This is a genomic window from Streptomyces curacoi (genome assembly GCF_001513975.1).
Lineage (GTDB): Bacteria > Actinomycetota > Actinomycetes > Streptomycetales > Streptomycetaceae > Streptomyces > Streptomyces curacoi.
Genome location: NZ_KQ947988.1, coordinates 1 through 57671, shown reverse-complemented (window position 1 = coordinate 57671; position 57671 = coordinate 1). Strand labels below are relative to the sequence as shown.

The window sequence follows — 57671 nt, the reverse complement described above, 5'->3', positions numbered from 1 at the left end:
TATTTGTGCCACCCCTTCCTGGTGCACACGCCGGTGGCCAACACCGGCACCCGCCCGCGTTTCATGGCCCAGCCGAACCTGCTGCCCGTGGGGCAGCTCGAACTCGACCGGCCCGACGGGCGGTACACCCCGGTCGAGCAGGCCGTGCGCCGGGGCCTGGGCAAGGACATACCGCGACGAGAGGGCCGGTGACGAGATGGCGGAGAAGCAGGCCGTGGCGCCCCCCTGGACGGACCTGATCCGACTGGTGTTCGGTGGAATGGCCACCCAGGTCGTGGGCCTTGCGGTGCGGCTGCGGCTGCCCGACGCGATCGGGGAGGGCGAACGGACCGCCGACGGGCTGGCCGCCGACTTCGAGAGCGAACCCGCCGCCATGAACCGGCTGTTGCGCGGCCTGGCCGCGCTGGGAGTGCTGCGTGAGTCCAAGCCTGGCGTGTTCGCCCTGACGCCGGTCGGGGAGCTGCTGCGCGCCGACCGCTCGCCGTCCTTCCACTCACTGACCCGGATGCTCACCGATCCCGCGGTCGCGACGGCCTGGCAGCACCTGGACCACAGCGTCCGCACCGGCGGCCCGGCCTTCGACCACGTCTTCGGCCGGGACTTCTTCGCGTACCTGGCGGACGACCCCGACCTGTCGTGGCTCTACAACGCGGCGATGAGCCAGGGCACCGGTGGGATCGCCGGCCTGGTCGCGGTGCACCAGGACTTCTCCGGCGTCCGCACCGTGGTGGACGTCGGGGGCGGGGACGGGACGCTGCTGGCCGCGGTGCTGCGCGCGCACCCCTCGCTGCGCGGCGTGCTGTACGACTCGGCCGCCGGGGTCGCGCAGGCCGGGGAGGTGCTGGCGGCGGCGGGCGTCGCGGACCGCTGCGCGGTGGAGGTCGGCGACTTCTTCGCCGCCGTACCCGAGGGCGGTGACCTCTACCTGCTCAAGAGCGTCGTCCATGGCTGGGAGGACGAGCGGGCCGCGAGGATTCTGGCGCACTGCCGCCGGGCACTGCCGGCGCACGGCCGGATCGTCATGGTCGAGCACGTCCTGCCCGACACGGTGCCCGCGGACGCCGTGCCGACGACCTACCTCAACGACCTCAACCTGCTCGTCAACGGCAACGGGCTGGAGCGCACGCGTGGCGACTTCGAACAGCTCTGCGCGGCGGCGGGCCTGACGGTCGAAGCGGTCACGCCGCTGGCCGGAACCGACCTGTGGCTGATCGAGGCCGTGCCCGCTTCGGCGGACCCGCTCGGCTGAGCAGCCTTTCCGGGAATTTCACCGTGCTCGGCGGAGCCTCATTGCGGGATCGGGCCGAATGGTTGTCCCGTCCAGCAAGGGACGCTAGTGAATTCACTATACTGCTTGCGCGAACAGTGATTTACCTGTGCTCTTCCCGTACCGTTTCCGGTGACTGGCGATACGCATTCTTCACGGCTGGGAGATGATTCTGTCTAGGCGAGCGCTCATTACGGGAATCACTGGCCAGGATGGCACTTACCTTGCGCGTCAACTCATCGAATCCGGATATGAAGTCTTCGGAATGGTGCGCGGGCAGGGCCGGCCGTATGCCCGCGACGGTCGGCCCCTGCACCCGGACATCCGAGTGGTGAGCGGCGATTTGCTGGACCAGACGAGCCTGATCGCTGCTGTCGAGCAGTCCTGCCCCACCGAGGTCTACAACCTCGGCGCCCTGTCGTTCGTCCCGGTCTCCTGGAAGCAGCCCACCGTCGCCGCGGAGGTGACCGGCAAGGGTGTGCTGCGGATGCTGGAGGCCATTCGCATCACGGCGGGGCTCAGCAGCTCCCGGACCACCAGCAGCGGCGTCCCGCGCTTCTATCAGGCCTCCACCTCGGAGATGTTCGGAAAGGTGCGGGAGTCCCCGCAGAGCGAGACCACGCCCTTCCACCCGCGCAGCCCCTACGGGGTGGCCAAGGCCTTCGGGCACTACATGGTGCAGAACTACCGCGAGTCGTACGGGATGTTCGCGGTCAGCGGGATCCTGTTCAACCACGAGTCACCGATCCGGGGCCCGGAGTTCGTCACGCGGAAGGTGTCGCTCGGGGTGGCCGCCGTGAAGCTGGGCCTGATGGACAAGCTCCGGCTGGGCAACCTGGAGGCGGAACGCGACTGGGGCTTCGCAGGGGACTATGTGCGCGGCATGACGATGATGCTCGCCCAGGACGAGCCGGAGGACCTCGTCCTCGGCACCGGGATCACCCACCGGGTGCGCGATCTGGTGGAGTTCGCCTTCGCGCACGTCGGGCTGGACTGGCGCGACCACGTGGAGGTGGATTCCCGGCTGCTGCGCCCGGCGGAGGTGGAACTGCTCTGCGCCGACCTGAGCCGCGCTCGGCAGAAGCTCGGCTGGAAGCCCGAGGTCTCGTTCGAGGAACTGGTCGCCATGATGGTCGACAGCGACCTGCGCCTGCTCACCGACAGCGAGGACGCCGCCGGCGAGGCCGTTCTCGAACAGGCCGGTCTGTGGTAAGCCTCCCGGCAGGCCAGGTCAGCGGCCTCGCACGAGCCCTCCCCCCGGAGTCGTACCTGTCGGACGTCGCCGGTGCGGAGTTCATCGACTGGTTCGCCCGGTGCTCCGCAGCCGCGCAGTGCCGGGTGACGCGGGCGCCGCTGACCGAGCTGCGGCAATGGCGGTTCGACGCCGACACGGGAAACCTCGCGCACGAGTCCGGAGCCTTCTTCGCCGTCGAGGGCCTGCGGGTGCGCACCAGTTACGGGCCGGTCCCCGAGTGGAGCCAGCCCATCATCAACCAGCCGGAGATCGGCATCCTCGGCATGCTGGTCAAGGAGGTCGACGGCGTTCCGCACTGCCTCGTGCAGGCCAAGATCGAGCCCGGCAACCACAACCGCATCCAGCTGTCGCCGACCGTCCAGGCCACCCGCAGCAACTACACGCGCATCCACCAGGGCCGGAGCACCCGTTATCTGGAGTTCTTCACCAAGGCCGGCGCGGGCCGGACCCTGGTGGACGTCCTGCAGTCCGAGCAGGGCGCGTGGTTTCTGCGCAAGCGCAACCGCAACATGGTCGTCCAGGTGGCTGAAGACGTGCCCGCCGCCAAGGGCTACCACTGGCTGCCGCTGACCGAACTGCGGCGGCTGCTGCGCATCGACGGCCTGGTCAACATGGACACCCGGACCGTGCTGGCCTGTCTCCCGGCGGATACGTTCCCCGCCTCCCGGCCGGTGCCGGTCGGTGACGTCGCGGCGGCACTCGTCCTGTCGTCGACGGGCCAGGGCACCTCCCTGAACGACATGGGGGCCGTGCTGCGCTGGTTCACCGAGGCCAAGAGCCGGCACCAACTGACGGCACACCGGACGCCCCTGCGTGACCTGCCCGGGTGGCGCGGCACTCCGGAGCAGATCACCCACGAGGACGGGCGGCACTTCAGCATCATCGGGGTGACCGCCCAGGTCGGTGACCGCGAGGTGGCCGAATGGGACCAGCCGCTGCTGTTCCCGAAGGGGCGCGGAGTCGTCGCGTTCGTGATCAAGGTCATCGAAGGGGTCGCGCACCTGCTCGTCCACGCCCGGTTCCAGCCCGGCCTGCTGGACGGCATGGAGATGGGCCCGACCGTGCAGTGCGTCCCGGAGAACTATCCGCAAGGGCCGCCGCGGTTCCTCGACTACGTCCTGACCGCTTCCCGGGAGCGCCTCCTCTACAGTGCCGTCCTGGCCGAGGAGGGCGGGCGCTTCTACCACTCGCAGAACAGCTATCTCCTGGTCGAGGCCGACGACGACTTCCCCGTAGCCGTCCCCGATGACTACTGCTGGGTGACCGCCCACCAGCTCACCCGGCTTCTGCGGCACGGCTACTACGTCAACGTCGAGGCCCGGAGCCTGCTCGCCTGCCTGCAGAGTTGGTGACCCCATGAAGAACGAGCGTCCCGTGCGGCTGGGCATTCTCGGCTGCTCCGACATCGCCCGACGCCGTACCCTGCCGGCCGCGCTGAAGGTGCCGGAGCTGACGGTGGCCGCCGTCGCCTCCCGGAGCGAGGACAACGCCCGTGCGGTCGCCGCGCGGTTCGGCGGCGAGGCCGTCGTCGGCTACGAGGCGCTGCTGGAGAGCCCGGATGTCGACGCGGTCTACGTTTCCCTGCCCACCGGACTGCACCACGACTGGATCGTGCGGGCGCTGCGCGCGGGAAAGCACGTACTCGCGGAGAAGCCGCTGACCGCCCGCTACCCGGACACCGTGACGGCGGTCCGCCTCGCGGACTCCCGCGGCCTGACGCTGATGGAGAACCTGACCTTCACCCAGCACTCGCTGCACGACGCCGTGCGCGAGATGCTGGACGAGGGCAGCATCGGTGAACTGCGCTCGCTCACCGGCGAGTTCGGGTTCCCCCCACTGCCTCCCGGCAACGTCCGGTACCAGCCCGAGCTGGCCGGCGGCAGCCTGCTGGACGCGGGCGTGTATCCGCTCGCCGCGGCGAGCATGTTCCTCGGGCCCGACCTCGATGTGGTCGGGGCGACGCTGCGGATGGGAACCGAGGCGAAAGTCGACGTGGCGGGCGACGCGCTGCTGTGTGCGCCCGACGGCCGCACGGCACACGTGTCCTTCGGCTTCGAGCACGCCTACCGCTGCGCGTACACACTGTGGGGGAGCGAGGGCCGGATCATCGTCGACCGTGCCTTCACCCCGCCGCCCGACTTCCGCCCCACGGTTCGGCTGGAACGCGCCGACGAGGTGCGGGAGCGCGTCCTGCCGGCCGACGACCAGTTCGCCGGCACCCTCGCGTGCTTCGTCCGGGCCGTCACCGGGGGCGGGTCGGCGGCGCACAGCGCCGATGTCATCGCACGGGCCCGATTGGTAAGTCAGGTGCAGGGCCGGGCACGGCTGCTCGGCGACGGCTGGTCAGGAGGAGCAGATGGCCGATGAGCGCGAGCGCGTTCTCGTGGCTGGTGGGACGGGGTTCGTGGGCCGTCAGCTGTGCGCGGACCTGACCGCGGCCGGAGCCGAGGTGGCGGCGATCGCCCGGCGGGTACCGGACTTCCCCCTGCCGGGCCGGCTCCTCGTCCTGGACGTCACCACCGCGTCGCCCGGGGAACTGGCCGACGTGATCGACTCCGTCCGCCCGCACACGGTGGTCAACGCCATCGGCAGCAACTGGGGGATCGCCGAACGGGACATGGAGACCAACTGCGCGGTGCCGACCCGCCGCCTGCTGGACGCGCTGCGGCGGACCGCGTGCCGTCCCTACGTCGTCCACCTGGGCTCAGTGCTGGAGTACGGCCCGACCCCGCCCGGTGAACCGACCCGGACCGCGTCGCCGCCCCGGCCGACGACCGCCTACGGCAAGGCCAAGCTCGCGGCGAGCCGTGCCGTGCTGGAGGCCGCCGCGGAGGGCGTCGTGGAGGCGGGCGTGCTGCGGATCGCCAACGTGGCCGGGCCGGGTACCCCGGCGGTCAGCCTGCTCGGCCGGGTGGCCGGGCGGCTCGCCGAGGCGGTCACCCGGGACATGCTCCCGGCGGTCGTGGAGCTGTCCCAGTTGCGTGCCCACCGCGACTACGTCGACGTGCGCGACGTGTCGGACGCGGTGCTGGCCGCCACCCGCGCCCGTATTCCGGGGCTGGTCGTCCCGATCGGACGCGGCGAGGCCGTGCCGGTGCGGTGGCTCGTCGATCTGCTCGTCGAGGTGAGCGGCGTGCCCGCCGAGGTCCGGGAGCTTCCCGCCGCCGCCACGGGCGCGGCCGGTGACGACTGGATCCAGGTCGACCCCGAGCCCGCCCGCGAACTCCTCGGCTGGACCGCCGTCCGCTCGCTGCACGAGTCGGTGACCGGGCTGTGGGCCGACACGCTGCGCAGGCAAGCAATCCCCCAGCACGCGGAGCCGCGGCGGTCTTAGGGGGCGGCGCGCGAAGCCAAACGCCCGAGACTCGACCGCACCACTCCACACCACACATCCCCGTGCCCCTCAAGGTGTCACCGCCGCCCGGCGGCATGCCTCCGCGTACGCCCGCACCAGCGGACGCCTGTCGTCCTCCCGGCGCCACGCCAGGGCGAACCGGCTCGGCGAGAGCCCGCGTACCGGACGGGTCGTCACCCCGCCGAGGGTGATCAGCGGGGCGTTGCCCGTCGCCACGAGGCAGATGCCGAGCCCTGCGACCAGGGCCTCGTACGTCTCCTCCGTACTCGCGATCTCGGCCCCGATGCGCGGCGTTCGGCCTGCCCGCTCCTCCAGGGCCAGCCAGTGGTCACGCAACGGCCCCGCACTCGCGGGCAGCGCGAGGAACGGCTCCTCGGCCAGGTCCGCGAAGTCCACCTCACTGCGGGCCGCCAGGGGGTGGGCCTCCGGGAGGGCGACCAGGCGGGGTTCCTCCGCCACCACCGTCCAGGCGTAGCGGCCGTCGTCGGGCAGGGGCAGCCAGACGAAGGCCACGTCCGCGTCACCGTCCGCCAGGCCCGCCGTCGGGTCCTCCCAGCTCACCTGACGCAGCCGCAGGACCGTGTCGGGATGCGCGGCGGTGAAGCGGGAGCGGATCGCGGGGAGCAGACCGCCGCGGCCGGGGCTGGTGCTCATGCCCACCACCAGCGTGCCGCGCGCCGCGGCCCGGGCGGCCTCCAGCGCCGCTGATCCCTGCGACCAGGCCTCCAGCACCCGCCGGGCGTGCGGCAGCAGTGCCGTGCCGGCCTCGGTGAGGGACACGCCACGCGGATCGCGCCGGAACAACTCCACACCCAACTGCCGCTCCAACGCGCGTACTTGTTTGCTGAGCGCGGGCTGGGAGACGTACAGCCGCTCGGCGGCACGGGTGAAGTGCAGTTCCTCGGCGACCGCCACGAAGTAGCGCAGGTCCCGCACATGAACGTCCATCGTCATAACCATCGGTTATCAGCGTGGGTCTTGGACGCGCAACAGGTCCCGGCGCAGGCTTGTGCCATGAACAAGGTGTGGATGATCACAGGTGCGAGCAGCGGTTTCGGGCGGGCCATCGCAAAGGCGGCCCTCGCCGACGGTGACGTGGTGGTGGGCGCGGTACGACGGCCCGAGGGGCTGGAGGACCTCGTGGCCGCTCACCCCGATCAGGTGGAGGCGCTGCGACTGGACGTCGGCGACACAGCGGCGGCCGAGGCGGCCGTAAGGGACGTGATCGCCCGGCACGGACGGATCGACGTCCTCGTCAACAACGCGGGCCGCACCCATGTGGGCGCCTTCGAAGAGACCACCGAGCAGGAGTTGCGCGAGCTGTTCGACCTGCATGTCTTCGGGCCCGTGGCCCTCACCCGTGCCGTGCTGCCGCACATGCGTGAGCGGCGCTCCGGGGCGATCGTGCAGATGAGCAGCATGGGCGGGCAGATGTCCTTCGCGGGCTTCTCGGCGTACAGCGGAACGAAGTTCGCCCTGGAGGGCCTGTCCGAGGGGCTCGCGGACGAGGTCGCCGACTTCGGCATCAAGGTGCTGATCGTCGAGCCGGGTTCCTTCCGCACCTCGCTGTTCGAGACGGGACGGGCCGGGGCCAGCACGGACAGCGGCCTGTACCCGAAGGTGAGCCAGACCCGCGGCTTCGTCTCCGGCGGCGACGGCTCCCAGCCCGGCGACCCGGCGAAGGCGGCGGCGCTGATCCTGGCCGCGCTGGAGGCGGACGAGACCCCGCTGCGGCTGCCGTTGGGCGACGACGGGGTCACTGCCGTGCTCGGTCACCTCGATCAGGTGCGCAACGACATCGCGGCCTGGGAGAAGCGGACCCGGGCGACGGGCTTCGACGACTGAGGCCGCGCAAAAGAGGTTGGGGGGCGCCGAAGGCGCCCCCTACCCGGACCCCGACCACGCTCCGCCCTGCCCGATCCCGTGGTCGGTCATGATGCTGCGCGACTCCGACGCGTATCCGGAACTGCGAGAGCAGGCACGGATCGAACAGTGAACGCCGTCCACTGAGGCGTGGGGGAGCGGGCCCCGGCGTGGCGGTGTGCGCGGAGTTCGCCGTGCAGGGCCCTTGTGCAATTCCTGTGGAGGCCTCAATCTTTCGGCTGACGCACAGGAGAGGCACAGCGAATTGACATGCCCCTGCCCACTCCGTCGCGTCACCCCCACAAGCGCACCACCGATTGAGGAGGATCCCTCAGATGGCAGTGATGCGTCATACCCGGCGAAGACTGGCAGCCCTCAGCGTGACGGCCACCGCGGCCCTCGCCGCGAGCCTCGTCTCCGCTCTCCCCGCCACGGCCGCCCCCGAGGGCCGTATCCAGTACGCGGGCGCGGCAGGTGCCGTAGCCGACAGCTACATCGTGAACCTCAAGGCGGACCACGCCCGTTCGGGTTCCAAGGCCGGACGCGCCCTCGTCGAGAAGTACGGCGCCGACATCGAGCGCACGTACAAGACAGCCCTGAACGGCTACGCGATCGAGGCCTCCGAGGCGGAGGCCAAGGCGCTCGCCGCCGACCCGGCGGTCGCCTCCGTGGTCCAGAACCGCACGTTCAGCATCAACGCGACCCAGACCAACCCGCCCTCCTGGGGCCTGGACCGCGTGGACCAGAAGAACCTCCCCCTGAACAGCTCGTACACCTACCCGGACTCGGCCGGGCAGGGAGTGACGGCGTACGTCATCGACACCGGCGTCCGCATCACCCACAGCGACTTCGGCGGCCGGGCCTCCTACGGCTACGACGCCATCGACAACGACAACACCGCCCAGGACGGCCACGGCCACGGCACGCACGTGGCGGGCACGGTCGCCGGAAACGCCTACGGCGTCGCCAAGAAGGCCAAGATCGTCGGCGTCCGCGTGCTGAACAACTCCGGCCAGGGCACCACCGCTCAGGTCGTCGCCGGCATCGACTGGGTCGCCCGGAACGCCGTCAAGCCGGCCGTCGCCAACATGTCCCTCGGCGGCGGCGCCGACACCGCCCTCGACACGGCCGTACGCAACGCCATCGCCTCCGGCGTCACCTTCGCCGTGGCGGCCGGCAACGAGTCGACCAACGCCTCCACCAGGTCACCCGCACGCGTCACCGAGGCCATCACGGTCGGCGCGACGACCAGCTCGGACGCCAAGGCCAGCTACTCCAACTACGGCTCCGTCCTCGACCTCTTCGCCCCCGGCTCGTCCATCACCTCGGCCTGGAACTCAAGCGACTCGGCGACCAACACCATCTCCGGTACGTCGATGGCGACCCCGCACGTGGCGGGCGCCGCCGCGCTCTACCTCGCCGCCAACCCCTCGGCCACCCCGTCCCAGGTCGCCACGGCGCTGACGTCCGCCGCCACCACCGGCGTCGTCACCAGCCCCGGCACGGGCTCGCCCAACCGGCTCCTGTACGTCGGCGGCGGCACAACCACCCCTCCGGGCCCGCGCTTCGAGAACACCGGTGACTACACGATCAGCGACAACTCCACGGTCGAGTCCCCGGTGACGGTCTCCGGCGTCTCCGGCAACGCGCCCTCGGCCCTCGCCGTAGAGGTCCACATCGTCCACACGTACATCGGCGACCTCCAGGTCCAGCTGATCGCCCCCGACGGCACGGCGTACACGCTCAAGTCGTACGGCACCGGCGGCAGTTCGGACAACATCAACACCACGTACTCGGTGAACGCCTCGTCGGAGGCGGCCAACGGCACGTGGAAACTGCGGGTGAGCGACAACGCGAACTACGACACCGGGCGCATAGACGCCTGGGCGCTGCAGTTCTAGCCCTCCCTGACCAGTCCTCGTCGTCCTCGCGGCACGGCTCCGGGTCCCCGACCCAGCCAACCGCGAGGACGACCCACGTCCGGCACCACCACAGCCCCGGCACGCCGCCTCCGGTAGGGGAGTTGAGGCCCCGGGAGCACGCGCTGCTGGGCGTGGGCGGGTCACGCAGCCCGGCGCGACGGGGTGCCTCCCCCAAGCTCTTCGAGCAGGGGGTACCCCCAGCGCCCACCCGTGCCGCCCCAGCGGCACGACGGCGCGCAGTTGGGTCCGCGCGACGGCGCTCAGCTGGGTGGGCGGGACGGCCCGCAGCGACGCACGCTGCGCCCACGCGTCGATGGGGCGCGTACCCCCGCGGCGCCGCAGTCGCCCACGGCGGGAAGGGGACGTGTCGGGGGGTGTCCGCCCGCAGTGACCGGCGTCAACACGCGGCACCTCCTGGCCCAAGGGGGCCGCCGGTCCGAGGACGGACACCCCCCGGCGCGGCCCCGACCCCCAACCGCACCGCAGGCGCTACGCGCACCCCCACCCCACCCCCACAGGCCGCCGCAGGCATTCGCACGCGCACCCCCGGTACGTCGACGGCCCCACGACCGTCACCGCGCGCAAGGCTCTGGGCCTGGACACCACCGTGCCGTCGTACGAGGAGGACCCCGGCACCGGCGACAGTGGGAGCGAGGACGGCAGCGGCGGCGGCCTCAATGTGTGAGCGGAGGTGTGAGCGCGGCTATAGCGGGGAGAAAGTGCCTGCGTAAAGCCCCCCGCAAGCACAAGTCATCACATCGAGTGATTCTCTGGCCTTTGCTTGCATGGGACAACCCACGGTTGCCAGGCTGTTGCTGTCTGTACAAGCTGATGGGAGCGGCCAGTGACTTTCGGTGAGCAGCCGGCGTACCTGCGCGTCGCGGGTGATCTCCGCAAGAAGATCGTCAACGGTTCACTGCCACCGCACACCCGCCTCCCGTCCCAGGCCAGGATCCGCGAGGAGTACGGCGTCTCCGACACCGTCGCGCTGGAGGCGCGCAAGGTACTGATGGCCGAAGGCCTGGTCGAGGGCCGCTCCGGCTCCGGGACGTACGTCCGCGAGCGCCCCGTACCCCGCCGGATCTCCCGCTCCGGCTTCCGCCCGCCGAGCGGCGCCACGCCCTTCCGTCAGGAGCAGGCCGACGGCGAGGCGCGCGGCACCTGGGAGTCCCGCAGCGAGCAGGCCGAGGCGAGCGGCGCCGTCGCCGAACGGCTCGGCATCCGGCCCGGCGACCGCGTCATGTGCACGCGGTACCTCTTCCGGGAGGCCGGTGAGGCGATGATGCTCTCCACGTCCTGGGAGCCGCTCGCGGTCACCGGCCGCACGCCCGTGATGCTGCCCGAGGAGGGACCGCTCGGCGGTATGGGTGTCGTCGAGCGCATGGCCGCCATTGACGTCGTCGTGGACAACATGACGGAGGAGGTCGGCGCGCGCCCCGGCCTGGCCGAGGAGTTGCACGCCCTGGGCGGTGTCCCCGGTCATGTGGTCCTGGTCATCCAGCGCACCTACTACGCGTCCGGCCGTCCGGTGGAGACGGCCGACGTGGTGATCCCGGCGGACCGCTACCGCGTCGCGTACCACCTCCCGGTGAAGTAGCGCACACCTTTGGTGAAGTAGCGCCCGCGTTCCCGGCAGTTGCCGCGGCGGAGCCTCAACTTCCGTCACTTTCCCAGCGGTTGGAATCTGGCCCTCTTCCCAGGTCGAGGCGGGCATGTGCGGCATGCCCGTGACCGGATGCATCGACCTCGGTGCACGGCGCACTCATTGCCGTGCGCCCCCTGCGGCTTGGCTGGTTGCGTACCTCTTTGTGAAAAGCCGTATTCGCTGCGTAAAGGTTAGGCGTAGGCTCGGGCATATGCGGATTGCGGTTTCCTTAGCGGGCGGGGCACGGCACAGGCCGCGAGCGGGACTCGGGCGGTCGTGGGCGGGAAGGAGCAGTGGGGCGCGATGAACGACAGCACGATCACTCTTCCCTGGCTCGTCGTCCGGCAGGACGACAACGGCAACCGCTACCGCGTGGGCCGGTACGCGACACGGGCGGAGGCCCAGAAGATCGCGGACAGCCTCGACGGTCGCGGACACAAGCAGCTGTACTGGGTCGAGCGGATCGCTCAGAACGGGGACGGCGCGGACAGCTGACGACTCCGCGCCTCCGAGACTCCGCGCCTCCGCGACTCCGCGCCTCCCGTAGGCTCCGGCGCATGACGGAACGGATCGTGGTCGGCGCCGCGCTGCTGGAAGGGGGCCGACTGCTCGCGGCACGCCGTAGCGCGCCCGAGGAGCTGGCCGGGCGCTGGGAGCTGCCCGGGGGGAAAGTCGAGCCCGGGGAGACGCCCGAGGAGGCGCTCGTGCGGGAGCTGCGGGAGGAACTCGGCGTGGAGGCCGAGGTGCTCGGGCGGGTGCCGGGGGTGTGGCCGCTGAAGCCGCCCTACGTCCTGCATGTGTGGACCGCCCGCCTCCTCCCCGGCGCCGCCGACCCCAAGCCCCTCCAGGATCACGATGCGCTGCGCTGGCTGACTGCCGCGGAACTGTGGGACGTGGACTGGCTGGACCAGGACGTGCCGGCCGTTCGTGAGGTGGCGGTGCTGCTGGGGGCGGGGGACCCGCGGTCGCCGTCCTGACTGCCCGACTTCACTGCCTGGCGTCCGCTGGCGTCCCCTGGCATGCCCACCCTCACGCGGTACTGCTCCCCGAATATCGGGTATGTGCCCATTAACCCCACGAAACCGGACATGGGTGGACGCACGGGCCTGGGAAGTGATCGGCGTGATCGACACCGAGGGCGACCGCGCCGAGTGGACCTTCCCCGCGGAGGCGGGCGCCGTCCGCGCCGCGCGGGCCGCCGTTCGCGGCCGGCTGCGCGACTGGGGCCTGGACAGCCTCGCCGACCTCGCGGTGCTGCTGGTCAGCGAGCTGGTGACCAACTCCCTGAGGCACGCCACGGGCCCCATCGGGGTGCGGCTGGTGCGCCCCGTCGTGCTCGGCGACGTCCTCCTGGTCGAGGTCTCCGACCCCCTCCCCGACCCGCCCCGCGAACGCGTCGCCCGCCCCGAGGACGAGAGTGGCCGAGGACTCCAACTCGTGGCCCACTCCTCGCGCCGCTGGGGGACCAGGCCGGGCCGGAACACGGGCAAGACGGTGTGGTTCGAACTCACGGTGCCGGAGTGACCCGCTCCACAACCCGTCAGTAGCCGGCCCCGGCGGTGTACGCCCCCTCCCGCGCTGTCGAACGGATGGTTCAGGCCAGTGGCAGTTGGCGAACCGCGTGATTCGACTGCGTGTCCGCTGGTTAGAAGACTGGAAGTGTTTCCGCGGCCGGGACCGAAAACCATCGGGACCGTGCTGTGATCGTGAACACCGTGTTGTGGCGGGCCGTAGTGCTGGATACTGCGGGCAGCCGCCGCCGGTGACCGGTGCCGGACGCGGTGAGCTGGAGGGGACGGTTCGCGTGAGCGAGATACCAGCGAAGGCCACGGGGTCCGAGGACCCGTCGGACGGCGCGAGGGCGAAGGCCGGGGGAGAGCGGGCCTACGACATACAGGGCTCCCACGGCTCACAGGGCTCTCGCGGGACACGGGCCCCCTCCGCCGACCCGAATCCGAACCCGAACCCGCATCCGCATCCGCATCCGAACCCGAGCCCGGGCCCGGGCCCGGACCCCGGATTCCCCTTCGACGAGGCTCGCCCGGGGGACCCCCTCTGGCAGAGCAGTCCGCCCGGCTCGATCTACGACTACATCAAGGTCGCGTCCTTCTCCATCGGCCCCGACGGCCTGGTCGACCAGTGGAGCCTGCGCGCCGAGCAGCTCTTCGGCATCCCGGCCGAGCGTGCCGTCGGCATGGACCCCATCGAGGCGTTCATCGATCCCGACCTGCGTGAGCAGGGCCAGCGCAAGATGGCCGAGATCCTCGACGGGCGGGAGTGGACCGGCGTGGTCCCCTTCCGGATGCCGGACGACGGCGAGGGCGGGCCCGGCAAGGACGGTCTCGCCGAGGTGTACGTCATGCCGACGCGGACCGAGGACGGCGAGAAGGCCGCCGTATGCATCGTCGTCGATGTCCGCACACTCCGCCGGATGGAGACCGACCTCGCCGCCTCGCAGGCCATTTTCGGTCAATCTCCGTTCGGCTTCGTGCTGATCGACCCCGAACTGAAGGTCCGTCGCGTCAACCAGCGGTTCGCCTCCCTCTTCGGCGGCACACCGGACGACCACCGCGGCCGTGGCGTCCACGACTATCTCCCCCGCCCCGAGGCCGACCGGGTCGTGGCCACCCTGCGCCGCGTCCTGGAGAACGGCGACGCCATCACCGACATGCACGTCACGGGCTTCCTGCCCGGCTCCGACGAACGCCGCCACTGGTCCATCAACCTCTACCGGGTGCGCAGCGGCAGCGGCCGTCCCATCGGCATCGCCTGGCTCGGAACCGACATCACCGCCCGCCGCGCCGCCGCCCGCGAGGCCGCCGCCGCCCGGCGCAATCTCGCCCTGCTGAACGAGGCCGGTGCCCGCATCGGCAACTCCCTCGACCTGGAGACCACGGCGCGCGAACTCCTCGACGTCGTGGTCCCCGGCTTCTGCGACCTGGCGACCGTCGACCTCTACCAGGGCCTGCTGGCCGGCGACGAGACCCCGCCGGGCCTCGCCGACGGCAGCGCGGAACTGCGCCGCGTCGCCTTCGCCAGCGCGGTCTCCGACGCCCCCTTCACCGGCACCGGCGCCCCCGTCGCGGTCGGCGCCGTCCACCACTACCCCTTCAACTCGCCCTGCGCGGACGCCCTGCGCACGGCCCGCCCGCAGATCGTCCCCGCCGAGGACGGCGGCCTCGTCCAGTCCACGCTCGCCGTGCCGATGGTCGCCCACGACACGGTCGTAGGACTGGTGCAGTTCGCCCGGACGAAGGGCAGCGAGCCGTTCGGCGACCGGGACCGCGACCTCGCGGTGGAACTGGCGGCGCGCGCGGCGGTGTGCATCGACAACGCCCGCCTGTACCGGCGTGAGCACGAGCGCGCGCTGATACTGCAACGGTCCCTGCTGCCGCCGGGGGACCCGGTCGCGTCCGGCCTGGACATCGCGTGCCGCTACCTGCCGGGCAACTCCTCCTCCGACCGGCCGAGCGAGGTGGGCGGTGACTGGTTCGACGTCATAGAACTCCCCGGCCACCGCACGGCGTTGGTCGTCGGGGACGTCATGGGCCGAGGTCTGCGCGCGGCCGTCGCGATGGGCGAACTCCGTTCGGCCGTACGAACACTGGCCCTCCTCGACCTCGAACCCGCCGAAGTCCTCTCCGCGTTGGACGAGATCGCACGCGGCCTGGGCGCCCCCGGCGGCGTCCAGCAGGCCACCCGCGCGGCCCGCCGCCCCCGCGAGAAGGACCTGTCCGAGGTGTACCTGGCGACCTGCGTGTACGCCGTCTACGACTCGGTCACGCGCCGCTGCACCTTCGCCAACGCCGGCCATCTGCCGCCGGTCCTCGTCGAACCCGGTGAGTCGGCGCTGATGCTGGACGTGCCGCCGGGGATGCCGCTGGGCGTGGGCGGGGAGCCGTTCGAGGAGGTGGAGGTCGAACTGCCCGAGGGCGCGCTGCTGGCCCTCTACACGGATGGACTGGTCGAGTCCCGCGACCACCCCCTGGACGAGGGCCTCCAAGCCTTCGTCGGCGCGCTCACCGACCCGACGCGCCCCCTTGAGGACGTCTGCGACCACGTCCTCAACACCCTCGACTCCCACCACGGCGAGGACGACATCGCCCTGCTGATGGCCCGCGTCCAGGGCCTGCCCGCCGAGTCGGTCGGCGACTGGACCCTCCCGCGCGAGCCGCGCAGCGTGGGCCGCGCCCGTGAGTACGCCCGCGGCCAGCTGCTGTCATGGGACCTGGAGCCCCTGGTCGACACCGCGGAACTCCTGGTCAGCGAACTTGTCACGAACGCCCTGCGCTACGGCGAGGGCGAGATCAGACTGCGCCTCCTGCTGGACCGCACCCTGGTGTGCGAGGTCTGGGACTCCGGCCTGGTCCAACCGCGCCGCCGCCGCGCCCGCGACACGGACGAGGGCGGCCGAGGCCTGCAACTGGTCGGCCTGCTCAGCGCCGCGTGGGGCTCCCGGCGCACCCCGCGCGGCAAGACGGTCTGGTTCGAACTCCCCCTGCCCGGCGGCGAGAACGGACTCGCGGACCCCGCGGAGGCCCTGCTGAGCCTGTTCTGAGCCCGCCGCGCACGCGGGACGGCGCGCGGCCCTCGGCGGACAGCGAGCCTGCCACCGCGCCGCCGCCGTGCCCGTGACACGGACGGGGGGGCGGCCCTGGCCTGCTCAGTTCCGCCTGGGGCTCTCGGCGCACCCCGCGCGGCAGGACGGTGTGGTTCGAACTGCCGCTGCCCGGCGGGGGGAACGGGCTCGCGGATCCGTTCGGTCATCGAGCTGCCGCCGCGAGCGCTCAGGCGCGGGCCGAGGTCTGCCGCTGGTCGGCCTGCTCAGTGCCGCCCGGGGCCCCGGCGCACACCGCGTCGCAGGACGGTGTGGTTCGAACTGGCGCTGCGCGGTGGCGAGAACGGACTCGCGGGTCCGGCGGCCAGTGGCCCTGCCGCCGCGCCCCCTCAGGTGCCGTCCGTGTCGCCGCGTCGCCCCCGCGTGCGGGGTCCGCCGAAGGCGGCGGGTGGGCCGCCGTGTGGCTCCCCGCCCAGCAGGACCCCTCCGAGGACGGCTCCGGCGAGTCCGTTCACGTCCTTGTCCGGGCCGTCGATGGGATGGCCGTGCACGCGCACGTCCTGCTCGGCCAGCTCGCGGGCCTGTCGCGCCAGGGTGTCGGCGGCGAGCAGGTCGTCGAGCTCCCGACGCACAGCCCGGCCGGGGGCCATGGACGCCGGCGGAGCGAGCAGCCGCCGCGCCTCCGCCAGCCGGGTACGCGCCTCATCGCTCACCGCCGCCCGATGCGTCGCGACCACATCGTCCGCACCGGCCACCGCACTGTGCGCGCAGCACAGAGCGGCGGCCGGAATCACTCCGGCCCGCCCCGCGACGACGGGCGCGACGGCCCGCACGATCCGCCGCAGCAGGTCGAGGGGGTCGTACGGCCCTGAGGTCAGCTCTTCCCGTACGCCGGCCAGGACGAGGTCGGCATGGGCGACACGGGCGCGCAGCTCACCGGGAGGGACGTCCGCGTACGGGTCCTCCCGGTACGGGTCTGTCACCCCCGTCAGCGACTCCCGCGCCCCGGCGATCTCCGCCTCCCCGCCGGTCAGCGCGGCCGGCACCATCGTCGCGGCCGTCGCGAGCTCCCCGGCGAGCCGGTCGACGCCGTCGATGAGGACGGCGGCCTGGGCGATGGCGCCCTCGGCCGCCCGCAGCCGGCCCGCGGCCCGCTCGTTCTCTCCCGCGTCGGCGAGCTGACGGGCCTGGTTGAGGCGTGTGGTGGCGAACACCAGCCGGTCCTTGGCCTGTTCGACATGGCCCGTGACGGCGGCGGTGGCGGAGGGGGCGTACCGCTCGGCGAGCTCGCCGAGGGTCGCGTCGGTACCCCCGGCACGCCCGGTCAGCTCCCGAAACCGGGCCTCGGCGACGGCCAGCGCCTCGCCCAGCCCGCCGCCCAGGCCCTCCTCCAGCCCCCGCAGCTGGTCGAACGCGGCGGCCTGCGCATCCAGCAGCCGCCCCGCCTCCGCGCACCGCCCCACGATCCCCGCAAGGACATGCCGCCGAGCCGCGCTCTCGTCCGGAACTCCTCCCTCGTACTGCCACCGCATCCGGAACGCGACCGCCAGCTCGCCTTCCGCGTCCCGCAGAGCCCGTGCGAACGGCTCGACTCCCTCCGCCCCGAACCGCCCCTCGGCGAACCCGAGCTCCTCCCGGCCGACCCGCACCCAGTCATCGGCCTCGACCAGCAAGGCCCGCGCCCGCTCGTCGAGTTCCCCGACGGGCGGCTCCGCTTCCCGAACCGGCGCCCCACCGGGTGTCGTACGCTCCCGCGCCCGCCGCCTGCGCCGCACGAGCCCGTACCCCGCGAGCACCCCCGCCACGACAACGGCCATTACCGGCAGCACCAGATCGGCAGCGGAGGTCTCCTCGTCCTGCCCCTGGGGCACGGCACCGGCGACGGGCCGGTCCGCACCGCCACCGCCCGCGACCGGCCCCCCGCTTGCGATCGTCATCCCGGGCAGCACCAGCCACACCATCCCGATCAGCCCGCCCACCAGGGCATGCACCACCCGCACCGATATGTGCGAGGTGCCACGCCGCGGCCGGCCCCGGATCAAGGATGACGTCATATTTCGGAGCGTATGAGCAGGAATGCTCCCGCGCGACCGGGGTGCGTCCGGGGAAGAAAGTCCGAGGCGGCCGGGCGGCGTATCGGGAAGACTGCGTGCAATGACCACCGGACGACGCCTGCTGACCGCCGCCGACTTCGCCCCTCTCACCCGCGCGGCCCTCGGGCCCACCCGCACCCTCACGGCCGTGACCCGGCTGCCGGGCGGCTCGAAGAAGGGCGTCTACCGCCTCACCCTCGACGACCGCTCCACCGTCATCGCCTACGTCTGGTCCGCCGACGAGGACCACTGGGACGCCGGCCCCTCCGACCTCCGCGATCCCTTCTCCCACGGCACCGGCCTCGACCTGTTCACCGCGGCGCACGACCGCCTGACCGCGGCCGGCGTCCGCACACCCCGCCTCCTGTACGCCGACCCGGACCGCGTCCACCTCCCGGCCCGGTCGGCGATCGTGGAGGACCTCCGCGGCGACAGCCTGGAGGCGGCACTGGCCCGCGATCCCCGGAGCGCCCAGCTGCCGCTGCGACGACTGGCCGAAGCACTCGACCGGATGCACGCCTGCGCGAGCCCCGCCGGCTTCGGCAAGGTCGCCCTCGTCGACAACGGCGGTTCCTCGTACGGCACCTCGTGCCAGGCGCGGGTCACCGAGGGGGCGCTGCGCGGCATCGAGGAGATCGCCGCGCGCGAGCCGCGGGCCGCCGCCGCACGCGAGGCCCTGGTGGAGGAGATCCACAAGCTGGCCGCCGAGGTCCGGCCCCGCGCCCGCCACCGCCTCATCCACGGCGAACTCGGCCCGGACCACGTCCTGCTGACACCCGACGGCCGGCCGGCCCTGATCGACATCGAGAGCCTGATGTACTTCGACGTCGAGCAGGAGCACGTCTTCCTCCAGCTCCGCTTCGGCCGCCACTACGACGCCCTGCGCGCCCCCGGCCTCGACGAGGCCCGCCTGCGCCTCTACCGCCTGTCCATGCACCTCGGCCTGGTCGCCGGCCCCCTGCGCCTGCTCGACGGCGACTTCCCCCGGCCCGGCCCCATGCGGGCGATCGCGGAGTCCAACCTGGTGCACGCGCTGGAGCTCGTGGGAAGGTGACCGGCATGCACGGGATCGCCGGCCAGGCGGTGTTCTTCGTGGGCCTGGCCCTCCAGATGCTCGCCCAGCGACCGGGCCGTACTCCCCGCGAGCCCGCTACGAGGAACGCCTCCTGATCTTCGACCCCAGCCACACCAACGGGTCGTACTTGCGGTCGACGGCCCGTTCCTTCAGGGGGATCAGCGCATTGTCGGTGATCTTGATGCCCTCGGGGCAGACCTCCGTGCAGCACTTGGTGATGTTGCAGTAGCCGAGGCCGTGCTCCTCCTGGGCCGTCGCTTTGCGGTCGAGACCGGTCTCGGCGGCCGCGTCGAGCGGGTGCATGTCCAGTTCCGCCACCCGCATCAGGAAGCGCGGACCCGCGAACGCCCGTTTGTTCTCCTCGTGGTCGCGGACCACATGGCAGGTGTCCTGGCACAGGAAGCACTCGATGCACTTGCGGAACTCCTGCGAGCGGTCCACGTCCTCCTGCATCATCCGGTACTCGCCGGGGCCGAGGTCCGCCGGCGGCACGAAGGACGGGACCTGCCGTGCCTTCTCGTAGTTGAAGCCGACGTCTGTGACCAGGTCCCGTACGACCGGGAACGCCCGCAGCGGTGTGACGGTGATCGTCTCCTCGCGCTCGAACACCGACATCCGCGTCATGCACATCAGCCGTGGCCGCCCGTTGATCTCGGCGGAGCACGAACCGCACTTGCCCGCCTTGCAGTTCCAGCGGACGGCCAGGTCGGGCGCCTGAGTGGCCTGGAGGCGGTGGATGATGTCCAGGACCACCTCGCCCTCGTTCACCTCGACCTTGAAGTCCTCCAGGCCGCCGCCCTGCACATCGCCCCGCCACACCTTGAAGCGGGCCTCGTAGCTGCTCACTGGTACAGCTCCTCTTCGGCGAGGTACTTGACCAGCTCCTCCTTGTCGAAGAGAGCGAGCAGGTCGGGGCGGACGGGGTCGGTGGTCTCTCGTACGAGGGTGATCTGCCCGTGTTCGGGGTCGGTGGCCGCCAGGCCGCCCGTCGGATCGGCCAGCCGGCACAGCAGGTTGATGTTGCGCCACTTGCGGTCCATCGTCGGATGGTCCTCGCGGGTGTGGCCGCCGCGCGACTCCGTGCGCTCCAGCGCCGCCCGCGCCACGCACTCGCTGACCAGCAGCATGTTGCGCAGGTCGAGCGCGAGATGCCAGCCCGGGTTGAACTGGCGGTGGCCCTCGACGCCGGCCCGGCGGGCGCGTACCCGAAGATCCGCGAGCTTCTCCAGGGCCTGCTCCATCTCGCCCTCGCGGCGGATGATGCCGACGAGGTCGTTCATGGTCTGCTGGAGCTCCTGGTGGAGGGTGTACGGGTTCTCCGGCGGGCGTCCTTCGCGCTCGCCCCCGGCCGGTCCCTCCGCCGAGAAGGGGCGCAGCGCCTCCGCGGCGGCCGTGTCGACCTCCAGGTCGCTGACCGCGGGGCGTTCGAAGGCCTGCGCGGCCGCGTACTCGGCGGCGTGCCAGCCCGCCCGGCGGCCGAAGACCAGCAGGTCGGACAGGGAGTTCCCGCCGAGGCGGTTGGAGCCGTGCATGCCCCCGGCCACCTCACCGGCCGCGTACAGGCCCGGCACCCCGCGCGCCGCCGCGGTCTCGGAGTCGACCGCGATGCCGCCCATGACGTAGTGACAGGTCGGCCCGACCTCCATGGGCTCGGCCGTGATGTCCACGTCCGCCAGCTCCTTGAACTGGTGGTACATGGAGGGCAGCCGGCGCTTGATGACCTCGGCCGGCATGCGGGTGGAGACGTCCAGGAACACACCGCCGTGCGGGGAACCACGGCCCGCCTTCACCTCGGCGTTGATCGCCCGCGCCACCTCGTCGCGGGGGAGCAGTTCAGGAGGCCGCCGGTTGTTGTCCGGGTCCTCGTACCAGCGGTCGCCCTCCTCCTCCGACTCGGCGTACTTCTCCTTGAAGACGTCGGGGATGTAGTCGAACATGAACCGCTTGCCCTCGGAGTTGCGCAGCACCCCTCCGTCGCCACGCACCGACTCCGTGACCAGGATGCCCTTCACCGACGGCGGCCAGACCATGCCCGTCGGGTGGAACTGCACGAACTCCATGTTCAGCAGCGGTGCCCCGGCGAGCAGCGCCAGCGCGTGACCGTCGCCGGTGTACTCCCAGGAGTTCGACGTCACCTTGAAGGACTTGCCGATGCCGCCCGTCGCGATCACGACGGCCGGGGCTTCGAGGACGAAGAAACGGCCGGTCTCGCGCTCGTAGGCGAAGACCCCGGAGACCCGGCCGCCGTCTTTCAGGATCCGCGTGACCGTGCACTCCTGGAAGACCTTCAGCCGGGACTCGTAGTCGCCGGTCTCCTTGTGGTCCTCCTGCTGGAGCGAGACGATCTTCTGCTGGAGCGTGCGGATCAGCTCCAGGCCGGTGCGGTCGCCGACGTGCGCGAGGCGCGGGTACTCGTGGCCGCCGAAGTTGCGCTGGGAGATACGGCCGTCCTTGGTGCGGTCGAAGAGCGCGCCCCAGGTCTCCAGCTCCCACACCCGGTCCGGCGCCTCCTGCGCGTGCAGTTCGGCCATCCGCCACTGGTTGAGGAACTTGCCGCCGCGCATGGTGTCGCGGAAGTGGACCTGCCAGTTGTCGTGCTCGTTGGCGTTGGCCATGGCGGCCGCGATGCCGCCCTCGGCCATCACGGTGTGCGCCTTGCCGAACAGCGACTTGCAGATCACGGCCGTACGGGCGCCCCGCTCGCGCGCCTCGATCGCGGCACGCAGGCCCGCGCCCCCGGCGCCGACCACGACGACGTCCCACTCCTGCCGTTCGACCACGGACATCAGTTCAGTCCCCACTCACGATTAGAAGAAGCGCGGATCGTCGAAGACCCCGGACGCGACGAGATAGACGTAGAAGTCGGCGAGCGCCACGCTCACCAGCGACGTCCAGGCGAGCAGCATGTGACGGGCGTTGAGCTTCCCGACCCACTGCCACATCCGGTAGCGCACCGGGTGCTTGGAGAAGTGTTTGAGCTTGCCGCCGACGATGTGCCGGCAGGAGTGACAGGAGAGGGTGTACGCCCAGATCAGCACGATGTTGACGAGGAAGACGAGCGTGCCGAGGCCCATGTGGCCCCACTCGTAGTTCTCGTCGCGGAAGGCGAGCACCGTGTCGTACGTCAGGATCCCGGCGACCGGGATCGCGGCGTAGAAGAAGTACCGGTGGATGTTCTGCAGGACCAGCGGGAAGCGGGTCTCACCGGTGTACTTCTTGTGCGGCTCCGCCACCGCGCAGGCCGGGGGCGACATCCAGAAGCCGCGGTAGTAGGCCTTGCGGTAGTAGTAGCAGGTCAGGCGGAAGCCGAGCGGGAAGATCAGGATGATGATCGCGGGGGAGACGCCCCACCAGCTCCCGAACAGGTCCCAGTTCGGCCCGGCGCGCATGGGCTCGCAGTTCTCGGCCAGACAGGGCGAGTAGAACGGGGAGACGTACGGCGCCGCGTAGTAGTCCGCGTTGGCGAAGGCCCGCCACGTCGAGTACACGACGAAGGCCAGCAGACCGGCCGCGGTGGCGGCCGGGGCCAGCCACCAGCGGTCGGTCCGCAGATGCGGGGCGGCGATCGCGGCGCGCGTACCGGTGTGTACGCCGCCGCTGTTCAGATGTGGTTCCGTACCAGTGGCCAATGCATGACTCCGGTCGGGTCGGGGGGAGGGTTCAGGGGGCGCGGCGGTCCCGGGCGCCGAGCCCCTCGTCGTCGGTGTCGATCCACAGCGAGTCGTCGTACGGCGTGTCGGGAATGGTGACGAGCTCCGGTTTGCGCTGCGTGGCGGGGCTCTGGGCCGCGTCCCGCAGCAGCGCGACGCTCTCGCGCAGATGGTTGGCGTCGGTACGGACGCGGCGCATCTCAAGCCCGCCGGTACCGAGCTGCTTCTCCAAGCGGCCCACGGACCGGGACAGGTCGTCGAGGCAGCGCTGGACAGCTGTCAGGTCGTCTTGCACGGACATGACGTGACCTCACTTCCGCGGGCCCTTCGGCCCTGGGTGGCAACGTTCATGCGCCTGCGAGTGTTGCGCGTCACACGTGCCGATGTGAAGGCATGTGCAGCGATTGGCGGATTGCACGCCTCCGACGCGCGCCCGCACGCGCTCTGTGTACGCCGGGGAGTCGGGGGAGTGCGGGGGGTTGCGTTGCTCCGCCCGGGTGGGCTTGCGCGCCCCCGCCGCCGTGTCGGCTCCGGCTGGCGAATCCATTCCTCTTCAGTGGAGGGCCTTAGATCTGATCAGCTCCAAAATACCGCCAAACGTGATCAGAACGCACTAATTGTCACCGGCGGGAGCCGCTCCCCGGAGGTACGCAGTGATGTCCCACGGCATCGGATCCAGGCCCTCTCGCGCGGTCATGCGCTCTGTCGCCTACCTCACTGCGGGTGGGCTCGCGGTCTCCGTCCTCGCCGGATGCAGCGACCCCGACCCGGCCGGGAAGCCGCTGGCCGGGCAGGACATCGCCCCGGCCGGCCGGGCCCAGATCGCCGAGGGCGGCACGCTGCGGTGGGCCGTGGACGCCGTACCCGAGACGCTGAACACCTTCCAGTCGGACGCCGACGCCACCACGACCCGGATCGCGCAGGCCACCCTGCCGTCGATGTTCCGGCTCGACCAGAGCGGGCGGCCGGAGCGCAATCCGGACTACCTGGAGTCCGCCAAGATCGTCGAGACCGAGCCCAAGCAGGTCGTCCTGTACAAGCTCAACCAGCAGGCCGTCTGGAGCGACGGCCGCGAGATCGGCGCCGCCGACTTCGCCGCCCAGTGGCGGGCCCTGTCCGGCAAGGACAGCGCCTACTGGACCGCCCGCAACGCCGGGTACGACCGGATCGAGAAGATCGAGCGCGGTGACAACGACCTGGAAGTGCGGGTCACCTTCGGGCAGCCGTACGCCGACTGGCGGTCGCTGTTCTCGCCGCTGTACCCGAAGGAGGTCATGGGCACGCCGGACTCGTTCAACGACGGGGCGCGGCGGAAGCTGAAGGTCAGTGCCGGGCCGTTCGCCGTGAAGAAAATCGACCGCAAGGACGACGAGATCCGGCTCACCCGCAATCCGCGCTGGTGGGGGCAGCGGGCCAAGCTGAACGAGATCGTGCTGCGGGCCGTGCCGCGCGACCAGCGGGCCGCCGAGCTGGCCGCCGGGCGGCTCGACCTGGCCGAGATCGACCCCACCGCGGCCCGGCGCATCGCGCTCGCCGCGCCTCCCCGCCCCGCGACCACTGGTGCCGGCGTCAGTGCCGGCGCCAGCGCCTCCGGTACGCCGCTGATGGGCCCGGACCGGCGCAAGAAGACCCCCGAGCAGCTGCGGGACGAGGCGGCGTTCCGGGGCTTCGAGGTGCGCAAGTCCCTGGAACCGGCGTACACCCAGCTCGCCCTCAACGGCGCCGACGGGCCGCTCGCCGACGAGCGGGTACGGCGGGCCGTGGCGCGCGCGATCGACCGCGAGGAGCTGGCGAAGCTGGTCCTCGCCCCGCTCGGCCTGCCCGCCGAGCCGGTCGGCAGCCATCTGGCGCTGTCCGGCCAGGCCGCGTACGCGGACAACAGCGGTGCGATCGGGGAGCCGGACACCGCGGAGGCACAGGCGTTGCTCGCGGATGCGGGTTGGGTGCGGGGTGGGGCGATCAAGGAGGGCGGGGACGCCGAGAAGGCGGCGAAGGGGGAGAAGGGGGAGGAAGGCAAGAAGGGGGAGAAGGCGGCGGGGGCGGAGGGGAAGAAGGCCGATAAGGCCGAGAAAGACGAGAGTGGCGGGAAGACCGGGAACGGCGAGAAGGGCGAGAAGGGCGAGAAGGGCGAGAAGGGCGAGAAGGAGAAGGGCGAGAAGGCGGAGAAAGAGGAGAAGAAGCCGGAGAAGTCTGAGAAGGCGGAGAAAGGCGAGAAGGAGTCGGAGTCGGCGGGCGGGGACGACGGGACGTACATCGTCGGGGAGGACAACAAGGCGGACGGCGGCGACGAGGGCCGCACAGGGGAGAACCTCGCCCACGACGGCAAGCAGTACGGCACCAAGCAGCTGCCGCAGCAGGGCGGGGCGCCCGGCGCGTACGCCCCCCGGGGCACCGCCGCACCGGCGGGCGCGGCGGCCCGGCCGCTGGCCAAGAACGGCAAGCCGCTGTCGCTGCGGTTCGTGGTGCCGTCGGGGGAGGGCTCGCAGACGCTGCGCACCGTGGCGGACCGGATCGGCCTCATGCTGGAGCGGGTGGGTATCCGCACCGAGATCACCAAGGTCTCCGACCAGAGCTACTTCAAGGACCACATCGCGTCCGGCCAGTACGATCTCGCCCTCTACTCCTGGCCCACCTCCGCCTACCCCGCCACCGACGCCCGCCCCATCTACGCCAAGCCGGTCCCGGCCGCCGACGGCTCCCTGAACGTCGAGCAGAACTACACGCGGGTCGGCACCGACCAGGTCGACCAGCTCTTCGACCAGGCGATCGCCACGCTCGACGAGTCCGAGGCCCGCAACCTGATCCGCAAGGCGGACTCCCGCATCTGGGCGGCGGCCGGGTCGATTCCGCTGTACCAGCGCCCTCAGCTGACGGCGGCGAAGAGGAACGTCGCGAACGCGGGGGCCTTCGGATTCGGGACGCCGGTGTACGAGGACATGGGCTTCCTGAAGAAGGGCACGAGGCCGTCGGCGCCCCCGTCGTCCAACTGACGTTCCTCGCCCCCGCCGCCCCTACCCATTCCCGTCCCCTGGGGGCCTGCGGCCCCCAGACCCCCGCTTCGGCCCTGAAGGGGCCTCGTCCTCAAACGCCGGACGGGCTGAAAGACGCGGCCGGCGCCGGGAAGTGACCGCCCGCCGAGTCGCGAGCCCCTGTGGGTGGGAACCGGCGCTGTGTGGCCTTTCGAGTCCAGCCTCCTGGCCGACCGAGTCGGGTGGTGGGTGGGCAAAGGCCCGGGGCGGAGACGCCGCTTCCGGCGGAATCCACCGCGCACGGCACCCCAAAAGGGGTCCCCACCTGCACCGACGTATCCCGGCGAGCCCCATCGGGAGCGGCCACGTACCATGGGGTGAGGCCGTGGCGTGTCCAGCCCGGCAGGGCCCGCGTAACACAGATGTACGCGAGAGCCGTCCTCACCACTCCGGGAGTACGCCGCAATATGGCCACGCGCCACGACATCCGCAACGTCGCCATCGTCGCCCACGTCGACCACGGCAAGACCACCATCGTCGACGGCATGCTGAAGCAGGCCGGTGCCTTCGCCGCCCACCAGCTCGACCAGGTCGACGATCGCATGATGGACTCGAACGACCTGGAGCGTGAGAAGGGCATCACGATCCTCGCCAAGAACACGGCGGTGAAGTATCACCCCAAGGACGGCGGGGACCCGATCACCATCAACATCATCGACACCCCCGGCCACGCCGACTTCGGTGGCGAGGTCGAGCGTGGTCTGTCGATGGTCGACGGGGTCGTCCTGCTCGTCGACGCCTCCGAGGGGCCGCTGCCGCAGACCCGCTTCGTGCTGCGCAAGGCGCTGCAGGCCCGGCTGCCGATCATCCTGTGCATCAACAAGACGGACCGGCCGGACGCCCGTATCGACGAGGTCGTCAACGAGACCTACGACCTCTTCCTCGACCTGGACGCCGACGAGGAGCAGATCGAGTTCCCGATCGTCTACGCCTGTGGCCGGGACGGCATCGCCTCCCTGACCAAGCCCGAGGACGGGACGGTCCCCACCGACTCCACCAGCCTGGAGCCGTTCTTCTCGACCATCCTGGAGCACATCCCGGCCCCGACCTACGACGAGGGCGCCCCGCTCCAGGCGCATGTGACGAACCTCGACGCCGACAACTTCCTCGGCCGTATCGCCCTGCTCCGTGTGCACCAGGGCGAGCTGAAGAAGGGCCAGACGGTCGCGTGGCTCAAGCGCGACGGGTCCGTCAGCAATGTGCGGATCTCCGAGCTGATGATGACCGAGGCGCTCACCCGCAAGCCGGCCGAGAAGGCGGGCCCCGGTGACATCTGTGCCGTCGCCGGTATCCCCGACATCATGATCGGCGAGACCCTGGCCGACACCGAGAACCCGGTCCCGCTGCCGCTGATCACGGTCGACGAGCCCGCGATCTCGATGACCATCGGCACCAACACCTCCCCGCTGGTCGGCCGCGGCGGCACCGGCAAGGGCGCCGACGCGAAGGCGGCCGTCAAGGACCGCAAGGTGACCGCCCGTCAGGTCAAGGACCGCCTCGACCGCGAGCTGATCGGTAACGTCAGCCTCCGCGTCCTTGAGACCGACCGTCCCGACGCCTGGGAGGTCCAGGGCCGCGGTGAGCTCGCGCTCGCCATCCTCGTCGAGACCATGCGCCGGGAGGGCTACGAGCTCACCGTCGGCAAGCCGCAGGTCGTGACGAAGGACGTCGACGGCAAGGTCTACGAGCCCGTCGAGCGCATGACCATCGACGTGCCCGAGGAGCACATGGGCGCCGTCACGCAGCTCATGGGTGTGCGCAAGGGCCGTATGGACAACATGTCCAACCACGGCTCCGGCTGGGTGCGCATGGAGTTCGTCGTGCCCTCCCGTGGTCTCATCGGGTTCCGGACCGAGTTCCTGACCCAGACGCGTGGTACGGGTATCGCCCACTCCATCCACGAGGGCCACGAGCCCTGGTTCGGCGCTCTCCAGACCCGTAACAACGGCTCGCTGGTCGCCGACCGCGCCGGTGCCGTCACCGCGTTCGCGATGACGAACCTCCAGGAGCGCGGCGTGCTGTTCGTCGAGCCGGGCACCGAGGTGTACGAGGGCATGATCATCGGTGAGAACTCGCGCTCCGACGACATGGACGTCAACATCACCAAGGAGAAGAAGCTCACCAACATGCGGTCGTCCACGGCCGATGTGGCCGAGTCGATCGTTCCGCCGCGCAAGCTGTCGCTGGAGCAGTCCCTGGAGTTCTGCCGTGACGACGAGTGCGTCGAAGTGACCCCGGAGGCGGTTCGCATCCGCAAGGTGAACCTGGACGCCCGCGAGCGCGCCCGCGCCGCGAGCCGCGCCAAGCACGGCTGAGTATCGGACATTTGAGCCCGGGCTCCCCCGTCATGGGGGAGCCCGGGCTTTTTGCAAGCCGTTTTTGGGTGGCCGAGAACCGACCTCGTGTCCGAAATGCGGAGATCCTCGCCCGATAGCCAGGTAACACGTCCGTTTCGCGACGTTCTTGGCGCCAACACTTTGTCCGGATTTTGGAAGGTCTACGCGGCAGCTGTGACTGAATTGAGATTTAAAGACGGTGGTCGGTAGTTGGCGCATGGCAGATAGTTAGCGGCAACCGCTCGGGTCAATGGGTCTCGCGCCGTGGGGACGGCGCCGACTCGCGAGCACCAGGGGGTGCCTGATCCTCCGTCAGGGGTGTCGGAGGATGAGTCGTAACACCCCCTCCTGTCGGTGAACTGTGTTGAGTCACGAGGAGGACAGTCCCATGAGGAAGTCGTCGACGGCTTAGTCCAGCCGTTCAACTACGCGCGTCCGGCTGCGGATTGCCCGCATGCCCCGGTTTGGCATACCCACACCTGCGAAACGGACGAACTGTGACAAGTCCTATCGACAGTCCTCCCGGCGTCGAGGGCGGCGGCGCCTCGGTCGTCGTCGACGGCGAAGAGCCGAAGAAGGCGAAGGCCGGGGACGCAGAGCTCGTCGGCCGGTCCCCCGGCCAGCTGATGTGGATCCGCTTCAAACGCGACCGCACCGGCGTGATCTCCGCCTACGTCGTCATCTTCTTCTTCCTGATCGGCCTGCTCGCCCCGGTGATCTCCTGGCTGTACGGCAAGGACCCGTACACGGTGTACGCCGACGAACGCCCCGAGCTGTTCGACAGCGCGGGCGTGCCGGTGCAGCCCAACGGCGGGATCAGCGGCGAGTTCTGGTTCGGCCTGGAACCGGGCAACGGCTACGACGTCTTCACCAAGCTGCTGTACGGCATCCGCACGTCACTCGGGATCTCGGTCGCGGTCACGCTCGCGACGGTGCTCACCGGGATCCTCCTGGGCGTGACGGCCGGCTATCTCGGCGGCAGGACGGACTACTGGATCAGCCGGGTCATCGACTTCCTCCTCGCCTTCCCCGCCCAGCTGTTCTTCATCGCCAGCATGCCGGTCGTGGTCTCACTCTTCGTCAGCCCGCGCGACGAGACCCCCGTCTACGTCCGGGTGGTCGCCCTCATCCTCGTGATGTGGTTCCTGGGCTGGATGAGCCTCGGGCGGATCCTCAGAGGCACCACACTCGCCCTCAGGGAACGGGAGTTCATCGAGGCGGCCAAGGTCAGCGGGGCCCCGCCCTGGCGGATCATCCGCAAGGAGATCCTGCCGAACGTGGTCACGCCGATCCTCGTGCAGGGCACGTACATGCTCCCCAACTTCGTGACCGCCGAGGCGGGGCTCTCCTTCCTCGGCGTGGGCATCGTCGAACCGACGCCGGACTGGGGGCAGATGTTCTCCAAGGCGTCCACCGAGCTCGTGATGCAGAACGACATCACCTACATGTTCTTCCCGGGCATCTCGATGATCATCTTCATCGTTGCGTTCAACCTGCTCGGGGACTCCGTCAGGGACGCCTTCGACCCCAAGACGGCGCGCTGACGCACTGGTTGGCACTTGGCACTTCCTTAGCACTGGTGACACACAGATGGGTGGAAACTGAGTGATGAGTAGGGGCGGACGCCGCGTATACGCCGCAGTCTCCGTGCTCGCGGCCGGGGCACTCGTGCTGACCGGTTGCAGCGAGGGCGGCAGCAAGGGCAGTACCAACGACAAGGAACAGAAGGAGAACGCCGAACGGCAGCAGGCGTCGATCAAGTTCGGGGACGCCGCGGCCTCCAAGGGGCCCGCCGCCGAGGTCCCCGGAGCCAAGCCCGGCGGCACCATCTCGGTGCTGGCCCGCGACAGTTACGCCCACCTCGATCCGGGCCAGATCTACGTCCAGGACGAGATGGCGGTCTCCCAGTTGCTGCACAGAGGCCTCACCGGCTACAAGGCGACCAGCAACGACGGCAAGAAGCACGAGGTCGTCGGCGACCTCGCCACCGACTCCGGCACCACCACGGACGGCGGCAAGACCTGGAAGTACACGCTCAAGGACGGCATCAAGTTCGAGGACGGCTCCCCGATCACCTCCGCGGACGTCCGCCACACCTTCGAGCGGCAGTTCGCGTCCTTCATCAACCAGGGCCCGCCCTACATCCAGCAGTGGCTGGCCGACACTCCGGGCGCCGACTACCGCAAGCTGCTGCCGGACGGCCCCTTCAAGGGCAAGCACCTGCCGGACAGCATCCTTCAGACGCCGGACGAGAAGACGATCGTCTTCAAGTTCAAGAAGCCGCACCCCGACCTGCCGTACGCCCTCGCGATGACGGGCTACGCCATCGTCTCCCAGAAGGGCGACACCAAGGAGAAGTACGACAAGGACCCGGTGGTGACCGGGCCGTACAAGATCCAGGAGTTCAAGTCCGGCAAGTCGATGGTGCTGGTCAGGAACGAGAACTGGGACCCGGACACCGACCCGCTGCGGCACCAGTACGTGGACCGGTTCAACATCACCTTCAACCAGCAGTACGAGGACTCCACCAAGGCCCTCCTCGCCGACAGCGGCAGCGACCGGACGGGCGTCAGCTTCAGCAACGCCGTCGACGCGGGCAACCTCTCCAAGGTCCTGAACGACCCGAAGCTGAAGTCGCGCACGGTCGGCGGCTACCAGCCGTACGTCGGCCAGATGAACATCAACCTGGCCCACCCGGAGATGAAGGACATCAAGGTCCGCAAGGCCATCGCCTACGCCCTCCCGGTCACGCCGTTCGTGCGGGCCTACGGCGGCACCGACGCGATGGAGGTCGCGGGCGGCATCATCAGCCCGACCGTCAGCGGCTACGACCCGTCCTTCGACCCGTGGGGCAAGAAGAAGAAGCCCGCCGGTGACCCGGCCAAGGCGAAGAAGCTCCTGGAGGAGGCCGGCAAGACCGGTATGAAGCTGACCTTCGGTTACATCAACACGCCCGAGGGCCAGCAGTACTCCACCGCCATGGCGGCGGGCCTGGAGAAGGCCGGCTTCGACGTCCAGCGCCAGGAGATCCCGGCCGAGACCTACTACGACCAGGTCAGCAAGCTGGACAACAACTACGACATCTTCCACACCGCGTGGGGTGCCGACTGGCCGTCCGCCTCGACCGTGATCCCGCCGCTGTACGACGGACGGGCGATCGCCGAGGGCGCCCAGAACTACTCGCAGGTCAACGACTCCAAGGTCAACAGCGAGATCGACCGGATCAACAAGATCACCGACCCGGTCAAGGCCGCCGAGGAGTGGAACAAGCTCAACGAGTACCTGGTGAAGGACGTCGTCAACGTCGTCCCGACCGCGTACTACAAGCAGACCCAGATCGCCGGATCCAAGATCGGCGGCCTCGTCTACGACGACATCATCGCCGGCGTCGACCCGCGCCGCCTGTACGTCAAGTAACCCCGCCCACCCGGCACCCGGTGCGTCCGAGCCCCGCTCGGGACGTGCCGGGTGCCGCCCGGCCCGCCGACGTCTGAGAGCTGCCTGCCATGCTGCGCTTCCTGGTCCGCCGGTCCCTCGGCGCCGTCGTCATCCTCTTCCTGCTGAGCATCGTCACGTTCCTGCTGTTCTTCGGAATGCCGCGTGACCCGGCGCTCCTGATGTGCGGCAAGACGTGCACCCCGGCCAATCTGGAGAACCTGCACCGGGTGCTCGGCCTCGACAAGCCGATCCCCGAGCAGTACTGGATCTTCCTGAAGAACCTCGTCATGGGCAGCGACGACTTCGCCCAGGGCCCCTGCCCCGCCCCCTGCTTCGGGTACTCGTACCACTCCAACGAGCAGGTCTGGGGCACCCTGATGGACCGTCTGCCCACCACCCTCTCGCTCACCCTCGGCGGGGCCGTCTGCTTCCTGATCATCGGTCTGGGCACCGGACTGATCGCCGCCTGGAAGCGCGGCACGCTCGTCGACAAGACCTTCACGGCCGGCGCGATGGTGATCAGCTCGATGCAGATCTACTTCCTCGGCCCCCTGGCCCTGGCGATCCTCGTCTACCAGACCCATGTCTTCGACAAGCCCGCCTACAACGAGTTCACCGAGAACCCGGCGGCCTGGTTCGGGGGACTGATCATCCCGTGGGTGGTGCTGTCCACGATCTTCGCCTCGCAGTACACCCGTATGGCGCGCTCGTCGATGATCGAGCAGCTCCAGGAGGAACACGTCCGCACCGCCCGCGCCAAGGGCATGTCCCGGCGGTACGTCTTCTTCCGCTACGCCTGGCGCGGCTCGCTGATCCCCATCGTCACCATTTTCGGCATCGACCTCGGCTCGCTGCTGGGCGGTGCCATCATCACGGAGTACACCTTCGGACTTCCGGGGCTCGGCCGGCTGGCGGTGGAGTCGGTGTTCTTCAGCGATCTGCCGCTGCTGCTGGGCGTGATGCTGTTCTCCGCCACCATGATCCTGCTCTGCAACATCGTCGTCGACGCCGCCTACGCCTTCATCGACCCGCGTGTACGGCTGGCCTAGTCCGCGCCGGGGAACCCTTCCAGAGGAACTGCTGATTGGGAGCACTGACGTGACCACTCTGACCAAGGAGGCCGGCGCCCCGGTCCCGGCCGACGCGGACGCGTTCCTCTCGGTGCGGGACCTGCACGTCAGCTTCAAGACCGAGGACGGCATCGTACGGGCCGTGGACGGGCTCTCCTTCGACCTGGAGCGCGGCAGGACGCTGGGCATCGTGGGGGAGTCGGGCTCGGGGAAGTCGGTGACGAACCTGACGATCCTCGGCCTGCACAACCCGATGTTCACCACCGTCGAGGGCGAAATCCTCCTGGAGGGCCAGGAGCTGACCACCGCCCGGGAGTCCGAGCTGGAGAAGCTGCGCGGCAACAAGGTCGCCATGATCTTCCAGGACCCGCTCACCGCGCTGTCGCCGTACTACACGGTGGGCCGGCAGATCGCCGAGCCGTACATGAAGCACATGGGCGCCTCGAAGAAGGCGGCCTGGGAGCGGGCGGTGGAGATGCTGGGGAAGGTCGGCATCCCCAACCCGAAACAGCGGGCGAAGGACTACCCGCACCAGTTCTCCGGCGGTATGCGGCAGCGCGCGATGATCGCGATGGCGCTGGTCTGCGACCCCGACCTGCTGATCGCCGACGAGCCGACCACCGCCCTGGACGTCACCGTCCAGGCCCAGATCCTGGACCTGCTGAAGGACCTGCAACAGGAGTTCGGCTCGGCGATCATCTTCATCACGCACGACCTCGGCGTCATCGCCGACATGGCCGACGACATCATGGTGATGTACGCGGGCGGCGCGGTGGAGCGCGGCACGGTGAACGAGGTCCTGAGGGCGCCGCAACACCCGTACACCTGGGGCCTGCTGAACTCGATGCCGCGCCTGGACTCGGACCCCAACGCCCCGCTGGCGCCCATCCCCGGCACCCCGCCGTCCCTGCTCAACCCGCCCTCCGGGTGCCGCTTCCACCCCCGCTGCACCTTCCAGGACCGCGTCGGCGGCACCCGCTGTGTCACCGAGGCCCCGTCGCTCGGCCCGGACCGCTCCTCGGCCTGCCACCTGACGGCGGAACAGAAGCGGACGATCTTCCTGGAAGAGATCAAGCCCCGACTGCACCAGCGCCCCTGACCGGCTCAGTCTGAGGAGGACCACGGCTATGACAGAGGACCTCGTCCTCCCCGCCCCACGCGAGGCCGCCGCCGACGCGCCCGGCGAACCGCTGCTGGTGGTGGAAGGGCTCGTCAAGCACTTCCCGGTCAAGGGCGGCTTCCCGATCCGGCGGACCGTCGGCCAGGTGCAGGCGGTCGACGGCATCGACCTGACCGTGCACGTCGGCGAGAGCTTCGGGCTGGTGGGGGAGTCGGGCTGCGGCAAGTCGACGACCGGACGGCTGATCACCAAGCTTCTGGAGCCGACGCGCGGCACGATCTCGTACCGCGGCAAGGACATCACGCACGCCAGGCGCAAGCAGCTGGCACCGATCAGGTCCGAGATCCAGATGATCTTCCAGGACCCCTACTCCTCGCTGAACCCGCGTCAGACCGTCGGCAAGATCATCTCCGGTCCGATGGAGGTCAACGGGATCCACCCGGAGGGGGGAAGGGAGAAACGGGTCAGGGAACTGCTGGAGATCGTCGGCCTCAACCCCGAGCACTACAACCGGTTCCCCCACGAGTTCTCCGGCGGTCAGCGCCAGCGCATCGGCGTGGCCCGCGCGCTGGCCCTGGAGCCGAAGCTGATCGTGGCGGACGAGCCGGTCTCGGCGCTGGACGTCTCCATCCAGGCGCAGGTGGTGAACCTGCTGCAGAAGGTCCAGCGGGAACTCGGCATCGCGTTCCTCTTCATCGCCCACGACCTCGCCGTCGTACGGCACTTCTCGCAGCGCGTCGCGGTCATGTACCTCGGCAAGGTGATCGAGGTCGGCGACCGCGACTCCATCTACACCCGCCCCCGGCACCCCTACACCCACGCCCTGCTGTCGGCCGTGCCCGAGGTGAACGTGGCCGGCGAGGACGTGCCCCAGCGGGAGCGCATCCGGCTGGCCGGTGATGTGCCATCCCCGATCGCGCCGCCCTCCGGCTGCCGGTTCCGCACCCGTTGCTGGAAGGCGCAGGACAAGTGCGCGGCCGAGGAGCCGCCGCTGGTCCGGCTCGCCGGCAACCACGAGGGGCATTTGACGGCCTGCCACTTCCCGGAGGAGCCGACGATCGAGGCTCGGGACAAGGACATCGTGCTGGATCCGGCGCTGGTGGCACTGGAGGAGACGGACGACTGACAGTTGGGATGTCAGTGGCCGGAGGTACGTTGGGCGCATGTCTGTATCTGTTGGCCTCAGCCTCCACGTGTCCGGTCTGCAGCCGGGAGCGGAGACGACGCGTGTCGCCGAGGCGCTGACCGCGTTCCTCACCGAGCACGATCTTGAGAGAGACGTGGTGGTGACCGGGGACGCGGTGGCGGGAGAGGTCTTCGCGGGGAGCGATTACCCGGTCATCGTGACCGGCTTCGGCCGCTGGGCCGACCAGATCGAGCAGGGCTTGCACGACACGGTGCGTGCGATTGCTCCCGCCGCGCAAGCCGACTTCCGGTGGAGCTTCGAGGACGAGGACGAGGCCGGCTAGGAGGCCCTGCGGGCCACGGTGATGATCTCGGGGGCGGCGGGGGTGAGCGGCCCCGCGTCCAGTCGCCGTACTGCTCGACGACGGTGAGGCCGGCTTCGTGGAGGAGGCCGGACAGGGCGTCGGGGCCGAGGAAGCGGAGGGTGGTGCGGCTGACGACGGGGGCCGGCCAGGTGTCGCAGGCGAACGTCTCGGCGAAGGTGACACGGTCTCCGACGACGGGGCCCTCGACCTCGTGCCACACCCGCACGACGCGGCCCTCCCCGTCAGCGACCTGACGCACCCGATCCGGCGTCCATCTCTCCCAGGCCCGCGCGGCCGGATTCCGCGTCTCGAACACGAAGCGTCCGCCGGGGCGGAGGGCGTCGCGCACGCCGCGCAGCGCCTGGCGCAACTCCTCGTCGCGGACGAGCACCTGGAACGCGTGCCCGGTCATCACGACCAGCTCGAACTCCGCTCGCCACCCCCGCGTCCGCAGATCACCGAGCACCCACTCGACGCCGCCGCCGTGCCGCCTGGCCTGTACCAGCATGGCGGCGGCCGGATCGAGCCCCACGAGCCGCCCAGGGTGACCGTCGGCCCGGGCCCGCCGGAGCAACCGGCCCGTACCGCACCCGACATCGAGCACCGAGTCGGCGGACCTCACAAGACCGAGGTAGAAGTCGTCGCCCGTCCCCCACGGATTGAGGGCGTCGTACAGCACGGCGAGCGAGAGATCCGCGAACGACCGATCGACCATCGCGGCAGTGTTTCACAACTGCCGTACACGGGCCGCGATTTCGGGCGCCTCAACGCAGGACCCGCCCTCGCAGCACGATCCGTCGAGGGTGTCGTAGCACTCCGGGATGAGGGTGCGGGTTCGCGTCGCTGACGGCGATGTCGGCGACTCGGCCCAGGACCAGTCCGGGCAGTCCCAGAAGTGACGTGCCGCCCAACTTGCCGCGTCGGCGGCTACGGTGGCGGCGTCGCGGCGGCACTGCAGCCCCGGGGACGTCGTTGACGGTGATGTCGGTGAGTCGGCCTTCGGCCAGTCCGGGCAGTCCCAGGAAGTGGCGCGCCACCAAACCCGCAGGTCCCTCAACGCAGGACCCGCCCCCGCAGCACGATCCGTCGAGGGTGTCGTAGCACTCCCGGCTCCAGGCGTGGGTCCGCGTCGTACACGGTGACGTCGGCGAGTCCGCCCTCGGCCAGTCCGGGCAGCCTCAGGAAGTCGCGTGCCGCCCAGCTTGCCGCGCCCACGGCCGCCTCGGCGGGCAGACCGGCGGCGATGAGGTGTTCCACCTCGGTGGCGACGTTGCCGAAGGGGGCGGAGTCCGTGCCGGCGAGGACGGTGACGCCGGCGTCGTGGGCCTCCCGGACCCGCTGGATCATGATGCGGTGCCCCTCGTGCCAGAGCCGGCCGCGCGGGTTGTCCTTGACGCGGGGCGCGCTGCGGGCGAAGGCGGTGAGGGTGGGGACGTAGGCCGCCCCGTGCGCGGCCATCAGCTCCACGCACTCCTGCGGCATCCCCATGCCGTGCTCGACCGAGTCGACGCCCGCGCGGGCGGCGTTGAGCACGCCCTGGGCGGACTGGCAGTGCGCGGCGACCCGGCCGCCCACCGTGTGCACCGCGTCGGTGACGGCGCGCAGGACGTCGTACGGCACCGGGTCCGCCGCGAAGTCCCAGTCGCCCATCAGCTTGCACCAGCCGTCGTGTGCCTCGGCCTCCGCGACGGCGGCGGCCACGAGGTCGTCGGTGATGGTGTGGAAGTCGGCGCTCTTCGACAGCCCCGCCCAGGCCAGCCAGCGACCGGCGGTGATCATGCGGGGTGCGTCGGGCGCCTCGCGCAGTCCGTCCGGGATCTCCCCGAGCAGCCCCGGGAACCGCAACGCGGTCGTCCCGGCGTCCCGGTGTGCGGTGATCTGTTCGGTGAAGGCCCCGGGGTCGAAGGAGGGTTCGTCCTCGGACGGGGACCCGGGGTGCGTGTGCACGTCGACCAGGCCCGGGAGCAGCCAGCCGCCGTCGGCGACCGTCACCGTCTCGGCCGACGGGCGGTCGAAGGTGATGCGGTCGCCGAGTATCCACAGGTCGCGGGTGGTGCCGTCGGGGAGGAGGGTGCCGCGCAGGTGAAGGCCCATAGTGTCAACGTACCTGCCAGGCTGGGGAGTTGCGGGGGCGGTCGGGTCGCTGTCAGCGTTGCCTGCCGTCGTGGGGTGCGAAGATCGCGCAGGCCTCCTCCTCGGTGGCCCGGGCGTTGAGGACGTAGTCGGCCCACTCCGCGGCCTGCTCGAACGCCGAGTCCGCGGCGATACGGGCGGTCGCGGCCCGCACGTCCAGCAGGGTGCGCCGGAGCTCCACGCCCGGCCCGAGCAGCGCCCAGTGGGCGCCGAGCCTGCCGTACGGCATGCCGACGCTGCCGGGGTTGACGACGAGCCGGCCGGCGGCGAGCCGGGTGAACGGCATATGGGTGTGGCCGCACACCACCGTGGTGACGGCGGGATCGACATCGGCGAGGACCTCCGCCCATCGTTTGGCGGCGGAGTCGACCAGCACCACCTCCTCGTCGTCCCGCGGCGTCGCATGGCAGAAGAGCACCTCACCGAGGCCCTCCACGGCGAGCGTGAGAGAGGTCGGCAACCGCTCCAGGAAGTCGACGTGGTCGTCCCGGAGACTCTCGGCGGCCGACGGGCCGATGGGGTCGGGAATGGACGTACGCAATCCACGCCGGTACTCGACGAGTTCCCGGTCCGCATTGCCCCGGATCCAGGCCACCCGGTCGCCCAGCCCGGTCAACAGGTCCAGGACCTGGGCCGGTTGCGGGCCGCAGGCGATGTCCCCGGTGAGCACGATCAGGTCCGCGGCAGCGACATCGGGTTCGGCGAGGACGGCTTCGACGGCGGGCAGGACGGCGTGGATGTCGGAGAGCACGGCTACTTGGGTCACCATGGGCTCCAGTATCCGCGGGCGCGTCACATGCCGCGCTCGAAAGGCGAGGGCCCGCGCCGGGGAGGCGCGGGCCCTCGTTCCCCTGGAACCGGACGTTCATGGGCTCGGGTCAATGGGCCGGTGAAGGTCCGTTCCGTGAGCGGCGGCCGACGAAAAGGGGTGTGTCAGGCCGCCGTCTGGGGGTCCTTGGAGAGACGGGGCGCGGGGGTCGCCTCGTCCGTCTCCGGGTAGTGGCAGGCCGTGAGGTGGCCGGGCTTGTTGCCCTCGACCTGGACCAGCGGCGGGGCCTCGGTCGCGCACTTCTCCGTGGCCTTCCAGCAGCGGGTGCGGAAGCGGCAGCCGGAGGGCGGGTTGATCGGGGACGGCACGTCGCCCTGGAGGCGGATGCGCTCGCGGGGGGTGTCGTCCACGGTCGCCTCGGGTACGGCGGAGAGCAGCGCCCGGGTGTAGGGGTGGCGAGGGTTGCCGTACAGGTCCTCGCGGTCGGCGATCTCCACGATCTTGCCGAGGTACATGACCGCGACCCGCTGCGAGAAGTGCCGTACGACGGCGAGGTCGTGGGCGATGAAGACGAAGGCGATGCCGAGTTCCTGCTGGACCTTCTGCAGCAGGTTCACCACCTGCGCCTGGATGGAGACGTCCAGCGCCGAGACCGGCTCGTCCGCCACGATCAGCTTCGGCTCCAGGGCCAGCGCGCGGGCCACGCCGATGCGCTGGCGCTGACCGCCGGAGAACTCGTGCGGGAAGCGGTTGTAGTGCTCGGGGTTGAGACCGACGATCTCCAGCAGCTCACGGACGCGCTTCTCGCGGCCGCCGGCCGGGTTGAGGTTGTTGATCTCCATCGGACCGGAGATGATCTTGCCGACCGTCTGGCGCGGGTTGAGGGACGCGTACGGGTCCTGGAAGATCATCTGGATCTCGGAGCGGACCGGCGCCAGCTGCTTGCGGTTGGCGTGCGTGATGTCCTTGCCCTGGTACGAGATCTTGCCCGCCGTGGGCTCCAGGAGGCGGGTGATCAGACGCCCGGTCGTCGACTTGCCGCAGCCGGACTCGCCGACCAGGCCGAGGCTCTCGCCCTCGCCCACCTGGAAGTCGAGGCCGTCGACGGCCTGGACGTGGCCGACCGTGCGGCGGATCGGGAAGCCGCCCTTGATCGGGAAGTGTTTGGTCAGCCCGGAGACGTCCAGGAGGGGAGTGGTGCTGCTCATGGTGGTGAAATCCCGTCTCTTGTACGTCAGTTGGCCGCGCTGCCGGCCAGATCGGTGAAGAACTCGGCGCGCTGGTCGGCGCTCAGGTGGCAGGCGGAGCCACGTCCGTCGACGATCTCCAGCAGCGGCCGCTCCGCGGAGCACAGGCCACCCTCGACCTTCTCGGCGAAGGTGCAGCGCGGGTGGAAGCGGCAGCCCGACGGCGGGTTCAGCAGCGACGGCGGCGAGCCCGGGATCGGGTTCAGCGGCACGTCCACCGGGTGGTCCAGGCTCGGCATGGAGCTCAGCAGGCCCCAGGTGTAGGGGTGCTGCGGGTCGCGCAGCACCTCCTTCTTCGTGCCGCGCTCCACGCACCGGCCGCCGTACATCACCAGCACGTCGTCCGCGATGTCGGCGATGACACCGAGGTCGTGGGTAATGAAGATGATCGACGTGCCGAACTCCTGCTGGAGGTCCTTGAGCAGGTCCATGATCTGCGCCTGGACCGTCACGTCGAGGGCCGTGGTCGGCTCGTCCGCGATCAGCAGCTCCGGGTCGCAGACCAGCGCCATCGCGATCATCGCGCGCTGGCGCATACCGCCGGAGAACTGGTGCGGGTAGTCGTCGACGCGGACCTCCGGCTGCGGGATGCCGACGCGCTTCAGCATCTCGATCGCCCGCTCCCGGGCCGCCTGCTTGGAGCAGCCCGTGTGCTTGCGGTACGTCTCACCGATCTGCTTGCCGATGGTGTGGTACGGCGACAGCGAGGTCAGCGCGTCCTGGAAGATCATCGCCATCTTGTTGCCGCGGAGCTTCTCCAGCGTCCTCTCGGAGGCGCCGTTGAGCTCCTGGCCGTCGAGGACGATCGAGCCCTCGACCTTGGTGCTGTCCGGGTTGTGCAGGCCCAGGATGGTCAGGTTGGTGACCGACTTGCCGGACCCCGACTCACCCACGATGCCCAGCGTCTTGCCGCGTACGAGGTCGAAGGACAGACCGTCGACGGCCTTGACGATGCCGTCCTCGGTCGAGAAGTGCACCTTCAAGTCCTTGATGGAGAGGAAGGGCTGCTGATCGGTGCTCGTCACGGGGACGCTCCAGTGAGGGGTGATGCGGGGTAGCTGGTGGGGGCGGGGGTCAGGCGAGCCTGATGCGCGGGTCGATGAGGGCGTAACAGGCGTCTACCACGATGTTGGCGAGGACCACGAAGGTGGCGGTGACCACCATCACCCCGAGGAGCATGGGCAGGTCGTTGTTCACCACGGACTTGAGGGAGAGCATGCCGATGCCCTGGATGCTGAAGGTCTTCTCGGTGATCATGCCGCCGCCGAGGAGGACGCCCACGTCGACCCCGAAGATGGTGACGATCGGTCCCATCGCGCCGCGCCAGGCGAAGCGGAAGAACACGTTCGGACGGGACAGGCCCTTGGCCCGGGCCGTTCGGACGTAGTCCTCCTGGAGTTGCTCGACCATCTGGGAGCGGGTCATACGGGTGTAGTTGGCGGTGAAGATCAGCGCCAGGATCAGCCAGGGCAGCAGCAGTCCGCTGAACCACGCGCCCGGGTTCTCGGAGAAGGGCGTGTATCCCGGCTGGTCCAGGATCTGCAGCTGGTACACGAAGACGTAGAGGGCCAGCGTGCCCACGAAGTAGATCTGCATCGACGAGGCGACCAGCGAGGCGCTGCTGGCGATCTTGTCGGTGGGCTTGCCCTGCTTCAGGGCCGCCAGCATGCCGGTGCCGATACCGAAGACCAGGAAGACCACGGACGAGCCGAGGAACAGCGAGAACGTCGTCGGGAACCGGTCGAGGATGGTGGCCAGGACAGGCTCGCGGTTGACGAAGGAGTAGCCCAGGCACGGCGCGTCGCAGTTACCGAAGCCCGGGTACTCCCGGCCGAGGAAGATGCCCGAGAGCCAGTGCCAGAACTGGACCGGCATCGGATCCGAGATCCCCATGTTGTGGCGGATCAGCTCCAGCGTCTCCGGGGTGCAGAGCTTGCCGCAGGCGATCCGGGCCGGGTCGCGCGGCACCGCGTAGAAGAGCATGAACGTGACCGCGCTGATGATCAGCAGCGTGATCACGGCGCCGAGGAGCCGGCGGACGAGGAAGCGAAGCATGGGGAGTGGCTTTCCTGGGAGGGCCGTCGTAAGGAGGGGCCGGGCCGGGGTTTCCGGGGGCCACGGTGGACGAGCCGAGGGTGGGGCGGCACGGTGCCGCCCCACCTCTCAGGTGTGGATCAGGACTTGACGTACATCTTGTAGAGCATGCTGCCGTCGAAGTTCGGGTCCATCTTGACGTTGCCGAGCTTGGAGCCGTGCATGTAGATGCGGCGCATGTACACGTCGGGGATGAAGGCGCCGGTCTCGGTGACCTGCTTGTCCAGGGCCGCCCACATCTTGTTGGCCTTCTCCTGGTCGGTCTCGGCGGTCGCGGCCTTGATGGCGGCGTCGACGGCCGGGTCCTTCAGGTGCGAGTAGTTCTGGCCCTGGTCGACGACGTTCTTGCTGTCGAACAGCGGCTGGAAGACCGAGTAACCGGTCGGCCAGTCGGCGGACCAGCCACCCCAGTAGACGTCGAACTGGTTGTCGAGCTTGCCGACCTGGTCGTACCAGGTCGTGGAGTCGATGCCCTTGGTGACGACCTCGAAGCCGGCGGCCTTCAGGGCGTTCTCGACGACGACCTTGATCTTCGCCTGGGTCGGGTCGTTCTGGTAGGCGTAGACGACCTTGTAGCCGCTCTTGCCGGCCTTCTTCAGGATCTCCTTCGCGGCCTTCGGGTCGCCCGCCGGGTTCTTCAGCCTGCCCCAGACGTCCTGCGACTCGTAGCCGGCCACGAGCGGGCTCATGATGCCGGTCGCGTAGTCACCGCGGACCGCGCCACCCTGCAGCTGACGGATCGCGGCGGTCGGCCAGGCCTTGATGAGGGCCTCGCGGACGGACTTGTCCTTGACCCGGCCGGTGTTGATCCAGTAGACGCTGACGCCGTTGCCGAGCTCCGAGAAGACGCGGTCCTTGGCCTCGGTCTGCGCCTTCTGGATGCGCTCCTGCGGGATGGTGCGCCAGCTGGTGGCGTACTGGTCCTTGCCGGCGTCGGCGAGCAGACGGTCGATCGCCGTCAGCTGCTCGATGCCGAAGGTGAAGTCGAACTGGTCCGGGTAGGCGTTGCGGATCGGGTCCGTGGCCGGGTCCCAGTGCTCGTTGCGGACCAGGGTCATCGACTTGTCGGTGACGTGCGACTTGATCCGGTAGGGGCCGTTGGAGAACGGCTTCTTGTCGTAGTCCTGCTTGGTGTCCTTCTTCACCGGGGTCGGCGCGTAGGAGTGCATCGCCAGGACGTAGTTGAAGTCGGGACGCGCCTCGGAGAGGTGGAAGGTGATGGTCTTCCCGCTGGTCTCGATCGACTTCAGGTGCTTGCCGCCGTACGGGCCCGGGTACGACTTGCGGTAGTCCGCCGAGCCGGTCAGCCAGGTCTGGACGTAGAAGGCGCCCTCGGTGATGAAGTTGGCGAAGCAGCGCTCGATGCCGTGGCGGACGTCGTCGACGGTGACGTCGGAGCCGTCCTCCCACTTGATGCCGTCCTTCAGGGTGAAGGACCAGGTCTTGCCGCCGTCCTTCATGGTGCCCGTGTCGGTGGCGAGGTCGCCGACGAGGGTCTGGGAGCCGTCGTCCGCGATCTTGTAGCCGGTCAGGGTGCGGGAGATGACCATCGCCGCGAGCGAGTTCCACGCGTAGTAGATGCGCTGCGGGTCGAGGTGCGAGAAGTCGTCGTCGTTCAGCAGGTAGACGGTGCCGCCCTTCTTCGCGCCGGCGACCTCGGGAGCCGGGCCCTTGGAGTCCTCGGCGGTGCCGATCTTGACGACGGTCGCGTTGGCCTTGGCCGCCTCCTGCTTGCCGCCGCCACCGCTGTTGTTGGTGGTGTCGCCGCTGCTGCACGCGGTCAGCACGGATCCCGCCGCCGCCGCAACGCCCGTGGCTATCAGGAAGTTTCTACGCGAGAAGGACATCGCATCCTGCCTTCGAAATGAGAGTGATGAGAGAGATCCGGCACCCCGGCACCTTCGCCGTGGTCCTGAAATGGGCCGGAGTCAGCGCTTGGTCTTCGGGTCGAGCGCGTCGCGCACCGAGTCACCGAGGAGGTTGAACGCCAGGACGAAGATCACCATGGACACGCCCGGGAAGAGCAGGAAGGTGATGTCGTCCTGGTAGACCTTGGCGGCCTGGCCGATCATGACGCCCCAGTCCGGCGTCGGGTCCTGGATGCCCACACCGAGGTAGGCAAGACCCGCCTCTGTGGTGACCATCGCCGGGAGGTTGAGGGTCGCCTGGATCAGGATCGGCGTCCAGAGGTTGGGCAGCAGTTCCTTGAAGATGATGCGCGCCGGAGAAGCGCCCGTGACCCTGGCCGCCTCGACGAACTCCCGCTCGCGCAGGGCCAGTACCTGGCCGCGCAGCAGTCGGGCGATGGAGGCCCAGCCGAAGACGGTGAGCAGGCCGATGAGGCAGGCGACGGTCAGCCAGGTCGGAGTGTTCTCCTCGGGCGACACGAACAGGGCGAGCACCACGGGGGTGAAGGCCACGAAAAACAGCTGCGAGGGGAACGCCAGCAGGATGTCGATGACCCGGCCGATGAACCAGTCCGTCTTGCCGCCCACATAGCCCGCGGTGACACCGATCGTCACGCCGACGATCACGACGAGGAGCGTGATGGCCGTGCAGATGAGAAGGGAGTTGCGGATCCCGTAGAGCAGGAAGGTGAAGAGGTCCCGGCCGAGCTGGGGTTCGATACCGAACCAGAACTCGCCGTCGATCCCGCCGTTGGGCTTCACGGGGAAGCCGTTGTCGCCCAGCAGCCCCGGGGTGTTGAGCCCGTACGTCGTGTACGGGTCCTTGCCATACAGGTTGGCTATCAGCGGCGCACACAGCGCGACCACGAAGAAGAAGATCACGATGCACGCAGCGATGACGCCCGTGCGGTCCCGCTTGAAGCGTCGCCAGGCGAGCTGTCCCGGGGACTTGCTCTCGTTGCCCGAGTTGGCGGGAGAAGTGATCGACTTCTCGACGCTCTCGTCGGTCACCTCAAGCGGGGCAGCCGCTGATGGAGTTGGGGGGGTCATGGTGCTCCTGGCCCAAGGGAGGGTCTGAGTGACTCCGCAGGGCACGCTCCCCTACGGGCTACGCCGGACTTTTTCAACGCAATTCATTCAAGGTCAATAAATTCTCGGTCGCCTTGGTTGTCTCTTTACGTTCTTTACTATGCCTTGACTATTCCGTAGCTACGCGGGTAGCGCACTGTGATCGAGCTGTGCCTTGACTCGGACTAACTGGACTATTCGGTCAACGAGTTCGATATGCGGACGCCTCAGTGTCGAAATGCGTACATCGGAGGGTCGTAATCCAACGGTTCGGCATCGGATCACGAAGATCCATTGCGGACCGCATCGAAGATCGAGGGGCCCGGGTCGGGGATGTCTGTTTCGTCGCCCGCATGGACGCGTGCATCCGGATGGCGCGATCCCCCAACGGCTGGATTGCATGTGCGGTATGTCCGCCTTGCCCCGATATTTGCTCGTAACGGATCGTCAAGAGGAGGCACTCCATGCGCGCAGCCACGCACGCCAGATGGGCCGCATGCGCGGTGGCGGTAACGCTCGCGGCGACGGCCTGCGGAGGCGGGGGTGGCAGCGGTGGCGACAGCGGCGCGGTGCTCAGCTCCTCATGGACCGATCCACAGAACCCGCTGGAGCCGGCCAACACCAACGAGGTGCAGGGCGGCAAGGTGCTCTACATGATCTTCCGCGGGCTGAAGCAGTACGACCCGAAGACCGGCGAGGCCGAGGACATGCTCGCCGAGAAGATCGAGACGTCCGACTCGCGGAACTACACCATCACCATCAAGGACGGCTGGACCTTCAGCAACGGCGAGAAGGTCACCGCCAAGTCCTTCGTGGACGCCTGGAACTACGGGGCGAGCCTGAAGAACAACCAGAAGAACGCCTACTTCTTCAGCTACATCGAGGGCTACGACGAGGTCCACCCGGAGAAGGGCGAGCAGAAGGCCGAGACGCTGTCCGGCCTGAAGGTCGTCGACGACCGGACCTTCACCGTCCGGCTCAGCCAGAAGTTCTCCAGCTTCCCCGACACCCTCGGCTACAACGCCTTCGTGCCGCTGCCCCGGGTCTTCTTCGACGACCACGCCGGCTGGCTGGCCAAGCCCGTCGGCAACGGCCCGTACACCGTGGAGTCGTACACCAAGGGCTCGGAGATGCGCCTGACGAAGTGGGACGCCTACCCGGGCGAGGACGCGGCCCAGAACGGCGGCGTCACCCTCAAGGTGTACACCGACAACAACACCGCCTACACCGACCTGATGGCCGGCAACCTCGACCTCGTCGACGACGTACCGGCCCAGCAGCTGAGGAACGTCCAGAACGACCTCGGCGACCGGTACCTCAACACCCCGGCCGGCATCATCCAGACCCTGTCCTTCCCCCACTACGACAAGAAATGGAACAAGGACGGCTCGGACAAGGTCCGCAAGGGCCTGTCCCGGGCGATCGACCGTGAGCAGATCACCGAGACCATCTTCCAGAAGACCCGCACCCCCGCGACCGACTGGACCTCACCCGTCCTCGGCGAGGACGGCGGATACAAGGAGGGGCTGTGCGGTGAGTGGTGCGAGTACGACGCCGACGAGGCGAAGAAGCTCATCGAGGAGGGCGGCGGGCTGCCCGGCGGCCAGGTGAAGATCACGTACAACGCGGACACCGGCTCCCACAAGCTGTGGGTGGACGCCGTCTGCAACTCCATCAACAACGCCCTGGACAACGACCGGGCCTGCGTCGGCAGCCCGATGGGCACCTTCGCCGACTTCCGCAGCCAGGCCTCGACGCAGAAGCTGTCCGGGCCCTTCCGGGCCGGCTGGCAGATGGACTACCCGCTGATCCAGAACTTCCTCCAGCCCCTCTACTACACGGGCGCCTCCTCCAACGACGGCAAGTGGTCCAACGAGGAGTTCGACGAGCTCGTCGACGAGGCGAACGCCGAGACCGACGTGGCCAAGGCCGTCGAGACCTTCCAGAAGGCCGAGGAGGTCGTACGGGACAACATGGCGTCCATCCCGCTCTGGTACCAGAACGGCAGCGCCGGCTGGTCGGACCGGCTGTCGAACGTGGCCCTCAACCCGTTCAGCGTGCCCGTCTACAACGAGATCAAGGTCGGCTGAGCCCGTCATGGGGCGGTACGTCGTCCGGCGCCTGCTGCAGATGATCCCGGTGTTCATCGGGTCGACCCTGCTGATCTTCCTCATGGTGAACGTGATGGGCGACCCCATCGCGGGCCTGTGCGGCGACCGGCAGTGCGACCCGGCGACGGCCGCCCAGCTGCGGAAGGAGTTCGGCCTCGACAAGCCCGTGTGGCAGCAGTACCTGACCTACATGGGGAACGTCTTCACCGGAGACTTCGGTACGGCGTTCAACGGCCAGGAAGTCACCGAGCTGATGTCCACGGCCTTCCCCGTCACCATCCGGCTCACCATCGTGGCGATCCTCCTCCAGATCATCATCGGGATCACCCTGGGGGTCGTCACCGGCCTGCGCCGCGGCCGCCCCGTCGACACCGGCGTCCTGCTGGTCACCCTCGTCGTCATCTCCGTCCCCACCTTCGTCACCGGCCTGCTGCTCCAGCTGCTGCTCGGCGTCGAGTGGGGATGGATCCGGCCGTCCGTCTCCTCGGCGGCGCCCTTCGACGAGCTGATCGTCCCGGGCCTCGTCCTCGCCTCCGTCTCCCTCGCGTACGTCACCCGGCTGACCCGCACGTCCATCGCCGAGAACCGGCGCTCCGACTACGTCCGTACGGCGATCGCCAAGGGCCTGCCGAGACACCGGGTCGTCACCCGGCACCTGCTGCGCAACTCCCTCATCCCGGTCGTCACCTTCATCGGCGCCGACATCGGCTTCCTGATGGGCGGCGCGATCGTCACCGAGCGGATCTTCAACATCCACGGCGTCGGCTACCAGCTCTACCAGGGCATCCTGCGCCAGAACACACAGACGGTCGTCGGCTTCGTGACGGTCCTGGTCCTCGTCTTCCTCCTCTGCAACCTGGTCGTCGACCTCCTGTACGCCGTACTCGACCCGAGGATCCGCTATGCCTGACCAGTCGTTCCAGTCCGAGGGTGCGATCGCCGGCACCGGTATGGGAGGCGCGATGGACCTGGCCACGAGCGAGGCGGAGACCCTGGAGAAGACTGCGGGCGGCCCGGCGGGCACCGGCCCCGCGGGCAGACCCCGCAGCCTCTGGTCCGACGCCTGGCGCGACCTGCGCCGCAACCCGGTCTTCATCGTCTCGGGCCTGATCATCCTCTTCCTGGTCTTCATCTCCCTGTGGCCCTCGGCGATCGCCTCCGGCAGCCCCCTCAAGTGCGACCTCGCCAAGGCCCAGCAGGGTTCCGGACCCGGCCATCCCTTCGGCTACGACGGCCAGGGCTGCGACGTCTACACCCGTACGGTCTACGGCGCCCGTACGTCCGTCGCGGTCGGCGTCTGCGCCACGCTCGGGGTCGCGATCCTCGGGTCGGTCCTCGGCGCGCTCGCCGGGTTCTTCGGCGGGCTGGGCGACTCGATCCTGTCCCGCATCACCGACGTCTTCTTCGCCATCCCGGTCATCCTCGGCGGCCTGGTCCTGCTGTCCGTGGTGACCAGCAACTCCGTCTGGCCCGTCATCGGCTTCATCGTGCTGCTCGGCTGGCCGCAGATCTCCCGCATCGCCCGCGGCGCCGTCATCACCGCCAAACAGAACGACTACGTGCAGGCCGCCCGGGCCCTGGGCGCCTCCAACTCCCGCCTCCTCCTCCGCCACATCGCGCCCAACGCCATCGCCCCGGTGATCGTCGTCGCGACGATCGCGCTCGGCACGTACATCGCCCTGGAGGCGACCCTGTCCTACCTCGGCGTCGGCCTGAAACCCCCGAGCGTGTCCTGGGGCATCGACATCTCCGCCGCCTCCCCGTACATCCGCAACGCTCCCCACGCCCTGCTGTGGCCGTCCGGCGCGCTGGCGATCACGGTCCTGGCCTTCATCATGCTGGGCGACGCGGTGCGCGACGCCCTGGACCCGAGGCTGAGGTGAGGACGTCGTGGCGGCGCGGTGCGGGAGAGGGCTGGGGGTGGGGAAGGCGGTCTTGTGGTCGTCCGGTGCGCCGGGGGGCAGGGCGTCGGCGTGCGTCAGGGGCGGTCGGCGGTGCTCGTGGCGGTGGCCGTGCCTGGTGGGTGGGGAGGCGGTCTTGTGGCCGTCCGGTGCGCCGGCGGTCACGGCATCGGCGTGCGTCAGGGGCGGTCGGCGGCGGTCGTGGCGTTGTGGTGGCCGTGCCTGGTGGGTGGGTGAGGCGGCGGTGTCACGCCCCGCATGGCTCGTCGTCGCCGTGGCCGCCGGACGCCCCGGCGATCAGGGGTCCGGCTTCGCCCCGCTCGGCGACGCGGTGCGCTGCGGGCCACGTCCCGTCGGGTGGTGCGGCCGGGCCGTTCGGCGGCTTCGCCGCGCCGGCGGGTGTCGGTCGGCGGTGCGGTATCCGGCTTGTGTGGCCCCGGTTCATGTGGGTCGGTGCGGTCGGGTGTCGGTTGGCGGTGCGGCATCTGGTCTGTGTGGCCCCGGTTCATGTGGGCGGGTGCGGTCGGGTGTCGGTTGGCGGTGCGGTTCCTGGTCTGTGGGGCCCCGGTTCATGTGGGTCGGTGCGGCCGGATGTCGGCCGCCGATCCGGTGCCCGGCCTGTGTGGCCCCCGGCCACGCGGATCGGCGCCGTCCTGATGTCCGTACCACTCGGCGGGACGCCCTCCGCGCGACGCCCTCGATCCGAAGCTGAGGTGAGCCGGCGGCATGTTGCTCGAAGTGCGTGATCTGCACGTGGAGTTCCGGACCCGGGACGGCGTCGCCAAGGCCGTCAACGGTGTCGACTACGGCGTGGACGCCGGTGAGACGCTCGCCGTGCTCGGGGAGTCCGGGTCCGGGAAGTCGGTGACCGCGCAGGCGGTGATGGGGATCCTGGACATGCCGCCGGGGCGGATCACCGGGGGCGAGATCCTCTTCCAGGGGCGGGACCTGCTGAGGCTGAAGGAAGAGGAGCGGCGCAAGGTCCGCGGTGCCGAGATGGCGATGATCTTCCAGGACGCCCTGTCGTCGCTGAACCCCGTGCTGACCGTCGGGGACCAGCTCGGCGAGATGTTCGTCGTGCACCGGGGCATGTCGCGGAAGGACGCGCGCGCCAAGGCCGTCGAGCTGATGGACCGCGTGCGCATCCCGGCCGCCAAGGAGCGCGTCCGGCAGTACCCGCACCAGTTCTCCGGCGGTATGCGCCAGCGCATCATGATCGCGATGGCCCTCGCCCTGGAACCGGCGCTGATCATCGCCGACGAGCCCACCACCGCCCTCGACGTCACCGTCCAGGCCCAGGTCATGGAACTCCTCGCCGAGCTGCGGCGCGAGTACCGGATGGGGCTCATCCTGATCACCCATGACCTCGGCGTGGTCGCCGACGTGGCCGACAAGATCGCGGTGATGTACGCGGGCCGGATCGTCGAGTCGGCGCCGGTCCACGACATCTACAAGGCCCCCGCCCACCCGTACACCCGGGGCCTGCTGGACTCCATCCCACGGCTGGACCAGAAGGGCCGGCAGCTCTACGCCATCAAGGGCCTGCCCCCCAACCTCATGGACATCCCGCCGGGCTGCGCCTTCCACCCCCGCTGCCCTCTGGCTCAGGACGTGTGCCGGACGGACGTACCGCCGCTGTACGAGGTCACCGACTCGGACGCGGACCGGGGCAGCGCCTGCCACTTCTGGAGGGAGTGCCTGCATGGCTAGTGCCCCGGCCACCGCGTCGGCCGAACCGATCCTGGAGGTGAGCGGGCTGTACAAGCACTACCCGCTCACCCAGGGCATCCTCTTCAAGAAGCAGGTCGGCTCGGTGAAGGCGGTCGACGGCGTCGACTTCACGCTCCGCCGCGGCGAAACCCTCGGTATCGTCGGTGAGTCCGGCTGCGGCAAGTCGACGGTCGCCAAGATGCTGGTCAACCTGGAGCGGCCGACGGCCGGTTCGATCAAGTACAAGGGCGAGGACATCACCAAGCTGTCCGGCCGCGCCCTGAAGGCCGTACGCCGCAACATCCAGATGGTCTTCCAGGACCCGTACACCTCCCTCAACCCCCGGATGACGGTGGGCGACATCATCGGGGAGCCGTACGACATCCATCCCGAGGTGGCCCCGAAGGGCGACCGGCGCCGCAGGGTGCGGGAGCTGCTGGACGTGGTCGGTCTGAACCCCGAGTACATCAACCGCTATCCGCACCAGTTCTCCGGCGGCCAGCGCCAGCGCATCGGCATCGCCCGGGGGCTGGCGCTGCGCCCGGAGGTCATCGTCGCCGACGAGCCGGTCTCCGCGCTGGACGTCTCGGTCCAGGCCCAGGTCATCAACCTGATGGACCGCCTGCAGAACGAGTTCGACCTCTCCTACGTCTTCATCGCCCACGACCTGTCCATCGTCCGGCACATCTCCGACCGGGTGGGGGTGATGTACCTCGGGCGGATCGTGGAGATCGGCAAGGACGCCGAGATCTACGACCACCCCACGCACCCCTACACCCAGGCGCTGCTCTCCGCGGTCCCCGTCCCCGACCCGGAGGCCCGTGAACACCGCGAGCGCATCATCCTCGCGGGCGACGTCCCGTCCCCGACGAACATCCCCTCCGGCTGCCGCTTCCGCACCCGCTGCTGGAAGGCACAGGAACGCTGCGCCCAGGAGGTGCCGGCGCTCGTGGTGCCGCCGCATCTGCGGGGGCGGGGCGGGCCCGAGGCGCACGACTCGGCGTGCCACTTCGCGGAGGCTGGGTCCGTCATGCGCTCCGCGCCGGGGCAGGTGGTTCCGACGGAGGCGGAGTCATAGCCGCACAAACGCACATGAACTGCGTTAACACGCAGGCAACTTGGCCGACCCGATTCCGATATACGGACGCGTCAGGCTGAACAGCGTACGGCCGTGCGGGTGCCGTAAACGGACCGGGGTGCGCCATGTCACCCCGGTCCGTTGCTGTCCGGGCGTGTCGTCCGTCGCTGTCTAGGCCGGCCCGAGCGACCGCTTCAGGAAGTCGAGCTGGAGCAGCAGCAGGTTCTCCGCGACCGTCTCCTGCGGGGTCATATGGGTCACCCCGGACAGGGGCAGCACCTCGTGCGGGCGGCCGGCGGCGAGCAGGGCCGAGGACAGGCGCAGGGAGTGGGCGACGACCACGTTGTCGTCCGCCAGCCCGTGCACGATCATCATCGGGCGGTGCGGCTCGGCCGGATCCACCAGGCCCGCGTCGTCGATCAGGGAGTTGCGCCGGTAGACCTCCGGCTGTTCGGCCGGGTGGCCGACGTAGCGCTCCTGGTAGTGGGTGTCGTACAGGCGCAGATCGGTGACCGGTGCGCCGACCACGGCCGCGTGGAAGACATCCGGGCGGCGCAGCACCGCGAGCCCCGCCAGATAGCCGCCGAAGGACCAGCCGCGGATGGCCACGCGGGTCAGGTCGAGCGGGAACCGCTCGGCGAGCGACTGCAGTGCGTCGACCTGGTCCTGCACCACGATCGCCGCGATGTCGTCCTTGACCGCCTTCTCCCACGCGGGCGAGCGCCCCGGCGTGCCGCGACCGTCCGCGACGATCACCGCGAAGCCCTGGTCGGCGAACCACTGCGAGGTGAGATGCGGATTGTGCGCGGCCACCACCCGCTGGCCGTGCGGACCACCGTAGGGATCCAGCAAAACCGGAAGAGGTTCATCCCCTTGGTGGTTCTGAGGCAAGAACACGGCGCACGGGATGCGACGTGCGCCCCCCTCGGTGAGGGTCATGCGCGGTGACATACCGGGATCTTCGGCATACGACCGGACCGTCGCCGCCGGCTTCCCGTCCCGCAGCACCTGAACCTGCGACCCGGGCCGGCCGGGCGTGTGGGACACCAGCACCGTCACGCCCCCGGCGCGCGCCGCCGAGTGCACGCCGGGCTCCTGCGACAGGCGCTCCACGCCGAGTTCGTTCACCCGATACACATGCACTTCACCGATCTCCGGCTCGGCCGCCGCCTCACCGGCCGACGCCGAGACCAGCACGTCGTCGTCGGAGACGTCCAGGACCGCACGGACATGCAACTGCGGTCCGGTCAGCGGGCGTTCGCCCACCGTGAGGACCCGCGCGCCGCCCTCGTCGGCGATGCGCACCAGGTGGCCGGAAGGGCTCCAGCAGGGCACGCCGGCGAAAAGTTCCAGCCATTGTGGATCTTCGTCTGCGTGCACCATCCGGGTCGCCCCCGTCGCCGGGTCCACGGCCAGGAACAGCTGGCTGCGCTGATCCCGCGCCTGGACGAGAATCAGTGGCGCACCCGCCGCTGACCAGTGCACTCGCGCCAGATACGGGTAGCGCGCCCGGTCCCAGGCGACCTCCGTACGCACCCCGTCCAGGCCGATCACGAACAGCCGTACGTCCGCGTTCGCGGTTCCCGCCGCCGGATACGCCACCCGCTGCGGCTGGCGCTCCGGACGGGCCGGATCGGAGATCCACCACCGCTGCACCGGCGTGTCGTCCGCGCGCGCCACGAGCAGCCGGTCCGACTCCGGGCCCCACCAGAAGCCCCGATGGCGCCCCATCTCCTCGGCGGCGATGAACTCGGCCAGCCCGTAGGTGACCCCGTCCGACTCCGGCTCGGCGAGCGCACGGTCACCCTCGCCCTCGGCGCCCACCACCCGCAGGGCGCCCCTCGTGACGTACGCGATGTGCCGTCCGTCGGGGGAGGGGCGCGGGTCGATCACCGGTCCCGGGACCGGGAGTTCGCGTGCCGTGCCGGCCCGCAGCTCCGCCGTGAAAAGCCGCCCTGACAAGGCAAAAGACGCCAACTCGACGGCCGTGTCGGTGGCATACGCGACGATGCCGGCACCGCCCTCACGGCTGCGCTCGCGCCGCGCGCGCTCCTCGGGCGAGAGGGCTTCGGAGGTGCCGCCCAGGAGGGCGCGCGGGTCGGCCGCCACGCGCTCCCCGCGGTCCACCGTGTCGAGGACCCACAGCGAACTCGCCGGGTCCGTACCGGAGGTGGAGCGCAGGAACGCGACACGGCTGCCGTCGGGCGCCACCGTGAACGCGCGCGGCGCGCCGAGCGTGAACCTCTGGGTGCGGGCGTGCCGTCGGGGGAAGGAGACAGGCTCGGTCGTCATGCCCCGACCATATTGGCCAGTGCGCCCCCTTGTGCGGCTGTGCGCCGATCGATGCGCACGTACGGATAGTTATGATCACAACCGCATAGTGGGTATGAACCTGCTGGCTGCTGCATGGATTTATCTGCCCCCATAGTCCGACCCCCGCGCCTGGGATTCTTGGAGGTGAGCCGCCGTGGCACTCTCGATTTCGGCGGTGGTGCTGCTGGCGATCATCGTCTTCCTGCTGATCAAGAAATCAGGCCTGAAGGCCGGGCATGCGGTCGTCTGCATGCTGCTCGGCTTCTATCTGGCCTCCTCGACCGTCGCTCCCACCATCAGTGAGCTGACGACGAACATCGCGGGCATGATCGGCAGCATCAAGTTCTGAGCTCCCCGGCCGCCTCGTAGGGTGGGGTCCATGACGGACCTTTCCGCCCGGCGTCTGCTGCTGGTGCACGCGCACCCGGACGACGAGTCGATCAACAACGGCGCGACCATGGCCAAGTACGCGGCCGAGGGTGCCCACGTGACCCTGGTCACCTGCACCCTCGGCGAGCACGGCGAGGTCATTCCCCCCGCGCTGCGCCACCTGACCGGCACCGAGCTCGGCGAACACCGCCTCGGCGAGCTCACCGCCGCGATGCGCGAGCTCGGCGTCGAGGACTTCCGTCTCCTCGGCGGCAAGGGCCGCTACGAGGACTCGGGGATGATGGGCATCGCCGACAACGACGACCCGGCCTGTCTGTGGCAGGCGGACGTCGACACGGCGGCCCGGGACCTCGTCGAGGTGATCCTCGAAGTGCGCCCCCAGGTCCTCGTCACCTACGACCCCGACGGCGGCTACGGCCACCCCGACCACATCCAGGCCCACCGCATCGCCATGCGCGCGGCCGAGCTGGCCGCCGACGCCGGGTGGGAGATCCCCAAGATCTACTGGAACCGTGTCCCGCGCACGGTCGCCGAGGAGGCCTTCGCCCGGCTTCGGGCGGATCTGCCCGGGCTGCCGTTCGGCAAGGCCGCCACCGTCGCCGACGTACCCGGTGTCGTCGACGACGAGCGGATCACCACCGTGATCGACGGCACCGCGTACGCCGCCGCCAAAGCCGCCGCGATGCGGGCGCACGCCACGCAGATCGACGTGGCCGAGCTGTACTTCGCGCTCTCCAACGAACTCGCACAGCCCCTCTTCACCACCGAGTACTACGAGTTGGTGCGCGGGGAGCGGGCTGCGCGGGAGGAGTCCGACCTGTTCGCCGGTGTCGCCGGTGCCGTCACCGTGAAGGAGGCGTCATGAGCTCGATGCCCGCCCAGCCGCTGAAGCGGCCGTCCGGCCCGCGGGTCCTCGCCTACCTCGGGCTCTTCGTGCTCGGCGCCGTGGTCGGGGTGGCCGGGGCGCTGGTGCAGCCCGCGTGGTTCCCGGGCGGCCTGCTGCTCGCGCTCGCCGGCGAGGCCGGGCTCTGCCTGGGCGCCGCCCGGGCGACGGGCAGCCGCGCCGGGGCCGTGGCGCCCGCCGGTGGCTGGATGGTCACCGTCATCCTGCTCACCGCCAGCCGTCCGGAAGGCGACTTCGTCTTCGGCACGGGCGCCGCCTCCTACCTCTTCCTGCTCGGCGGCATGGCCGTGGCTGTGATCTGTGCCACCCTCACGCCGCTGCGGCAACCCGGTGGCGACGGCGTCCGACTTGGCAAGTGACGTACCACTTCTCCACCAGGCGCTCGTGCGAGTCCCGTGTGGGTTTCCCATGCGGTCATGGGATACGGGCCAGAAGTGGCCAGTATGGTGGTGCGCGCCGCCGAGCCGCCCGAAGCAATGAGGTCGAACGGGCGGCGGAGCCAACCGGGAGAACCTGCCTTGAGTCGTGAAACTGACACTCCGTCCTCCGGGCCCAACGGGAGCGGCGGAGCCGCCTACCCCTCGGGCACGCCGCCGTACGGGACCCCCATGGCTTCCGACAGCGGTGCGGGCGCGGGCCGTTCGGCCACGCAACCGGAGGAACGCAAGACCGAGACCACGCTGACGACCCGGATCCGGATCAACATCCCAGGATCGCGGCCCATTCCGCCGGTCGTCGTGCGCAAGCCCGTCACGGACGCCGAGGGCGCCGGCGACAGCGTGGACACCGAGCCGCCGACGCCCTCCGCCGCCACGTCCACCTCCACGGGCACCGTCGCGTCCCCGGCCGAACCCACGGGCCGGGCGGAGGAGAAGACGAGCGACTGGTTCGCGCCGCGCAAGTCCGCGCCGACCAAGGGCGGTCAGGGCGGCACGCCCGCCAACGGGACAGGTCTGCCAGGCGGTTCGGGCCCCGGTGCGGGCGGCTCGGGGGGCGCGGGCACGGGTGCCGGTGCGCCCGGTGGTGCGCGTCCGGGTGCTGGTGCCGGTGCAGGTGCCGGTGCAGGGCGGCCCGGCGGTGTCGTCGGTTCGATGAGCGTGCCCGGCGGCTCCCGTCCCGGTGGCCCGAACGGCGCGGGGCTCCCCGGCGCGACCGGCGGCCCGGTGGCTCCCGGGCACGGCGGCGGCACCGGTTCCTTCGACGTGACCGAGGCGCTGGCGGCCGGCCCGCTGGGCGGCGGCAACGGCTCCCGCCCCGGCGGCGAGGGACGCCGTGACGACCTGCCGTACTTCTCGGAGAACGGGAGCGGCGGCCAGCACGGCCAGCACGGTCAGAACGGCTACGGCCCCCAGGGCGGCCCCGACGGCTTCGACCCCTCCGCCGACTTCAACGGCCCGAGCGACTTCGGCGGCCATGGCGGCCGTGGCGGCCAGGGCGGCCCGCAGGGTCCCACGGGCCCGACGACCGGCCCGGTCACCGGCGACGGCCCGGCGGTGCCGCCGGTCGCCGGCGGCGGACTCGGGCCGGGTGGTCCGGGCGGTCCGGGGCGCCCCGGTGGACCGGGCGCTCCTGGGAGCGGCCCGGGCAGGCCCGCCGACCGCGGTGGCCCCGCCGGTCTGGGCGGTCCCGGCGGTCCCGGCGGCCCCGGTGGCCCCGCCACCGCCCTGCACACCACGGGCCACGGCCCCGGCGGCGGTCTGAGCGACGACACCGCGATCCTCACCCCGCAGAAGCCGGCCCCCGAGCCCGGCGGCCCGCACTACGGCGGCGTCGCCGACAACGTCTCCGGCCACACCGTCACCAGCGGCATCCCCGTCATCCCCCCGGGCACCCACTCCGGCCCCTTCGGCCCGGGCAGCACCGACGCACCCGGGCCGCACACGCCCCCTAAGCTGCCCGAACCGGCCGCGCCGAGCGCTCCGGCCGCCCGCGCGCCCAAGAAGAAGGGCCGCAACAAGCTGGCGCTGATCGGCGGCGGCGTGATCGTCCTCGCCGGTGGCGTCTACGGCGCAGGCCTGCTGATGAACCACTCCGACGTGCCCAAGGGCACCACCGTGCTCGGCGTCGACATCGGCGGCGGCACCCGCGACGAGGCGGTGAAGAAGCTCAACGACGCCTTCGACGAGCGGGTCGGCAAGCCGCTGAAGCTGTCGGTGGGCGGCAAGACCGTGACGCTGGAGCCGGACAAGGCCGGGCTGCAGTTCGACATGCAGCAGACCGTCAGCACGGCCGCCACCAGCGACTACAACCCGGTCTCGGTCATCGGCTCGCTCTTCGGCAACCAGCGGGTCGTCGACCCGGTCATGCCCACCGACGAGGAGAAGCTGCACGCCGCCCTGGAGGACGCCTCCGGCGGCTCCGGCTCGGTCACCGACGGCACGATCAGGTTCGAGTCCGGCAAGGCCGTCGCCGTCTACGGCAAGCCGGGCAAGGGCATCGACGTCGCCAAGTCCACCGCGGCGGTCGAGGAGGCCTACCGCACCCAGGTCGAGACCGGTGCGAGCGACCCGGTGACCGTCCCGACGACCACCCAGCAGCCGACGGTCTCGAACGCCGAGGTCGACCGGTTCATGAAGGAGTTCGCCGAGCCGGCGATGTCGGCGCCCGTGACGGTTCAGGCGAAGGGGGCGAGCCCACTCCTCATGAGCCCGGAGAAGTCCCTGTGGAAGTTCCTCCGGGTCAAGGCCGTGGGCGGCAAGCTCGTCGAGGCTCCCGACCTGAACGCGCTGAAGCAGCTGTACGGCGGCGCCTTCGACGGGGTGCTGATCACCCGGGGCAACGGCAAGAAGACGGCGGTCACGCCCCAGGACGTGTACGGCGCCCTTGCCGAGGCGCTGAAGAGCAAGACCAACCGCGTGGCGGTCATCGACACGAACCCCA

General features: G+C 70.1%; 45 protein-coding genes and 1 pseudogene (1 of these 46 running past the window's edge). 31 read left to right on the top strand and 15 right to left on the bottom strand.

The annotated features are described in order from the left end of the window. From AQI70_RS16950 to AQI70_RS16925, 6 genes are all read left to right on the top strand, one after another. On the top strand, window positions 1-192 hold the 3' portion of the coding sequence (locus AQI70_RS16950) for a phytanoyl-CoA dioxygenase family protein (RefSeq protein WP_062150266.1). It extends 660 nt beyond the left edge of the window; only the last 192 of its 852 coding nucleotides appear in the window; its start codon lies off the left edge, out of view; the stop codon is at window positions 190-192. Between the two features lie 4 nt (window positions 193-196). Then, on the top strand, window positions 197-1249 hold the full coding sequence (locus tag AQI70_RS16945; RefSeq protein WP_062150250.1) for a methyltransferase: 1053 nt from the start codon (window positions 197-199) through the stop codon (window positions 1247-1249). Between the two features lie 190 nt (window positions 1250-1439). Further along, on the top strand, window positions 1440-2480 hold the full coding sequence (locus AQI70_RS16940; protein WP_208607397.1) for a GDP-mannose 4,6-dehydratase: 1041 nt from the start codon (window positions 1440-1442) through the stop codon (window positions 2478-2480). After that, entirely contained in the window at window positions 2474-3874 is a 1401-nt protein-coding gene (locus AQI70_RS16935; protein WP_062150244.1) for an NDP-hexose 2,3-dehydratase family protein, read from the top strand. The genes AQI70_RS16940 and AQI70_RS16935 overlap by 7 nt, the downstream gene beginning before the upstream one ends. Window positions 3875-3878: 4 nt before the next feature. Beyond that, complete coding sequence (locus tag AQI70_RS16930) at window positions 3879-4889, top strand: Gfo/Idh/MocA family protein (protein WP_062150241.1); 1011 nt, start codon at window positions 3879-3881, stop codon at window positions 4887-4889. Continuing rightward, window positions 4879-5856 (top strand): SDR family oxidoreductase, encoded by a 978-nt coding sequence (locus AQI70_RS16925; protein WP_062150238.1) that lies wholly within the window; start codon window positions 4879-4881, stop codon window positions 5854-5856. Before AQI70_RS16930 ends, AQI70_RS16925 begins: the two co-directional genes overlap by 11 nt. A 69-nt stretch (window positions 5857-5925) precedes the next feature. Here the strand turns inward: AQI70_RS16925 and AQI70_RS16920 are convergent, their stop codons facing one another. After that, entirely contained in the window at window positions 5926-6837 is a 912-nt protein-coding gene (locus AQI70_RS16920) for a LysR family transcriptional regulator (protein WP_062150236.1), read from the bottom strand. Between the two features lie 54 nt (window positions 6838-6891). Between AQI70_RS16920 and AQI70_RS16915 the strand changes: the two genes are divergently transcribed. From AQI70_RS16915 to AQI70_RS16885, 7 genes are all read left to right on the top strand, one after another. Next, on the top strand, window positions 6892-7722 hold the full coding sequence (locus AQI70_RS16915; protein WP_062150234.1) for an oxidoreductase: 831 nt from the start codon (window positions 6892-6894) through the stop codon (window positions 7720-7722). Window positions 7723-8075: 353 nt separating this feature from the next. Further along, the gene (locus tag AQI70_RS16910; RefSeq protein ID WP_062150231.1) at window positions 8076-9641 is read left to right on the top strand and encodes a S8 family peptidase; all 1566 of its coding nucleotides are present in this window, start codon (window positions 8076-8078) and stop codon (window positions 9639-9641) included. Window positions 9642-10506: 865 nt separating this feature from the next. Beyond that, window positions 10507-11259 carry a GntR family transcriptional regulator gene (locus AQI70_RS16905; protein ID WP_003998196.1) on the top strand — a complete coding sequence of 251 codons (753 nt, stop codon included), beginning with the start codon at window positions 10507-10509 and terminating at the stop codon, window positions 11257-11259. A 351-nt stretch (window positions 11260-11610) separates the two neighbouring features. Then, a complete protein-coding gene (locus AQI70_RS16900; protein WP_062150228.1) occupies window positions 11611-11802 on the top strand; it encodes an SPOR domain-containing protein in 192 nt (63 codons plus the stop codon). 62 nt (window positions 11803-11864) lie between these two features. Then, window positions 11865-12284, top strand: a complete 420-nt coding sequence (locus tag AQI70_RS16895; protein ID WP_062150225.1) for a (deoxy)nucleoside triphosphate pyrophosphohydrolase — start codon at window positions 11865-11867, stop codon at window positions 12282-12284. An 82-nt stretch (window positions 12285-12366) separates the two neighbouring features. Beyond that, the gene (locus AQI70_RS16890; RefSeq protein WP_425264618.1) at window positions 12367-12831 is read left to right on the top strand and encodes an ATP-binding protein; all 465 of its coding nucleotides are present in this window, start codon (window positions 12367-12369) and stop codon (window positions 12829-12831) included. Window positions 12832-13111: 280 nt separating this feature from the next. Further along, window positions 13112-15865 (top strand): SpoIIE family protein phosphatase, encoded by a 2754-nt coding sequence (locus tag AQI70_RS16885; protein WP_062150219.1) that lies wholly within the window; start codon window positions 13112-13114, stop codon window positions 15863-15865. 389 nt (window positions 15866-16254) lie between these two features. Here the strand turns inward: AQI70_RS16885 and AQI70_RS16880 are convergent, their stop codons facing one another. Then, window positions 16255-17919, bottom strand: a complete 1665-nt coding sequence (locus AQI70_RS16880) for a hypothetical protein (protein WP_062150216.1) — start codon at window positions 17917-17919, stop codon at window positions 16255-16257. Between the two features lie 100 nt (window positions 17920-18019). Here AQI70_RS16880 and AQI70_RS16875 point away from each other — a divergent pair, with 100 nt between their 5' ends. Continuing rightward, window positions 18020-19012, top strand: coding sequence for a phosphotransferase (locus AQI70_RS16875; RefSeq protein WP_062150213.1), 993 nt, complete (start codon window positions 18020-18022; stop codon window positions 19010-19012). A 96-nt stretch (window positions 19013-19108) separates the two neighbouring features. Here AQI70_RS16875 and AQI70_RS16870 read toward each other — a convergent pair whose 3' ends face one another. From AQI70_RS16870 to AQI70_RS16855, 4 genes are read right to left on the bottom strand one after another with little or no spacing between them, the layout of a single operon-like run. Next, window positions 19109-19879, bottom strand: coding sequence for a succinate dehydrogenase/fumarate reductase iron-sulfur subunit (locus AQI70_RS16870; RefSeq protein WP_062150211.1), 771 nt, complete (start codon window positions 19877-19879; stop codon window positions 19109-19111). After that, on the bottom strand, window positions 19876-21819 hold the full coding sequence (locus AQI70_RS16865; protein ID WP_062150202.1) for a fumarate reductase/succinate dehydrogenase flavoprotein subunit: 1944 nt from the start codon (window positions 21817-21819) through the stop codon (window positions 19876-19878). Before AQI70_RS16865 ends, AQI70_RS16870 begins: the two co-directional genes overlap by 4 nt. 21 nt (window positions 21820-21840) lie before the next feature. Further along, window positions 21841-22662, bottom strand: coding sequence for a hypothetical protein (locus AQI70_RS16860; protein WP_062150198.1), 822 nt, complete (start codon window positions 22660-22662; stop codon window positions 21841-21843). 31 nt (window positions 22663-22693) lie between these two features. Further along, entirely contained in the window at window positions 22694-22984 is a 291-nt protein-coding gene (locus AQI70_RS16855) for a hypothetical protein (protein WP_062150196.1), read from the bottom strand. Window positions 22985-23339: 355 nt separating this feature from the next. Between AQI70_RS16855 and AQI70_RS16850 the strand changes: the two genes are divergently transcribed. From AQI70_RS16850 to AQI70_RS16815, 8 genes are all read left to right on the top strand, one after another. Beyond that, a complete protein-coding gene (locus tag AQI70_RS16850) occupies window positions 23340-25673 on the top strand; it encodes an ABC transporter family substrate-binding protein (RefSeq protein ID WP_062150193.1) in 2334 nt (777 codons plus the stop codon). 446 nt (window positions 25674-26119) lie between these two features. Continuing rightward, a complete protein-coding gene (typA, locus tag AQI70_RS16845; protein ID WP_062150190.1) occupies window positions 26120-28027 on the top strand; it encodes a translational GTPase TypA in 1908 nt (635 codons plus the stop codon). A gap of 530 nt (window positions 28028-28557) precedes the next feature. After that, the gene (locus tag AQI70_RS16840; protein ID WP_062151881.1) at window positions 28558-29592 is read left to right on the top strand and encodes an ABC transporter permease; all 1035 of its coding nucleotides are present in this window, start codon (window positions 28558-28560) and stop codon (window positions 29590-29592) included. A 64-nt stretch (window positions 29593-29656) separates the two neighbouring features. Beyond that, on the top strand, window positions 29657-31465 hold the full coding sequence (locus AQI70_RS16835; RefSeq protein ID WP_062150187.1) for an ABC transporter substrate-binding protein: 1809 nt from the start codon (window positions 29657-29659) through the stop codon (window positions 31463-31465). Window positions 31466-31554: 89 nt separating this feature from the next. After that, window positions 31555-32535, top strand: coding sequence for an ABC transporter permease (locus tag AQI70_RS16830; RefSeq protein ID WP_062150184.1), 981 nt, complete (start codon window positions 31555-31557; stop codon window positions 32533-32535). Window positions 32536-32584: 49 nt separating this feature from the next. After that, window positions 32585-33655: an ABC transporter ATP-binding protein gene (locus AQI70_RS16825; RefSeq protein WP_062150181.1), complete on the top strand. Its 1071-nt coding sequence runs from the start codon at window positions 32585-32587 to the stop codon at window positions 33653-33655. 28 nt (window positions 33656-33683) lie between these two features. Then, entirely contained in the window at window positions 33684-34802 is a 1119-nt protein-coding gene (locus AQI70_RS16820; protein ID WP_062150178.1) for an ABC transporter ATP-binding protein, read from the top strand. A 37-nt stretch (window positions 34803-34839) separates the two neighbouring features. Then, window positions 34840-35145, top strand: a complete 306-nt coding sequence (locus tag AQI70_RS16815; protein ID WP_062150175.1) for a hypothetical protein — start codon at window positions 34840-34842, stop codon at window positions 35143-35145. Here AQI70_RS16815 and AQI70_RS37515 read toward each other — a convergent pair. The 8 genes and pseudogenes from AQI70_RS37515 to AQI70_RS16775 form a co-directional block, all read right to left on the bottom strand. Further along, window positions 35142-35881, bottom strand: a pseudogene (locus AQI70_RS37515) (class I SAM-dependent DNA methyltransferase). The gene AQI70_RS16815 and the pseudogene AQI70_RS37515 overlap by 4 nt on opposite strands. Window positions 35882-36219: 338 nt before the next feature. Then, a complete protein-coding gene (locus AQI70_RS16805) occupies window positions 36220-37260 on the bottom strand; it encodes an amidohydrolase family protein (protein WP_062150169.1) in 1041 nt (346 codons plus the stop codon). A 52-nt stretch (window positions 37261-37312) separates the two neighbouring features. Then, window positions 37313-38068, bottom strand: a complete 756-nt coding sequence (locus AQI70_RS16800) for a metallophosphoesterase family protein (RefSeq protein WP_062150166.1) — start codon at window positions 38066-38068, stop codon at window positions 37313-37315. Window positions 38069-38232: 164 nt separating this feature from the next. Further along, window positions 38233-39276 carry an ABC transporter ATP-binding protein gene (locus AQI70_RS16795; RefSeq protein ID WP_062150163.1) on the bottom strand — a complete coding sequence of 348 codons (1044 nt, stop codon included), beginning with the start codon at window positions 39274-39276 and terminating at the stop codon, window positions 38233-38235. A 26-nt stretch (window positions 39277-39302) separates the two neighbouring features. Further along, window positions 39303-40340 carry an ABC transporter ATP-binding protein gene (locus AQI70_RS16790; RefSeq protein WP_062150161.1) on the bottom strand — a complete coding sequence of 346 codons (1038 nt, stop codon included), beginning with the start codon at window positions 40338-40340 and terminating at the stop codon, window positions 39303-39305. Window positions 40341-40389: 49 nt separating this feature from the next. Further along, window positions 40390-41370, bottom strand: coding sequence for an ABC transporter permease (locus tag AQI70_RS16785; RefSeq protein ID WP_062150158.1), 981 nt, complete (start codon window positions 41368-41370; stop codon window positions 40390-40392). A gap of 119 nt (window positions 41371-41489) precedes the next feature. Then, complete coding sequence (locus tag AQI70_RS16780; RefSeq protein WP_062150156.1) at window positions 41490-43256, bottom strand: ABC transporter substrate-binding protein; 1767 nt, start codon at window positions 43254-43256, stop codon at window positions 41490-41492. Window positions 43257-43337: 81 nt separating this feature from the next. Next, window positions 43338-44327 (bottom strand): ABC transporter permease, encoded by a 990-nt coding sequence (locus AQI70_RS16775; protein WP_062150154.1) that lies wholly within the window; start codon window positions 44325-44327, stop codon window positions 43338-43340. A gap of 521 nt (window positions 44328-44848) precedes the next feature. Between AQI70_RS16775 and AQI70_RS16770 the strand changes: the two genes are divergently transcribed. The 5 genes from AQI70_RS16770 to AQI70_RS16750 all read left to right on the top strand — a co-directional run bounded on the left by AQI70_RS16770 (window position 44849) and on the right by AQI70_RS16750 (window position 51184). Continuing rightward, window positions 44849-46474: a peptide ABC transporter substrate-binding protein gene (locus AQI70_RS16770; RefSeq protein ID WP_062150152.1), complete on the top strand. Its 1626-nt coding sequence runs from the start codon at window positions 44849-44851 to the stop codon at window positions 46472-46474. 7 nt (window positions 46475-46481) lie between these two features. Then, complete coding sequence (locus tag AQI70_RS16765) at window positions 46482-47405, top strand: ABC transporter permease (RefSeq protein WP_062150150.1); 924 nt, start codon at window positions 46482-46484, stop codon at window positions 47403-47405. Next, on the top strand, window positions 47398-48378 hold the full coding sequence (locus AQI70_RS16760) for an ABC transporter permease (protein WP_062150148.1): 981 nt from the start codon (window positions 47398-47400) through the stop codon (window positions 48376-48378). Before AQI70_RS16765 ends, AQI70_RS16760 begins: the two co-directional genes overlap by 8 nt. Window positions 48379-49122: 744 nt before the next feature. Beyond that, a complete protein-coding gene (locus tag AQI70_RS16755) occupies window positions 49123-50106 on the top strand; it encodes an ABC transporter ATP-binding protein (RefSeq protein WP_062150145.1) in 984 nt (327 codons plus the stop codon). Further along, the gene (locus AQI70_RS16750; RefSeq protein ID WP_062150129.1) at window positions 50099-51184 is read left to right on the top strand and encodes an ABC transporter ATP-binding protein; all 1086 of its coding nucleotides are present in this window, start codon (window positions 50099-50101) and stop codon (window positions 51182-51184) included. The genes AQI70_RS16755 and AQI70_RS16750 overlap by 8 nt, the downstream gene beginning before the upstream one ends. A 171-nt stretch (window positions 51185-51355) precedes the next feature. Here AQI70_RS16750 and AQI70_RS16745 read toward each other — a convergent pair whose 3' ends face one another. Next, window positions 51356-53476 (bottom strand): S9 family peptidase, encoded by a 2121-nt coding sequence (locus AQI70_RS16745; RefSeq protein WP_062150127.1) that lies wholly within the window; start codon window positions 53474-53476, stop codon window positions 51356-51358. A gap of 175 nt (window positions 53477-53651) precedes the next feature. Between AQI70_RS16745 and AQI70_RS16740 the strand changes: the two genes are divergently transcribed. The 4 genes from AQI70_RS16740 to AQI70_RS39805 all read left to right on the top strand — a co-directional run. Then, window positions 53652-53846, top strand: a complete 195-nt coding sequence (locus AQI70_RS16740) for a hypothetical protein (RefSeq protein ID WP_019755516.1) — start codon at window positions 53652-53654, stop codon at window positions 53844-53846. A gap of 30 nt (window positions 53847-53876) precedes the next feature. Then, window positions 53877-54752: an N-acetyl-1-D-myo-inositol-2-amino-2-deoxy-alpha-D-glucopyranoside deacetylase gene (gene mshB / locus AQI70_RS16735; RefSeq protein ID WP_062150124.1), complete on the top strand. Its 876-nt coding sequence runs from the start codon at window positions 53877-53879 to the stop codon at window positions 54750-54752. Then, window positions 54749-55150, top strand: coding sequence for a DUF6113 family protein (locus tag AQI70_RS16730; protein WP_062150121.1), 402 nt, complete (start codon window positions 54749-54751; stop codon window positions 55148-55150). Before mshB ends, AQI70_RS16730 begins: the two co-directional genes overlap by 4 nt. A gap of 159 nt (window positions 55151-55309) precedes the next feature. After that, the coding region (locus AQI70_RS39805; protein WP_062151877.1) for a hypothetical protein at window positions 55310-57671 on the top strand (2362 nt) is incomplete at its 3' end.

Bases quoted from the DNA above. Each gene is read 5' to 3' on its own strand.
- AQI70_RS16945 (WP_062150250.1), top strand. From the start codon at position 197: ATGGCGGAGAAGCAGGCCGTGGCGCCCCCCTGGACGGACCTGATCCGA.
- AQI70_RS16930 (WP_062150241.1), top strand. From the start codon at position 3,879: ATGAAGAACGAGCGTCCCGTGCGGCTGGGCATTCTCGGCTGCTCCGAC.
- AQI70_RS16925 (WP_062150238.1), top strand. From the start codon at position 4,879: ATGGCCGATGAGCGCGAGCGCGTTCTCGTGGCTGGTGGGACGGGGTTC.
- AQI70_RS16920 (WP_062150236.1), bottom strand. From the start codon at position 6,837: ATGGTTATGACGATGGACGTTCATGTGCGGGACCTGCGCTACTTCGTG.
- AQI70_RS16915 (WP_062150234.1), top strand. From the start codon at position 6,892: ATGAACAAGGTGTGGATGATCACAGGTGCGAGCAGCGGTTTCGGGCGG.
- AQI70_RS16910 (WP_062150231.1), top strand. From the start codon at position 8,076: ATGGCAGTGATGCGTCATACCCGGCGAAGACTGGCAGCCCTCAGCGTG.
- AQI70_RS16900 (WP_062150228.1), top strand. From the start codon at position 11,611: ATGAACGACAGCACGATCACTCTTCCCTGGCTCGTCGTCCGGCAGGAC.
- AQI70_RS16895 (WP_062150225.1), top strand. From the start codon at position 11,865: ATGACGGAACGGATCGTGGTCGGCGCCGCGCTGCTGGAAGGGGGCCGA.
- AQI70_RS16890 (WP_425264618.1), top strand. From the start codon at position 12,367: ATGTGCCCATTAACCCCACGAAACCGGACATGGGTGGACGCACGGGCC.
- AQI70_RS16880 (WP_062150216.1), bottom strand. From the start codon at position 17,919: ATGACGTCATCCTTGATCCGGGGCCGGCCGCGGCGTGGCACCTCGCAC.
- AQI70_RS16875 (WP_062150213.1), top strand. From the start codon at position 18,020: ATGACCACCGGACGACGCCTGCTGACCGCCGCCGACTTCGCCCCTCTC.
- AQI70_RS16865 (WP_062150202.1), bottom strand. From the start codon at position 21,819: ATGTCCGTGGTCGAACGGCAGGAGTGGGACGTCGTCGTGGTCGGCGCC.
- AQI70_RS16855 (WP_062150196.1), bottom strand. From the start codon at position 22,984: ATGTCCGTGCAAGACGACCTGACAGCTGTCCAGCGCTGCCTCGACGAC.
- AQI70_RS16850 (WP_062150193.1), top strand. From the start codon at position 23,340: ATGTCCCACGGCATCGGATCCAGGCCCTCTCGCGCGGTCATGCGCTCT.
- typA (WP_062150190.1), top strand. From the start codon at position 26,120: ATGGCCACGCGCCACGACATCCGCAACGTCGCCATCGTCGCCCACGTC.
- AQI70_RS16835 (WP_062150187.1), top strand. From the start codon at position 29,657: ATGAGTAGGGGCGGACGCCGCGTATACGCCGCAGTCTCCGTGCTCGCG.
- AQI70_RS16830 (WP_062150184.1), top strand. From the start codon at position 31,555: ATGCTGCGCTTCCTGGTCCGCCGGTCCCTCGGCGCCGTCGTCATCCTC.
- AQI70_RS16820 (WP_062150178.1), top strand. From the start codon at position 33,684: ATGACAGAGGACCTCGTCCTCCCCGCCCCACGCGAGGCCGCCGCCGAC.
- AQI70_RS16815 (WP_062150175.1), top strand. From the start codon at position 34,840: ATGTCTGTATCTGTTGGCCTCAGCCTCCACGTGTCCGGTCTGCAGCCG.
- AQI70_RS16805 (WP_062150169.1), bottom strand. From the start codon at position 37,260: ATGGGCCTTCACCTGCGCGGCACCCTCCTCCCCGACGGCACCACCCGC.
- AQI70_RS16800 (WP_062150166.1), bottom strand. From the start codon at position 38,068: ATGGTGACCCAAGTAGCCGTGCTCTCCGACATCCACGCCGTCCTGCCC.
- AQI70_RS16795 (WP_062150163.1), bottom strand. From the start codon at position 39,276: ATGAGCAGCACCACTCCCCTCCTGGACGTCTCCGGGCTGACCAAACAC.
- AQI70_RS16785 (WP_062150158.1), bottom strand. From the start codon at position 41,370: ATGCTTCGCTTCCTCGTCCGCCGGCTCCTCGGCGCCGTGATCACGCTG.
- AQI70_RS16780 (WP_062150156.1), bottom strand. From the start codon at position 43,256: ATGTCCTTCTCGCGTAGAAACTTCCTGATAGCCACGGGCGTTGCGGCG.
- AQI70_RS16770 (WP_062150152.1), top strand. From the start codon at position 44,849: ATGCGCGCAGCCACGCACGCCAGATGGGCCGCATGCGCGGTGGCGGTA.
- AQI70_RS16765 (WP_062150150.1), top strand. From the start codon at position 46,482: ATGGGGCGGTACGTCGTCCGGCGCCTGCTGCAGATGATCCCGGTGTTC.
- AQI70_RS16760 (WP_062150148.1), top strand. From the start codon at position 47,398: ATGCCTGACCAGTCGTTCCAGTCCGAGGGTGCGATCGCCGGCACCGGT.
- AQI70_RS16755 (WP_062150145.1), top strand. From the start codon at position 49,123: ATGTTGCTCGAAGTGCGTGATCTGCACGTGGAGTTCCGGACCCGGGAC.
- AQI70_RS16750 (WP_062150129.1), top strand. From the start codon at position 50,099: ATGGCTAGTGCCCCGGCCACCGCGTCGGCCGAACCGATCCTGGAGGTG.
- AQI70_RS16745 (WP_062150127.1), bottom strand. From the start codon at position 53,476: ATGACGACCGAGCCTGTCTCCTTCCCCCGACGGCACGCCCGCACCCAG.
- mshB (WP_062150124.1), top strand. From the start codon at position 53,877: ATGACGGACCTTTCCGCCCGGCGTCTGCTGCTGGTGCACGCGCACCCG.
- AQI70_RS16730 (WP_062150121.1), top strand. From the start codon at position 54,749: ATGAGCTCGATGCCCGCCCAGCCGCTGAAGCGGCCGTCCGGCCCGCGG.